The organism is Providencia sp. Me31A (assembly GCF_050487165.1).
GTDB lineage: Bacteria > Pseudomonadota > Gammaproteobacteria > Enterobacterales > Enterobacteriaceae > Providencia.
In genome coordinates this window covers 57,672-115,342 of record NZ_JBKQGZ010000016.1, presented here as the reverse complement: position 1 = coordinate 115,342, position 57,671 = coordinate 57,672, and the positions used below count along the sequence as shown (strand labels likewise).

The 57,671-nt window shown below is 40.1% G+C and carries 51 protein-coding genes, 1 tRNA gene and 1 pseudogene (2 of these 53 cut by a window edge); 27 read left to right on the top strand and 26 right to left on the bottom strand.

What is annotated here, in order from left to right; translation table 11 throughout:
• The 3 genes in view from spoT to gmk are tightly spaced (at most 56 nt apart) and all read right to left on the bottom strand, a layout consistent with a single transcriptional unit that may run on beyond the window.
• Nucleotides 1-57, bottom strand: partial view of a bifunctional GTP diphosphokinase/guanosine-3',5'-bis pyrophosphate 3'-pyrophosphohydrolase gene (gene spoT, locus ACLPIE_RS14480; RefSeq protein ID WP_430262496.1) — the 5' end (the start) only. It extends 2,058 nt beyond the left edge of the window; 57 of the gene's 2,115 nt are visible here — the first part of the coding sequence; its start codon is at nucleotides 55-57; its stop codon lies beyond the left edge, outside the window.
• 19 nt (nucleotides 58-76) lie between these two features.
• On the bottom strand, nucleotides 77-352 hold the full coding sequence (rpoZ, locus tag ACLPIE_RS14475; RefSeq protein ID WP_430262495.1) for a DNA-directed RNA polymerase subunit omega: 276 nt from the start codon (nucleotides 350-352) through the stop codon (nucleotides 77-79).
• A 56-nt stretch (nucleotides 353-408) separates the two neighbouring features.
• Entirely contained in the window at nucleotides 409-1,032 is a 624-nt protein-coding gene (gmk, locus tag ACLPIE_RS14470; protein WP_430262494.1) for a guanylate kinase, read from the bottom strand.
• Between the two features lie 302 nt (nucleotides 1,033-1,334).
• Between gmk and ligB the strand changes: the two genes are divergently transcribed.
• Nucleotides 1,335-3,038, top strand: a complete 1,704-nt coding sequence (ligB, locus tag ACLPIE_RS14465; protein WP_430262493.1) for an NAD-dependent DNA ligase LigB — start codon at nucleotides 1,335-1,337, stop codon at nucleotides 3,036-3,038.
• A 47-nt stretch (nucleotides 3,039-3,085) separates the two neighbouring features.
• On the opposite strand, the gene ACLPIE_RS14460 is transcribed toward ligB, so the two are convergent.
• Nucleotides 3,086-3,700 (bottom strand): trimeric intracellular cation channel family protein, encoded by a 615-nt coding sequence (locus ACLPIE_RS14460; RefSeq protein WP_430262492.1) that lies wholly within the window; start codon nucleotides 3,698-3,700, stop codon nucleotides 3,086-3,088.
• Between the two features lie 122 nt (nucleotides 3,701-3,822).
• On the opposite strand from ACLPIE_RS14460, the gene ACLPIE_RS14455 reads away from it, so the two are divergent.
• Nucleotides 3,823-5,151 (top strand): DUF3748 domain-containing protein, encoded by a 1,329-nt coding sequence (locus tag ACLPIE_RS14455; RefSeq protein ID WP_430262491.1) that lies wholly within the window; start codon nucleotides 3,823-3,825, stop codon nucleotides 5,149-5,151.
• Between the two features lie 257 nt (nucleotides 5,152-5,408).
• On the opposite strand, the gene ACLPIE_RS14450 is transcribed toward ACLPIE_RS14455, so the two are convergent.
• Nucleotides 5,409-5,729 carry a YceK/YidQ family lipoprotein gene (locus tag ACLPIE_RS14450; protein ID WP_430262490.1) on the bottom strand — a complete coding sequence of 107 codons (321 nt, stop codon included), beginning with the start codon at nucleotides 5,727-5,729 and terminating at the stop codon, nucleotides 5,409-5,411.
• Between the two features lie 375 nt (nucleotides 5,730-6,104).
• Here ACLPIE_RS14450 and ACLPIE_RS14445 point away from each other — a divergent pair, with 375 nt between their 5' ends.
• Nucleotides 6,105-7,763 (top strand): putative transporter, encoded by a 1,659-nt coding sequence (locus ACLPIE_RS14445; RefSeq protein WP_430262489.1) that lies wholly within the window; start codon nucleotides 6,105-6,107, stop codon nucleotides 7,761-7,763.
• Between the two features lie 304 nt (nucleotides 7,764-8,067).
• On the opposite strand, the gene ACLPIE_RS14440 is transcribed toward ACLPIE_RS14445, so the two are convergent.
• Nucleotides 8,068-9,324, bottom strand: coding sequence for a valine--pyruvate transaminase (locus tag ACLPIE_RS14440; protein WP_430262488.1), 1,257 nt, complete (start codon nucleotides 9,322-9,324; stop codon nucleotides 8,068-8,070).
• A 205-nt stretch (nucleotides 9,325-9,529) separates the two neighbouring features.
• A complete protein-coding gene (locus tag ACLPIE_RS14435; RefSeq protein WP_430262487.1) occupies nucleotides 9,530-10,093 on the bottom strand; it encodes a DNA-3-methyladenine glycosylase I in 564 nt (187 codons plus the stop codon).
• A gap of 202 nt (nucleotides 10,094-10,295) precedes the next feature.
• Between ACLPIE_RS14435 and glyQ the strand changes: the two genes are divergently transcribed.
• The 11 genes from glyQ (at nucleotide 10,296) to ACLPIE_RS14380 (ending at nucleotide 24,224) form a co-directional block, all read left to right on the top strand.
• Entirely contained in the window at nucleotides 10,296-11,204 is a 909-nt protein-coding gene (gene glyQ, locus ACLPIE_RS14430; protein WP_004262647.1) for a glycine--tRNA ligase subunit alpha, read from the top strand.
• A gap of 9 nt (nucleotides 11,205-11,213) precedes the next feature.
• Nucleotides 11,214-13,283, top strand: coding sequence for a glycine--tRNA ligase subunit beta (glyS, locus tag ACLPIE_RS14425; protein WP_430262486.1), 2,070 nt, complete (start codon nucleotides 11,214-11,216; stop codon nucleotides 13,281-13,283).
• A 218-nt stretch (nucleotides 13,284-13,501) separates the two neighbouring features.
• Nucleotides 13,502-13,578: transfer RNA gene (locus tag ACLPIE_RS14420), tRNA-Pro, on the top strand.
• A gap of 227 nt (nucleotides 13,579-13,805) precedes the next feature.
• On the top strand, nucleotides 13,806-15,356 hold the full coding sequence (locus tag ACLPIE_RS14415) for a ShlB/FhaC/HecB family hemolysin secretion/activation protein (protein WP_430262485.1): 1,551 nt from the start codon (nucleotides 13,806-13,808) through the stop codon (nucleotides 15,354-15,356).
• A gap of 616 nt (nucleotides 15,357-15,972) precedes the next feature.
• The gene (dppA, locus tag ACLPIE_RS14410) at nucleotides 15,973-17,580 is read left to right on the top strand and encodes a dipeptide ABC transporter periplasmic-binding protein DppA (protein ID WP_430262484.1); all 1,608 of its coding nucleotides are present in this window, start codon (nucleotides 15,973-15,975) and stop codon (nucleotides 17,578-17,580) included.
• Between the two features lie 173 nt (nucleotides 17,581-17,753).
• On the top strand, nucleotides 17,754-18,773 hold the full coding sequence (dppB, locus tag ACLPIE_RS14405; RefSeq protein ID WP_430262483.1) for a dipeptide ABC transporter permease DppB: 1,020 nt from the start codon (nucleotides 17,754-17,756) through the stop codon (nucleotides 18,771-18,773).
• Nucleotides 18,774-18,782: 9 nt separating this feature from the next.
• Nucleotides 18,783-19,685 (top strand): dipeptide ABC transporter permease DppC, encoded by a 903-nt coding sequence (dppC, locus tag ACLPIE_RS14400; RefSeq protein ID WP_430262482.1) that lies wholly within the window; start codon nucleotides 18,783-18,785, stop codon nucleotides 19,683-19,685.
• Between the two features lie 12 nt (nucleotides 19,686-19,697).
• A complete protein-coding gene (gene dppD / locus ACLPIE_RS14395; protein WP_430262481.1) occupies nucleotides 19,698-20,678 on the top strand; it encodes a dipeptide ABC transporter ATP-binding protein in 981 nt (326 codons plus the stop codon).
• Nucleotides 20,675-21,679, top strand: coding sequence for a dipeptide ABC transporter ATP-binding subunit DppF (gene dppF, locus ACLPIE_RS14390; protein ID WP_430262480.1), 1,005 nt, complete (start codon nucleotides 20,675-20,677; stop codon nucleotides 21,677-21,679). The genes dppD and dppF overlap by 4 nt, the downstream gene beginning before the upstream one ends.
• A gap of 194 nt (nucleotides 21,680-21,873) precedes the next feature.
• Nucleotides 21,874-22,557: a HAMP domain-containing protein gene (locus ACLPIE_RS14385; RefSeq protein ID WP_430262479.1), complete on the top strand. Its 684-nt coding sequence runs from the start codon at nucleotides 21,874-21,876 to the stop codon at nucleotides 22,555-22,557.
• A gap of 185 nt (nucleotides 22,558-22,742) precedes the next feature.
• Nucleotides 22,743-24,224 carry an insulinase family protein gene (locus ACLPIE_RS14380; protein ID WP_430262478.1) on the top strand — a complete coding sequence of 494 codons (1,482 nt, stop codon included), beginning with the start codon at nucleotides 22,743-22,745 and terminating at the stop codon, nucleotides 24,222-24,224.
• Nucleotides 24,225-24,290: 66 nt separating this feature from the next.
• Here ACLPIE_RS14380 and ACLPIE_RS14375 read toward each other — a convergent pair whose 3' ends face one another.
• Together ACLPIE_RS14375 and ACLPIE_RS14370 are read right to left on the bottom strand one after the other, a co-directional pair.
• Entirely contained in the window at nucleotides 24,291-25,289 is a 999-nt protein-coding gene (locus ACLPIE_RS14375) for a serine hydrolase domain-containing protein (RefSeq protein WP_430262477.1), read from the bottom strand.
• Nucleotides 25,290-25,328: 39 nt separating this feature from the next.
• A complete protein-coding gene (locus ACLPIE_RS14370; RefSeq protein WP_430262476.1) occupies nucleotides 25,329-26,210 on the bottom strand; it encodes a LysR substrate-binding domain-containing protein in 882 nt (293 codons plus the stop codon).
• 85 nt (nucleotides 26,211-26,295) lie between these two features.
• On the opposite strand from ACLPIE_RS14370, the gene ACLPIE_RS14365 reads away from it, so the two are divergent.
• Nucleotides 26,296-27,354, top strand: a complete 1,059-nt coding sequence (locus ACLPIE_RS14365; protein ID WP_430262475.1) for an NAD(P)H-dependent flavin oxidoreductase — start codon at nucleotides 26,296-26,298, stop codon at nucleotides 27,352-27,354.
• A gap of 58 nt (nucleotides 27,355-27,412) precedes the next feature.
• Here the strand turns inward: ACLPIE_RS14365 and yhjD are convergent, their stop codons facing one another.
• Nucleotides 27,413-28,396, bottom strand: coding sequence for an inner membrane protein YhjD (yhjD, locus tag ACLPIE_RS14360; protein ID WP_430262509.1), 984 nt, complete (start codon nucleotides 28,394-28,396; stop codon nucleotides 27,413-27,415).
• 202 nt (nucleotides 28,397-28,598) lie between these two features.
• A complete protein-coding gene (locus ACLPIE_RS14355; RefSeq protein WP_430262474.1) occupies nucleotides 28,599-29,003 on the bottom strand; it encodes a DUF1090 domain-containing protein in 405 nt (134 codons plus the stop codon).
• Nucleotides 29,004-29,236: 233 nt separating this feature from the next.
• Here ACLPIE_RS14355 and ACLPIE_RS14350 point away from each other — a divergent pair, with 233 nt between their 5' ends.
• Both ACLPIE_RS14350 and gorA read left to right on the top strand, forming a co-directional pair.
• The gene (locus ACLPIE_RS14350; protein ID WP_430262473.1) at nucleotides 29,237-30,079 is read left to right on the top strand and encodes a 23S rRNA (adenine(2030)-N(6))-methyltransferase RlmJ; all 843 of its coding nucleotides are present in this window, start codon (nucleotides 29,237-29,239) and stop codon (nucleotides 30,077-30,079) included.
• A gap of 138 nt (nucleotides 30,080-30,217) precedes the next feature.
• Nucleotides 30,218-31,570: a glutathione-disulfide reductase gene (gorA, locus tag ACLPIE_RS14345; RefSeq protein ID WP_430262472.1), complete on the top strand. Its 1,353-nt coding sequence runs from the start codon at nucleotides 30,218-30,220 to the stop codon at nucleotides 31,568-31,570.
• 91 nt (nucleotides 31,571-31,661) lie between these two features.
• Here the strand turns inward: gorA and ACLPIE_RS14340 are convergent, their stop codons facing one another.
• From ACLPIE_RS14340 to mobA, 8 genes are all read right to left on the bottom strand, one after another.
• Nucleotides 31,662-32,261, bottom strand: a complete 600-nt coding sequence (locus ACLPIE_RS14340; protein ID WP_430262471.1) for a glutathione S-transferase family protein — start codon at nucleotides 32,259-32,261, stop codon at nucleotides 31,662-31,664.
• A 49-nt stretch (nucleotides 32,262-32,310) separates the two neighbouring features.
• A complete protein-coding gene (locus ACLPIE_RS14335; RefSeq protein ID WP_430262470.1) occupies nucleotides 32,311-33,009 on the bottom strand; it encodes a helix-turn-helix transcriptional regulator in 699 nt (232 codons plus the stop codon).
• Between the two features lie 137 nt (nucleotides 33,010-33,146).
• Complete coding sequence (locus ACLPIE_RS14330; RefSeq protein ID WP_430262469.1) at nucleotides 33,147-34,451, bottom strand: carbohydrate porin; 1,305 nt, start codon at nucleotides 34,449-34,451, stop codon at nucleotides 33,147-33,149.
• Nucleotides 34,452-34,596: 145 nt separating this feature from the next.
• Nucleotides 34,597-35,991: a glycoside hydrolase family 1 protein gene (locus ACLPIE_RS14325; protein ID WP_430262508.1), complete on the bottom strand. Its 1,395-nt coding sequence runs from the start codon at nucleotides 35,989-35,991 to the stop codon at nucleotides 34,597-34,599.
• Between the two features lie 12 nt (nucleotides 35,992-36,003).
• On the bottom strand, nucleotides 36,004-37,899 hold the full coding sequence (gene bglF / locus ACLPIE_RS14320) for a PTS beta-glucoside transporter subunit IIABC (RefSeq protein ID WP_430262468.1): 1,896 nt from the start codon (nucleotides 37,897-37,899) through the stop codon (nucleotides 36,004-36,006).
• 168 nt (nucleotides 37,900-38,067) lie between these two features.
• The gene (gene licT / locus ACLPIE_RS14315; RefSeq protein WP_430262467.1) at nucleotides 38,068-38,913 is read right to left on the bottom strand and encodes a BglG family transcription antiterminator LicT; all 846 of its coding nucleotides are present in this window, start codon (nucleotides 38,911-38,913) and stop codon (nucleotides 38,068-38,070) included.
• Between the two features lie 195 nt (nucleotides 38,914-39,108).
• Nucleotides 39,109-39,624, bottom strand: a complete 516-nt coding sequence (gene mobB, locus ACLPIE_RS14310) for a molybdopterin-guanine dinucleotide biosynthesis protein MobB (protein ID WP_430262466.1) — start codon at nucleotides 39,622-39,624, stop codon at nucleotides 39,109-39,111.
• A gap of 2 nt (nucleotides 39,625-39,626) precedes the next feature.
• Nucleotides 39,627-40,214 (bottom strand): molybdenum cofactor guanylyltransferase MobA, encoded by a 588-nt coding sequence (gene mobA / locus ACLPIE_RS14305; protein ID WP_430262465.1) that lies wholly within the window; start codon nucleotides 40,212-40,214, stop codon nucleotides 39,627-39,629.
• 216 nt (nucleotides 40,215-40,430) lie between these two features.
• Here mobA and ACLPIE_RS14300 point away from each other — a divergent pair, with 216 nt between their 5' ends.
• The 5 genes and pseudogenes from ACLPIE_RS14300 (at nucleotide 40,431) to ACLPIE_RS22565 (ending at nucleotide 45,955) form a co-directional block, all read left to right on the top strand.
• Complete coding sequence (locus ACLPIE_RS14300; protein ID WP_430262464.1) at nucleotides 40,431-40,700, top strand: YihD family protein; 270 nt, start codon at nucleotides 40,431-40,433, stop codon at nucleotides 40,698-40,700.
• A 6-nt stretch (nucleotides 40,701-40,706) separates the two neighbouring features.
• A pseudogene (locus ACLPIE_RS14295) lies at nucleotides 40,707-41,702 on the top strand (serine/threonine protein kinase).
• Nucleotides 41,703-41,737: 35 nt separating this feature from the next.
• Nucleotides 41,738-42,358 carry a thiol:disulfide interchange protein DsbA gene (dsbA, locus tag ACLPIE_RS14290; protein WP_430262463.1) on the top strand — a complete coding sequence of 207 codons (621 nt, stop codon included), beginning with the start codon at nucleotides 41,738-41,740 and terminating at the stop codon, nucleotides 42,356-42,358.
• Between the two features lie 413 nt (nucleotides 42,359-42,771).
• Nucleotides 42,772-45,564 (top strand): DNA polymerase I, encoded by a 2,793-nt coding sequence (polA, locus tag ACLPIE_RS14285; protein ID WP_430262462.1) that lies wholly within the window; start codon nucleotides 42,772-42,774, stop codon nucleotides 45,562-45,564.
• Between the two features lie 343 nt (nucleotides 45,565-45,907).
• Entirely contained in the window at nucleotides 45,908-45,955 is a 48-nt protein-coding gene (locus ACLPIE_RS22565) for a hypothetical protein (RefSeq protein WP_438361642.1), read from the top strand.
• Between the two features lie 113 nt (nucleotides 45,956-46,068).
• Here the strand turns inward: ACLPIE_RS22565 and yihA are convergent, their stop codons facing one another.
• Nucleotides 46,069-46,680 carry a ribosome biogenesis GTP-binding protein YihA/YsxC gene (gene yihA, locus ACLPIE_RS14280; RefSeq protein ID WP_430262461.1) on the bottom strand — a complete coding sequence of 204 codons (612 nt, stop codon included), beginning with the start codon at nucleotides 46,678-46,680 and terminating at the stop codon, nucleotides 46,069-46,071.
• Between the two features lie 301 nt (nucleotides 46,681-46,981).
• Between yihA and ppiA the strand changes: the two genes are divergently transcribed.
• The 3 genes from ppiA (at nucleotide 46,982) to ACLPIE_RS14265 (ending at nucleotide 49,871) form a co-directional block, all read left to right on the top strand.
• Nucleotides 46,982-47,554, top strand: coding sequence for a peptidylprolyl isomerase A (gene ppiA / locus ACLPIE_RS14275; RefSeq protein WP_430262460.1), 573 nt, complete (start codon nucleotides 46,982-46,984; stop codon nucleotides 47,552-47,554).
• Nucleotides 47,555-47,950: 396 nt separating this feature from the next.
• Complete coding sequence (locus tag ACLPIE_RS14270; protein ID WP_430262459.1) at nucleotides 47,951-48,526, top strand: aminodeoxychorismate synthase component II; 576 nt, start codon at nucleotides 47,951-47,953, stop codon at nucleotides 48,524-48,526.
• Between the two features lie 130 nt (nucleotides 48,527-48,656).
• Nucleotides 48,657-49,871, top strand: a complete 1,215-nt coding sequence (locus ACLPIE_RS14265) for an aspartate aminotransferase family protein (RefSeq protein WP_430262458.1) — start codon at nucleotides 48,657-48,659, stop codon at nucleotides 49,869-49,871.
• A 48-nt stretch (nucleotides 49,872-49,919) separates the two neighbouring features.
• Here the strand turns inward: ACLPIE_RS14265 and ACLPIE_RS14260 are convergent, their stop codons facing one another.
• On the bottom strand, nucleotides 49,920-51,767 hold the full coding sequence (locus ACLPIE_RS14260; RefSeq protein WP_430262457.1) for a hypothetical protein: 1,848 nt from the start codon (nucleotides 51,765-51,767) through the stop codon (nucleotides 49,920-49,922).
• Between the two features lie 311 nt (nucleotides 51,768-52,078).
• A complete protein-coding gene (gene crp / locus ACLPIE_RS14255) occupies nucleotides 52,079-52,711 on the bottom strand; it encodes a cAMP-activated global transcriptional regulator CRP (protein WP_004262556.1) in 633 nt (210 codons plus the stop codon).
• Nucleotides 52,712-53,067: 356 nt separating this feature from the next.
• Between crp and ACLPIE_RS14250 the strand changes: the two genes are divergently transcribed.
• On the top strand, nucleotides 53,068-53,469 hold the full coding sequence (locus tag ACLPIE_RS14250; RefSeq protein WP_430262456.1) for an OsmC family protein: 402 nt from the start codon (nucleotides 53,068-53,070) through the stop codon (nucleotides 53,467-53,469).
• Nucleotides 53,470-53,552: 83 nt separating this feature from the next.
• Here ACLPIE_RS14250 and ACLPIE_RS14245 read toward each other — a convergent pair whose 3' ends face one another.
• From ACLPIE_RS14245 to ACLPIE_RS14235, 3 genes are read right to left on the bottom strand one after another with little or no spacing between them, the layout of a single operon-like run.
• Nucleotides 53,553-54,419 carry a phosphoribulokinase gene (locus ACLPIE_RS14245; protein ID WP_430262455.1) on the bottom strand — a complete coding sequence of 289 codons (867 nt, stop codon included), beginning with the start codon at nucleotides 54,417-54,419 and terminating at the stop codon, nucleotides 53,553-53,555.
• 59 nt (nucleotides 54,420-54,478) lie between these two features.
• Nucleotides 54,479-54,688 carry a YheU family protein gene (locus ACLPIE_RS14240; protein ID WP_430262454.1) on the bottom strand — a complete coding sequence of 70 codons (210 nt, stop codon included), beginning with the start codon at nucleotides 54,686-54,688 and terminating at the stop codon, nucleotides 54,479-54,481.
• Nucleotides 54,685-55,668 carry a hydrolase gene (locus ACLPIE_RS14235; RefSeq protein WP_430262453.1) on the bottom strand — a complete coding sequence of 328 codons (984 nt, stop codon included), beginning with the start codon at nucleotides 55,666-55,668 and terminating at the stop codon, nucleotides 54,685-54,687. Before ACLPIE_RS14235 ends, ACLPIE_RS14240 begins: the two co-directional genes overlap by 4 nt.
• A 102-nt stretch (nucleotides 55,669-55,770) precedes the next feature.
• On the opposite strand from ACLPIE_RS14235, the gene ACLPIE_RS14230 reads away from it, so the two are divergent.
• Nucleotides 55,771-56,376, top strand: coding sequence for a LysE family translocator (locus ACLPIE_RS14230; RefSeq protein WP_430262452.1), 606 nt, complete (start codon nucleotides 55,771-55,773; stop codon nucleotides 56,374-56,376).
• A 119-nt stretch (nucleotides 56,377-56,495) separates the two neighbouring features.
• On the opposite strand, the gene murP is transcribed toward ACLPIE_RS14230, so the two are convergent.
• On the bottom strand, nucleotides 56,496-57,671 hold the 3' portion of the coding sequence (murP, locus tag ACLPIE_RS14225) for a PTS N-acetylmuramic acid transporter subunit IIBC (RefSeq protein ID WP_430262451.1). It continues 288 nt past the right edge of the window; the window shows 1,176 of its 1,464 coding nt (coding positions 289-1,464); its start codon lies off the right edge, out of view; its stop codon occupies nucleotides 56,496-56,498.

Genomic DNA, 57,671 nt, shown 5'->3' with positions numbered 1-57,671 from the left:
TTGTTCTTTAGGTAGATACTTTTGAATAACTAAATTAAGGCTTTCAAACAGATACAAGGCAGACCCACCTTAGTGATTAGCGACGACCTTCAGCTATTGCAGAAACAGCCTGCATTTCAGCCGCCTCTTGCTCTTGCTGCTCTTGGCGTTCACGCACATCTAAAATGTGACCGTTAATTAAACCTTCTTCTACTTCACGTAACGCAATAACGGTAAATTTATCGTTTTCTTCAGGAACTAAAGGGTCTTTTCCACCCGTTTGTAACTGACGAGCTCTACGTGCTGCGACCAATACGAGGTCAAAGCGATTACCAATTTTCTCTACTGCGTCTTGAACAGTTACGCGTGCCATAAGTGTGCTACTCCAAAGAAATAAAAAAATGACCTGATATGATACTGAAACTATTCTCAGTCTGCTAGCAATTTGCTGATTAAAGCGTCATGTCTCTGAATTTGGCGCTCTAATTTTAAACGTTCAGTGCGAATGATTGATTGTAAGTCGCTTAATGCAGTATTGAAATCATCATTAACAATGAGGTAATCATACTCGTTGAAATGTTCAATTTCACCTACTGCTTGTGACATACGCTTTTCAATAACGTCATCGCTGTCTTGCCCACGCCCACGCAACCTGCGATAAAGTTCATCTTTTGATGGTGGAAGAATAAAAATACTGCGTGCTTCAGGCATTTTAGCTCTAATTTGCTGCGCGCCTTGCCAATCAATATCAAGAAAAACATCAACACCGCTATTTAAGACATCTTCAATAATAGGCTTAGATGTTCCATAGTGATTTCCAAAAACACAAGCGTGCTCTAAAAACTCACCTTTTTCGACCATTTGTAAAAAATCAACTTCGGATACAAAGAAGTAGTGTTCGCCGTGGACTTCCCCTGGACGTGCGGCTCTAGTCGTATGAGAGACAGAAACCTGAGTATCGTACAACGGTTGTGTTTTTAATAAAGCCTGAATGAGGCTTGATTTACCTGCACCGCTAGGCGCAGAAACAATATATAACGTGCCTTGTATCATGATGATTTCTTGAATAGTCGAGGATTAAACATAAAAGATGGTTATAAACCCTACATAGTATACACATACTTCCGCTAACATGCAGCGATATCAATAAACCATGAATTAAAGATAAAGATATTTACGTCATAACCAAATTGTGAACAGCGTCCAAAAATCAGTTTACTATTCATGAAAATAACATTTTTTTTGCGTAACTTTTTGCAAATAGCCGTATTTTACGGTGATTGTGAAAAAAAATCATTTCATGCTTAAGAGGGTAAAACAACGTATTAATGGATAGACAATAACAAGGAATAGTTATGGCATATATTACCTGTAGATATAAAAAATCTTTAATTTGTTTTTTTATGAAATGGGTTGTTTGCTGTGTGATTGGAATACATAGTGCCCAAGCCACAAGTTCTAAGCATATCAAGGAGCTGTGCCAGCGGCAGAGTCGAATTTCAGTGGAGAGAGAAAGTCATCGCCTAGGTGAGCAACTCCAACAATGGAACCAAGCGTACCGGATATCTGGAAATAGCCCAGTTAGTGACGACGTCTATGATCAGCTATTCAACCTCTGGCGTTCTTTACAGCGATGTCAGCAACTTCCCGAGGAGCTGCCTGATGTTATGTATCCTAAGCAATCATTATTCGTTCAACACCCTATACCACATACAGGGCTAAAAAAGCTTAATGAAATGGAAATTTATCATTGGATAGAGTCTAGAGACAACATTTGGTTACAACCGAAAATTGATGGTGTCGCTGTCAGTTTGGTTTATGACCATGGACAGCTTATTTCCATGATAAGTAGGGGAAACAATGCAAAAGGTCTAGATTGGCGAGAAAAAGCTGATTTTCTTCCTGCGATCCCCAAAAAAATTGATTATTTAGGTTCATTGGTTTTACAGGGTGAGCTTTTTTGGCAAATGAAAGAACATATTCAATCCGTTAAAGGAGGAATGAACGCACGGAATAAAGTGGCTGGGTGGCTGATGCGTGAAGGGAGGCCTTCCTCATTTGAACATGATATTGGCGTCTTTATTTGGGCATGGCCTAAAGGAGATGGGGATCTGAAAAAACAATTAGCGTCACTAACGGCGATGGGGTTCCCTCTGGCTGAGCAATATAGCCATAAAATTGAAAGTAAAGTTCAAGCCAAACAATTACGTGAACATTACTATAAAAGCGCATTACCTTTTGCCACTGACGGTGTGGTGCTAAAAAGCTTTCCCACCCCCACAGCATCAGCTTGGCAGCCAAAAAAAAATAGCTGGGCGGTAGCATGGAAATACCCATCATTGAGTGCATTGTCAGAGGTTACTAAATTGCAATTTAAAGTAGGGCGAACAGGTAGAGTGAGTGTTGTTGCACAAATTAATCCAGTGACTATTGATTCAAAAAATATTACTAAAGTAAGTATAGGGTCGCTGTCTTCATGGAAAAAACGCAATCTACTCGTGAGTGATAAAGTACTCGTATCTCTTTCTGGACTAGGTGTACCTAAGATTGAAAAAATCATTTGGCGTCAAGAAGATCGCCAATACCCAGACGTTTCAATTTTTAAACAGTTTCACGCATTAAGTTGCCTTACCTATACCGAGAGTTGTTTACAGCAGTTTGTGGCAAGGTTAACTTGGCTGGGCAACCAATTAAATATTAAAGGAATAAGTTCAGCAACATGGGAACAGTGGGTGAAGGCTTATGGCCTAACGAAGCTAACAACATGGTTATCTCATCAGTGGCAGGAAGGTTTGCCTAAGAACAAAAAAAATCAACTATTTGTTAAACAGCTACGAATGACAATTTCTCAACCACTGTCTTCATGGCTAAAAGGACTTGCTATTCCACTATCGAAAGCACAGATTGAGCAAATTCATGATTTAGGCATGCTTAATGACCAATCTATTATTAATCAAATGCAGCTTACGGTTAATCAAAAGGAGAAATTGAGACTCTGGCTAGCAGAGCCCGAAATTCAATCCATTTTACAAGTTTTAGCGCGGAGTCATACCAATTAACCATGAGTTCTGCGTTATTGATGTCTAATAGGTTATTTAAACATGCGCTAATCTTGGCTCTCATAATTAAAGATAGGTAACCCTAAACGATAACGAATTGCTATTAGTCGGGCACTTAGTCCTACAACAAGTGTAATAATGACAACAATATCTTTAGGAAGAGGTGTATGTAATAGGCCAATATAAATCCAAGCAGCGGCGAAAGAGACGCCTGCATAGACTTCTTTTTGGAAAACTAAAGGAATAGTATTACATAGCATATCTCTTAATACGCCGCCAAATACACCTGTAATTACAGCAGCGATCGCAGCAATAATTGGGCTATAGTTCATATCTAGTGCTATTTGGGCGCCAAGAATCGAAAATACAATAAGCCCGATGGCATCTAAAATGAGAAATAATCGACGCAAATGTTTCATCATTGGGGCTATCCAAATGGTTACGATAGCAGCGCCGGCGACAGTTAGGATATATTCAGGGTGTTCAACCCAACCTAAGGGGTAATGGCCAAGTAAAATATCGCGTACAGAACCACCGCCAATAGCGGTTGCAGAGGCAATAATAATAACACCAAAAACATCCATTTTTCGCCGGCCAGCAGCAAGAGCTCCTGTCATAGCTTCTGCGGTGATACCAATAATATAAAGTACACTTAATAACATAATGGTTTTATTCAGCACTAAAGTTATTGCTAAAGGATAATATTACTCGATTAATATCTCGACTGAGATTTTCTAGCACTTAATAAACTAGATTAGTTAAAGTAATTCGATAGCGATATTAAATGATGTCAAAGGATAACAGATTGAATAGTGAATTACCTTATAAAGAAACACGTTTAACCTACGATATGCGAAGCCATCAACTGACGAATATCAACGTCTGGACACCAGATGGTGAGTGGTTAGCATATGATGTCCGACCGAATGGAAGTTCTTTCACCGGTTTAACTATAGAAAAAATTCATGTAAATACGTTGCATATGGTCGAGATTTATCGTGCTAACCATGGCGCCCATGTTGGTGTGGTAACTGTGAACCCACAACCACCAGTTCAATATGCATTTATTCATGGCCCTGAATATCCAGATGAACATTGGCAGTATGACTTCCATCATCGTAGAGGGGTATATGTTAATGAACGGCAACTAAATGTAGCGCATCCTATTGATGCAATGTGTATTACTTCACCTTATATTGCAGGGGCGCTAAGAGGAGGAACTCATGTGCATGTTTTTAGTCCAGATGGAAAATGGTTAAGCTTTACTTATAACGATCATGTGATGCACGAACTAGGAGAGCACTTAGATCAACGAAATGTTGCCATTGCAGTGCCTGCTGGAGGCGTTAAAATTTCCCCAAAAAAACATGTTCGAGAATATGATGGGGACTATTTTTGCTGTGTAGTCACTCAAACCACCGTAGAGCCTAAGCCTAATAGTGATGAAATTAGTCGCGCATACGAAGAGGGCTGGATTGGAGTTCAAGGCTATCAAAAAGATGATGGTGAAAGGCAAAAAAGAGCCTTAGCATTTATTGGTGATACCCATGCTGAAAACGGCGAAATTATTCCTGAAATTTATATCGTTGATTTGCCTGAAGAATCAGAAAAACTTAGGGTTCAAGGAAAATATCCGCTTCAAGGAACTGAGTCACGTATGCCATTTCCACCAAATGGTGTATGTCAACGGCGTCTGACATATACGCATAACAGAAAATTTCCGGGGTTAGCGAAATCACCTAGGCATTGGCTAAGATCATCGCCAGATGGTAAATCAATCGCTTGCTTGATGAAAGATGATGTTGGAAATGTGCAATTGTGGCTAGTAGATACGCTTACAGGAACATTGCAACAAATAACACATAGTGAGCTACCTATTCAATCAGCCTTTAATTGGGATAGCAAAGGTGAGTATATTTGTTTTATTTGTGATAACAGTGTAGTGCGCTGTCATGTCGAAACAGGAATAATAGAAAGATTAACCCAACGAACTGAACAGCCACCGGTTGCTGATGCTGTTGTATTTTCACCAAATGATAAGTTAATTGCTTTCATGCGAGATATTAATGGTTTCAGACAACTCTATGTAGTAGAAACAGGGTTAACGAGCTAATTTTTTATCTTAATTATGAATGAAAATGTTTTAGTTAACTTTTTTATTCATAATTTGTTATTTTTGTTCTAACTAATATATTATTCATTTGATTAAAAAGATATAAATACATTTAATTAAATGAATAATATTTGATTTTTTAAATGATTATATCAAAACATATAAATAACTTATTTTATATTTAGTCAATAAATGATTAACTAGAAAATATTTAGCTATTGAAGCTATTATTATCCTATAATTTAGGGATGCCATAACTATAACTGATTCTTGTTTTTTTCTTTTTTATCAAGCTCTTCGATACGTTTTTTAGGCGATTCAACTTGTTTGTCAGTGCCTGATTGAGCATAGTCTAAGGGAATTAAAAGTGTATCCATGACGACAGAAAAAGGAAGGTCAATGGCAAGTAATGGCCTAACAACCCAACCGGTTTCTTCATCTTGAATCATCTTAATACTGTTTTTGGAACCAGAATAATAACCTTCTGAAGGACCTGCATGAGTCATTATGCTAGAACATCCACTTAAAATAAGGGGACTAATAAGGGCAAATAACCGCGCTGAAATTAAACTCGACATATGGGTAATTAACCTACATTTGGTTTGTTATTCCTAACATTCTATTATAATAACGAAAAATAAAAATTTCACAATGAGAGTATCTTACTAATATTTAATTTAGTAGACGGTATTTTAAATTATTAAGAATTAACCTAAATTTTTATTTTCTGTGTTTATTTCTACAACTAGTTAATAACGTTAAAAAATAAATACGGGCTATTCTAAATTTGTTATCAGATTGAAAATTCAATGAGATAGCATATTTAATTAACTCTGAATTGTGCTCCACGACACACATTACTATTATTCTATTTGGCATAATCGATTCAGTAGTATGTTTTATAGCCTATTTAGGTCGGGTGATGGGAACTTGTCGTCAAAAGGATGCGGTCTATGAGTGAATTAGCTCTTACTGTAAGTTTGTTGGCGTTAGCTGCTGCACTAGGGTTATGGATTGGTAATTGGAAAATCCGTAATGTTGGATTAGGTATCGGTGGTGTTCTCTTTGGAGGGATCTTTGTTGGTCATTTTGCCCAAAGTTACGGCATGCAGCTTAATAAAGATATGCTGCATTTTATTCAAGAGTTTGGCTTAATACTATTTGTTTACACCATTGGGATTCAAGTTGGCCCAGGTTTTTTCTCTTCACTGCGCGTTTCTGGATTAAAGCTGAATGGCTTTGCTTTAATGGTTGTTGCTTTGGGTGCTGTTGTGACAGCGATCATTTATAAAATTGCTAACATTCCACTTCCTATTATTTTAGGCATTTTTTCAGGTGCAGTGACTAACACGCCATCTTTGGGGGCGGGACAACAAATTTTAACCGATTTAGGGTCAGACCCTAATCTTGTCGATCAGATGGGAATGGGGTATGCGATGGCATATCCTATGGGGATTTGCGGTATTTTGCTTGTCATGTGGTTAGTCCGAATTATTTTTAGGATCTCAGTAGATAAAGAAGCATCAGAGTTCAATAGTTCTAACTTTCAGCAACGTGATGCGTTACAAACTATGAACATTGCAATTCGCAATGCAAATCTTGATGGTTTGATGATGCAAGATATTCCATTATTAGGAAGCGAAGCTATTGTCTGTTCAAGGTTAAAGCGTGGCGATATGCTCGTAGTTCCTCAACCAACAACCGAAATTTATTTAGGGGACTTGCTTCATGTTGTTGGTCAGAAAGAGGACTTAAATAAAGTCCGCCTAATATTAGGTGAAGAGGTTGATGCTTCGTTATCAACATCAAACTCTATTTTACATTCAGTTCGAGTGGTTGTGACGAATGATGCGGTATTAAGCAAGCGCCTGAAGGAGCTGAATTTAAAGCAAAAATACGATGTTGTGGTTACTCGTTTAAATCGTACGGGTATTGATCTCGTGGCCAATAACAATTCAGTTTTACAGTTCGGTGATATTCTAAATATTGTTGGACGCCCTGAGTCAATAGAAGCGGTGACTGCACTATTAGGTAATGCTAAACAGAAATTACAACAAGTACAAATGTTGCCTGTATTTATTGGGATAGGGCTTGGGGTTGTACTCGGGTCAATCCCTGTTTTTATCCCGGGTTTTCCTGCCGCATTAAAGCTTGGTTTAGCAGGAGGACCACTTGTTGTGGCATTAATTTTAGGTCGCATAGGAACTATTGGAAGACTGTATTGGTTTATGCCTCCCAGCGCAAACCTTGCGTTGAGAGAGCTTGGTATTGTGATGTTTTTAGCTGTCGTGGGGCTAAACTCAGGCGGTGGATTTATTGAAACATTAATCAAAGGCGATGGGCTAATATGGATCGGCTATGGCCTGCTAATCACGTTTGTACCTTTATTTATCACTGGGATTGTTGCGCGAATATTTGGCAAAATGAATTACTTAAGCCTTTGTGGGATACTTGCCGGTTCGATGACGGACCCTCCTGCACTGGCATTTGCTAATAACATTCACCCAACCAGTGGCGCCCCTGCATTATCTTATGCAACGGTGTATCCGTTAGCGATGTTTTTAAGAATTATTTCACCACAGTTGCTTGCTATCTTATTTTGGTCGATTTAGTTTTATCGAGAAATTCCCCTTTCTACATAGCAAGGGGGATTTTTTATTGGCATATAAAAATTATTATCCATTTTTATCAAATAGATAAGCGTTTTTATGGACTCTTAGGTTTATAGATAAGAAATTTAGTATCACGATATATAGAGGTAAAAAGTGCGGTTGTTCAAGCAATAACCAAACAAAAAAGATGTTTTAATAGCTTTGAATGATATTCGTATTGAAAAATATATTTGATTTCAATTACGGAGTTCTCGCTAATTTTTAGCCCTTTCAATGTAGAAAGGGCCTTTTTTTGAGAACGAGTCTAACAAACCACTTCTTGGTAAGCCTTTTCTAACTCTTCAGCAAGAATTTTTATGCCTTGCTCAATCTTTTCTGGTTCAGGAACGTAGTTCATGCGCATACACTGGTGAGCATGTGGCCAATCTTCCTCAATACCTGGGAAAAAGTAATGGCCTGGAACCATAAGCACTCCACGTTTTTTTAAACGTTGATATAACTCTAAGCAATTAATCGGTAAGTCTTTAAACCACAACCATAAGAAAATAGCGCCTTCAGGTTTATGGATTAAACATTTATCTTCGGGGATATAGCGGCGAATGATTGAAATTGCTTCTTCTACGCGCTGTTTGTAGAACGGCCCAATCACATTTTTAGATAATGAGATCAGGTCATCTTTTTTGAGCATTTCTAAAGCTAAAGCGGGGCCTATGCCACCAGGCGCAAGACTAATGATGCCATTCATATTACTGACGGCTTCAATAATCTCTTCATTAGCGATAATGATACCGCAACGAGTTCCAGGTAAGCCAAGTTTAGATAAGCTCATACAAAGAATGACATTTTCATTCCAAAATGGTGTGGCTTCGCTAAATATTATCCCAGGGAAAGGAACTCCATAAGCGTTATCTATTAGTAGAGGGATATTATGTTGTTTGGCTAATTGATCTAAATGCTCAACTTCTTCATCAGTGATGACATTGCCTGTTGGGTTTGTTGGGCGAGAAACGCAAATCACACCAATATCATCAGTGACTTCTAAAGTATTAAAGTCCACACGGTACTTAAATTGACCGTTAGGTAGAAACTCAATTTGCGGTTTATTAGCCACAAATAAGTCATCGTCTAACCCTGAGTCCGCATAACCGACATATTCAGGTGCTAGAGGAAATAGGACTTTACGGGTGATACCATCTTCAAAGCGACCGGCTAGCAAGTTAAATAGGTAGAAAAAAGCACTTTGGCTACCATTGGATAAGGCGATATTTTTCGCACTAATGTTCCAGCCTAGTTTTGCTTTTAGCGTTGCAGCAAGCGCTTTCAACATGGCATCTTTGCCTTGAGGACCATCATAATTACATAACGTATCGGTCAACTGGCCGTTAGCACACATTTGAGCTAAGAGATCTTGGAAATATTTATCCATTTCAGGAATATGAGCAGGGTTACCACCGCCCAACATGATAGAACCGGGGGTTCTTATACCCTCATTCAAGTCTTTCATTAATAATGAAATGCCTGAATTTTGAGCGAACTTATTACCAAATTTAGAAAATATCATCGCATTTATTCACATATGTTTATTGGTTTGTTAATGGAATTTAAAACATACTCTGCTGAACCTTAGAGTTCAACCGCTCATTTTTATTGTTATTTAGTTTAAAACACCGTTAAAAATAAAATATACAGAGTAATTTTTTAATTTGTTAATACAATGATAGTTTATTTTCCTTTTTATAGAACAAGATTCATCCATAAATACTAATTTATTTATATTGACAACAACCTATTAAGTGGTCATTTATCATGCCAGTTGCTTGCATGAAGGCGTAGCAAGTGATTGAACCGACAAACTTAAAGCCGCGTTTTTTGAGTGCCTTAGAAAGAGATTTAGATAATTCAGTTTCAGTGGGAACTTGGCTGGGTTCGTTCCAATTATTGATAATAGGTTGATGGTTTACAAAGCTCCAGAGAAACGTTGAAAGGTCCTCCCCTTGATCTTCCATGGCCAAATAAGCTTTTGCATTATCAATGATCGCTTTAATTTTTAGCCGATTGCGAATGATTTGGGGATCTAACATGAGGCGTTCAACATCATTGTCATTCATCATTGCGATTTTTTTAGGATCAAACTGATGAAATAGGTCACGATAGCCTTGGCGTTTCTTCAAAATGGTATACCAAGAAAGCCCTGCTTGCTGGCCTTCAAGGCAAATCATTTCAAACAACCTTTGGTTGTCATAAGTGGGTTTTCCCCATTCATGGTCATGATAAGCAATATATTCGGGATCTTGATTAACCCAATGACAACGTGTAGGAGCTGTATCCATTTTTCATCCTTTTTACAATGATAACTGGCTTGCCTCGAAAAACAATATATTTATACTGTATAAATAACCAGTTTAAAAGGGATGAAAGTATTTTTTTTTATTTTTTGAATAAATACAGGCATATTCAATGCTGTATATCTTGCGGTCAAAGGGTATACTGGCATACTTTCATTAAATTTTACGTATCGCGTGCGGATCTAACATGCAAAAGTTTGATACCAAAACCTTCCAAGGTCTTATCCTGACATTACAGGATTACTGGGCGCGTCAAGGCTGTACCATTGTTCAACCATTGGACATGGAAGTCGGCGCAGGAACTTCTCACCCAATGACGTGTTTGCGTGCATTAGGCCCTGAGCCTATTGCTGCGGCTTATGTTCAGCCGTCTCGCAGACCAACTGATGGTCGCTACGGTGAAAACCCAAATCGTCTACAACATTACTATCAGTTTCAGGTAATCATTAAGCCATCGCCAGATAACATCCAAGAGCTATACCTTGGTTCTTTAAAAGAACTGGGTGTTGACCCAACAGTTCATGATATTCGCTTTGTCGAAGATAACTGGGAAAACCCAACGTTAGGTGCTTGGGGGTTGGGCTGGGAAGTTTGGTTAAATGGAATGGAAGTGACTCAGTTTACTTACTTCCAACAGGTTGGTGGCCTTGAATGTAAACCTGTGACAGGCGAAATTACTTATGGCTTAGAACGTTTGGCTATGTACATCCAAGGTGTTGACAGTGTCTATGACCTTGTTTGGTGTGATGGTCCATTAGGCAAGACCACTTATGGTGATATCTATCATCAGAATGAAGTTGAACAATCGACCTATAACTTTGAATATGCAAATGTTGATTTTCTTTTCAAATGCTTTGAAGAGTATGAAAAAGAAGCTCAACATCTGCTGGCTTTGGAAACACCACTTCCATTGCCAGCATATGAGCGCATCTTGAAAGCCGCACACACTTTCAATTTACTAGATGCACGTAAAGCTATTTCTGTTACTGAACGCCAACGCTATATTTTACGTATTCGTACCCTGACTAAAGGGGTTGCAGAAGCTTATTATGCTTCACGTGAAGCGCTTGGATTCCCTATGTGTCATAAGAATTAAGAGGCTGTCATGACCCAACAGACTTTCCTTGTGGAAATCGGCACAGAAGAGTTACCGCCGAAGGCTCTTCGTTCATTAGCTGAATCATTTGCTGCAAATTTTACAGCTGAACTGGATGGCGCTGATATTGCTCATGGTGCAGTAACTTGGTTTGCTGCTCCTCGCCGTTTAGCATTAAAAGTGGCTGATTTAGCCTCTGCACAACCTGACCGTGAAGTTGAAAAACGAGGTCCTGCTATTGCTCAAGCTTTTGGGGCTGATGGGCAGCCGACTAAAGCGGCAGAAGGCTGGGCGCGTGGTTGTGGTATTACCGTTGATCAAGCAGAACGCTTGGTGACAGATAAAGGCGAATGGTTGCTGTATCGTGCTCAAATGAAAGGGCAAGCGGTAAGTGAACTATTGATTGATATGGTAAGCCATGCACTTGCTAAATTACCAATCCCTAAATTAATGCGCTGGGCAGACAAAGACACTCAATTTGTTCGTCCTGTTCACACAGTGACATTACTACTTGGTAGTGATGTTGTTGAAGGTGAAATTTTAGGTATTAAGAGTGGGCGTACTATTCGTGGTCACCGTTTTATGGGTGAAGCTGAATTTACTATTGATAATGCAGAACAATATCCTGCTATTTTACGCGAACGCGGCAAAGTCATGGCTGATTACGAAGAGCGTAAAGCGGTAATTAAAGCGGATGCAGAAAAGGCAGCTCAAGCACTTGGTGGTCAAGCCGATCTTACTGAGAGCTTATTGGAAGAAGTGGCATCATTGGTTGAATGGCCTGTAGTGTTAACTGCAAAATTTGAAGAGAAATTCTTAGAGGTTCCTTCAGAAGCGCTGGTTTACACCATGAAAGGAGACCAAAAATATTTCCCTGTCTATGATAATACAGGCAAGCTAATGCCTAATTTTATCTTTGTGGCGAATATAGAGTCTTCTGATCCTCAGCAAGTTATTTCAGGTAATGAAAAGGTTGTTCGCCCTCGGTTAGCGGATGCTGAGTTCTTCTTTAAAACTGACCGTAAGCAACGTTTGGAAGACAATTTACCACGTTTAGAAACTGTCTTGTTCCAAAAACAATTAGGAACCTTACGTGATAAAACAGACCGTCTAGAAGCGTTAGCTGGTTGGATCGCAAGCAAAATTGGTGCGGATGTTAATCACGCAACCCGTGCAGGGTTATTAGCTAAATGTGATTTAATGACTAACATGGTGTTTGAGTTCACTGATACTCAGGGCGTCATGGGAATGCATTATGCACGCCATGATGGTGAATCTGAAGATGTTGCTCTGGCATTGAAAGAACAATATCAACCACGTTTTGCTGGTGATGCACTTCCTTCTACCCATGTTTCTGCGGCACTTGCCCTTGCTGAAAAGATGGATACTCTGGCGGGTATTTTCGGTATTGGTCAACACCCTAAAGGCGACAAAGACCCATTTGCTCTTCGTCGTGCAGCTTTGGGGGTTTTACGCATTATCGTAGAAAAAGGTTATCAGCTTGACCTTGTTGAAATGACAGAAGAAGCAGTTCGTCTGTATGGCAACAAATTAACGAATGAAAATGTCGTTAATGATGTTGTTGAGTTCATGCTTGGTCGTTTCCGTTCTTGGTATCAAGAATTGGGTTATAGCATCGATACCATTCAAGCAGTGTTAGCTCGTCGTCCGACGCAGCCTGCGGACTTCGATGCTCGTGTGAAGGCGGTGACTCATTTCCGTAGTTTAGAGGAAGCTCAGGCCCTTGCAGCGGCAAACAAACGTGTATCTAATATTCTGAGTAAATCAGAAGAGAAATTAGCAGATACCGTTTTAGCTTCTGTACTGAAAACGCCTGAGGAAGTGAAGTTAGCTACTCATGTTGTCGTATTACAAGATAAACTTGCACCGATGTTTGCTGAAAGAAATTATCAAGATGCACTCGTTGAGTTGGCTTCTCTGCGCGATGTTGTTGATGAATTCTTTGAAAATGTCATGGTAATGGATAAAGACGAAGCGGTTCGAGTTAACCGTTTGACGTTATTAAGCCAACTACGTGAGTTATTCTTGAAGGTAGCCGATATTTCTTTACTACAATAGTTTGAAATTGGTTAGTTAACCTACTTTTAACGTTATTTTTATAAACGTTAATCTGTTTGATAAATAAGCGCTAAAATATCTTAGCGCTTATTTTTTAGCAAAAAAAAGAAATTTACTCATAAACCTTATAATTTTGCTGGTTTTATCATCAAACGATCGTAATTAGCGAAAAATGGGTTGACGATCTTCATTCTTGGCAGTATTATTCACACCGTTTTCGGCGAGTAGCGCAGCTTGGTAGCGCAACTGGTTTGGGACCAGTGGGTCGGAGGTTCGAATCCTCTCTCGCCGACCAAATTTTAAGACCCACCTCTACGAGGTGGGTTTTTTCGTTTTATCCCCTCTTAATTTCTTTTCATATCATACTTTCAGACCAACTTTACTTGCATCTAATACCAACATTCTGTTGATATATAAGCCTACGGTTTGAGCGTGCCTCATGCATTACGTACTTTTGCAGGTAACGATATTTATTCGCATCGTTTTTACGAATAACCCGTTTTTCATTACAAGGATCTGTTAATGAAAGCAAAATACGTTATATCAATATATTTATTTTTATTATTGCTAGGGCTTTTTTCCACGACAGCAATCACCGCATCAAATACCTCGGTTACAACATCTCTAACGCCCTCGGAGTGTTTTACGGTCAATCAAGTACATCTAATTGGTACTCAGAGGTTAGTGAACATTGAACCTAGGCAAGTGAATGCGTGGCGAAAAAAAATTGAGGGGCAGTGTGTTAATAAACAAGAGCTACTAGATTATGCAGATGCTATTACGTCAGAGCTTGCTAGTGTCGGTTATTTGACTTCCTACTTATATTATCCACAGCAAACTTTTTTGTTTGGTATTGTGCGTGCAGAAATAGTTGCCGGAACGGTATCGTCTTTGGTCTACCAAAATGAACATGGTGAAACCCAGCCACTTTTATATGCATTTCCTGTGAAAGTTGGAGATGTGCTAGATCTTAGAGATGTTGAACAAGGTTTATACAATCTCAAAAATGCATCCATACTGCCGTATAGCATAAACTTACTACGTGATGATCAGGCTAAAAATACGACTCGAATTGTTGTTATTGGAGAACAGCACCGTGCATGGCAAGGGGGGATTTCATTCCAGAAGAATACGATAAGCAATGCATTGATGATAGCAAACCCTTTTTTACGTAATGATTTCTTTTATTTTAATGTCAGTCGTTACTTAAATGATGCAGAGAGAAGTCACATGAAATCAATCGCATTGTTGTATTCACTTCCTTACCACTATTGGTTATTTTCTGCATCGGGTAGTTATCAGCAACATCAAATGCCAATAACACTTTATAATATAGAGTTACCAATGCAGCGGCGTAGCCAGATGCTATTACTACAAGCTGAATATATATTGAATCGTACTAAAAATACGATTACTTCATTGGGTATTGGTAATGAAATTCAAAAAATTGATACATTTATTTCAGAGCAGCCTATACAAACCCAAAAGCGCTTAGCTAATTATATTATTGGTGAATTATCTCATCAGGTTAATTTTTGGCGAGGGCAAGCGACTTTTACATTGCAATATAAGCAAGGAACCGACTGGTTTGGCACTAATTCACAGCAAATCACTGGCTTAGATAAACCCCAAATTTTTCAGTTATCACTTTCCTCATTATGGGAACGTTTACCTTTTTATTATCAAAGTGAGATTAATGTGCAATTAAGTCGTTCGAAGCTAGATGCTTTATTAGAGCAAAGTTCATTAATCGGGGCAGATGGGGTAAGCGGTTTTACTGATAAATCAGATAGTTTTGAAGCAAGAGACCACCATCTAAAATTATTGAATGAGTTCCGTTGGCATACGCCTTGGCAGCAAATACAACTTTATGCATCTTTAGGCTTGGGAACCGCAGCGAATGACAGAGCGACTTTTTGGAAAGATAATTTACTTGTAGGGGGAAAAGTAGGAGCAAAAGGCCGATTAGGAAGTCTGTCATATCACTTCTTTGTTGAAGCGCCTTTTTGGCAAGAGGGGAAATTTACTACCGATCCGGCAAGTACAGGAATGGAATTAAGTCTTAGTTATTAGCCAAATAAAACTACGATACTCATTAATTGGCTACTTTGGTTGTTGCTTGGCGATGACTAGGCAATTGTAGCTTCTTAAGTGTGTATTAAAGCATTTTCTGTATCCAAGTTAAATGAATAAAAAAATGCAGTCAATATTATCCCATCGTTATGTTATCAATTGGTTAAATATTTGATTGACTCAAAGGATTGGGTGTTTTTTGTCCGTATAAAAAACAAGCTAATTAATGACATACTCAAATAATTTCCGCATTCATTTCCTTCAGAGTTTTATTTCGCAGCTAACCGTATAACACGCTATATTCGTTCAGTAATTCAGCACTTAATCACAAATATAAAAATAAATACACTCAACATAAAACACTAATCATTATTAACAATATGGTTATAAAGCCTGTTTTTTTGGCTGCATCTTAAAATATTAAGCTAAGTTACGCCATTAAATGTTTCTAATATGTTACGTAAATTAAGGGCGGTCATAAATGAAACTATTGACGAAGTGGACGACAGTTGATTAATTGCACAATGAATAACAAAAAATACAGATACTACATCCGTCGTTTCTCGATGGATTTAGACATCAAGCAAAACAACATGAACACCATAGGAGCATACAGATGCGCTCTATTAAAAAGACAGGTCTACTCACGGTAGGACTAACACTAGCAGCATTAGCAGTATCTGCGTCAGTGCAAGCAAAAACACTGGTTTATTGTTCAGAAGGTTCACCTGAAGGTTTTAACCCGCAATTATTCACTTCTGGAACAACCTATGATGCTAGTTCAATCCCATTATATAACCGTTTAGTTGAGTTCAAGTTAGGGACAACAGAGATTCAACCTGGACTTGCGGAGAGTTGGGAAGTTAGTGATGACGGTAAAGTTTATACCTTCCATCTGCGTAAAGGTGTGAAATGGCACTCTAACAAAGAATTTAAGCCAAGCCGTGATTTGAACGCAGATGATGTCATTTATACATTTATGCGTCAGAAAGATGCTAACCATCCCTATCACAAAGTCTCAGGCGGCAGCTATGAATACTTTATGGGAATGGACATGGATAAAATTATCGACAAAGTTGAAAAAGTCGATGATAACACAGTAAAAATTACATTAACTCGCCCTGAATCCCCATTCTTAGCTGACATGGCAATGGACTTTGCATCCATTCTTTCTGCTGAATATGCAGACCAAATGCTAAAAGCGGGTACGCCGGAAAAAGTGGATTTAAACCCAATTGGTACGGGGCCATTTGTGCTGCAACAGTATCAAAAAGATTCACGTATTCTTTATAAAGCGAATGACCAATATTGGGGGACGAAACCTAAACTTGACCGTTTAGTATTCTCTATTACGCCTGATGCTTCAGTACGTTACGCTAAATTACAAAAAAATGAATGCCAAGTAATGCCATACCCAAACCCGGCTGATTTAGAGCGTATGAAGCAGGATAAAGATATTACGTTATTGGAGCAACCTGGTCTGAACGTCGGTTATCTTTCTTACAACGTTGAGAAAAAACCACTGGATAACCAAAAAGTTCGTCAAGCGCTGTCAATGGCAGTGAATAAAGATGCGATTATCGAAGCGGTATATCAAGGTGCAGGCCAGAAAGCAAAAAACCTGATCCCACCAACAATGTGGGGCTACAACGAGGCTGTGAAGGATTATGAGTATAATCCAGAAAAAGCCAAAGCATTGTTAGCAGAAGCAGGCTTCCCGAATGGTTTTGAAATCGATTTATGGGCGATGCCAGTACAACGTCCATACAATCCGAATGCACGTCGTATGGCTGAAATGATCCAAGCTGATTGGGCAAAAATTGGCGTTAAATCAAAAGTTGTTAGTTATGAGTGGGGGGAATACCTCAAGCGTGCGAAAGATGGTGAGCCACAAACCGTTATGATGGGCTGGACGGGTGACAATGGGGACCCAGATAACTTCTTCGCCACCTTATTTAGCTGTGCGGCGAAAGAACAAGGCTCTAATTACTCTAAATGGTGTAATGAGAGTTTTGAAAATCTGATACAGCCGGCACGCATGACCTCTGAACATGAAAAACGTGTCGAGCTATACAAACAAGCGCAAGTGGTCATGAATGAGCAGGCACCCGCCTTGATCATTGCACACTCAACAGTGTTTGAGCCAGTTCGTAAAGAAGTGAAAGGCTATGTGGTTGATCCACTAGGTAAACACCACTTCGAAAACGTCGACATTGAGAAGTAATCGTATCTAATCTGTCAATGCCCTTCGTTGCCGTTTGGCACGGAGGGCGTTTTCTCCTCTAGCATCTAGAAGAAACAGAGAAGTTAAGTTGTTTGTGAGCACCCAGAAAAGTTATTTTCTGAGTAGCCAAACGGACTAAGAGCCGTCAACGGCATTATTAAAGAGATCAGGATATGCTGCAATTTATCCTCCGACGATTGGGGCTTGTGATCCCCACGTTTATCGGTATTACCTTACTCACTTTTGCTTTTGTCCACATGATCCCAGGCGACCCTGTCATGATCATGGCGGGAGAGCGTGGGCTATCCCCAGAAAGGCATGCTTATTTAATGGCGGAATTGGGGCTAGATCAGCCACTTTGGAAGCAATATCTACACTATATCAATGGGATATTTCATGGTGATTTAGGGATTTCGCTAAAAAGCCGTATTGGGGTATGGGAAGAGTTTTTGCCACGCTTTTTAGCGACGGTTGAATTAGCAACGTGTGCCATGATTTTCGCGATTTCTGTCGGGATACCTGTCGGGGTACTAGCGGCAGTAAAGCGCGGTTCAATTTTTGATCATACTGCGATTGGTCTTTCTTTAACGGGGTACTCAATGCCGATTTTCTGGTGGGGGATCATGCTCATCATGTTGGTATCGGTGCAATTAGATCTTACTCCAGTTGCTGGGCGGGTCAGTGATACGGTGTTCCTTGATGACTCGCAACCTTTAACCGGTTTTATGCTAATCGATACCCTAATTTGGGGAGAAGATGGTGACTTTATTGATGCAGTAGAGCACTTGATTTTGCCATCTATCGTTTTAGGGACTATCCCTCTCGCGGTGATTGTTCGTATGACTCGCTCATCAATGTTGGAAGTGCTCGGTGAGGACTACATTCGTACCGCACGAGCGAAAGGTCTTAGTCGTGCTCGTGTGATCCTCATTCATGCATTACGTAACGCATTACTGCCTGTGGTGACTGTGATTGGCTTACAGGTTGGGGTGATGCTAGCTGGGGCAATTTTGACTGAGACTATTTTCTCATGGCCAGGGCTAGGGCGTTGGTTAATTGAGGGGTTACAACGTCGTGACTACCCTGTTGTTCAAGGGGGAGTCTTACTCGTTGCAACACTGATCATCTTTGTGAACTTAGTGGTTGATGTGCTGTATGGCATTGTTAATCCACGTATTCGTCATAAGAAATAAGGAGCGCAAATGTCTCAATCTACTGAGCCAACGGTTATCAGCGCCCCACAGCCGATGACACCATTACAAGAGTTTTGGCACTATTTTAAACGTAATAAAGGGGCGGTTATCGGGATGTTTTATATCATCCTGATGGTACTGATTGCGATTTTTGCAGGGGTACTGGCACCTCACGCACCTGATGAGCAATTTCGGGATTTTTTACTCGCTCCGCCTGTTTGGGAAGATGGAGGGAGTTGGCAGTTTATTTTAGGTACAGATGATGTTGGGCGTGATTTGCTTTCTCGCTTGATGTACGGCGCGCGTTTGTCACTGTTAGTCGGTTGTTTAGTGGTTGTGTTGTCGTTAATTATGGGGGTCACCATTGGGGTGATAGCGGGTTATTTCGGGGGTGTTGTTGATGCGTTAATCATGCGTGTTGTTGACATCATGTTGGCATTACCGAGTCTGTTATTAGCGTTGGTGCTGGTGGCTATTTTCGGCCCATCCATTGTTAACGCCTCTATTGCTTTGACGTTTGTTGCTCTACCTCATTACATCAGGCTGACGCGCGCGGCGGTGCTGGTGGAGGTCAACCGTGATTATGTTACGGCCTCCAGAGTCGCGGGAGCTGGGGCAGTTCGTCAAATGTTCGTCAATATTTTACCTAACTGTTTGGCTCCACTGATTGTGCAGGCTTCTTTAGGTTTTTCGAATGCGATTTTAGATATGGCTGCTTTGGGTTTCCTCGGTATGGGCGCTCAACCCCCAACCCCTGAATGGGGAACGATGTTGTCTGATGTGCTGCAGTTTGCACAAAGCGCATGGTGGGTGGTGACTTTCCCTGGACTGGCAATTTTATTGACGGTGCTTGCGTTTAACCTGATGGGTGATGGTTTACGTGATGCATTCGATCCAAAACTCAAGCAGTGATGAGGTAACCTAATGGCACTGTTAAATGTAGAACAACTTTCGGTACATTTCGGAGACGAAAAGGCACCGTTTCGCGCCGTTGACCGCATTAGCTATAGCGTTGAGAAAGGCCAAGTCGTTGGTATTGTCGGGGAATCAGGTTCAGGAAAATCAGTGAGTTCACTGGCGATTATGGGGTTAATTGATTATCCCGGAAAAGTGACGGCGGATTCATTGCAGTTTGATGGACGTGATTTACTGTCAATCCCTGAAAAAGAGCGTAGACAAATCGTTGGTGCCGATGTAGCGATGATTTTCCAAGACCCGATGACCAGTTTAAACCCATGTTTTACGGTGGGTTATCAGATCATGGAAGCGTTAAAAGTTCACCAAGGCGGCAGTAAAAGTACGCGTAAACAGCGTGCGGTTGACCTATTAGATATGGTCGGGATACCTGATCCACAATCACGTTTGGATGTGTATCCACATCAATTGTCAGGTGGGATGAGCCAACGAGTTATGATTGCAATGGCGATTGCTTGCCGTCCTAAGCTATTGATTGCTGATGAGCCTACGACAGCATTAGATGTGACCATTCAAGCGCAAATTATTGAGTTATTGTTGGAATTACAACGGCAAGAAAACATGGCACTTGTGCTGATTACTCATGACCTTGCTTTAGTGGCAGAAGCGGCGCACCACATTATTGTCATGTATGCGGGACAAGTGGTTGAATCAGCAAAAGCGAACGATATATTTAAGCACCCTCGTCATCCGTACACACAGGCTCTATTACGTGCATTACCGGAGTTTGCGACGAATAAATCACGTTTAGCCTCACTTCCCGGTGTCGTTCCAGGGAAATATGATAGACCAATAGGTTGCTTATTAAATCCACGTTGCCCGTATGCAACCGATAAATGTCGCCAAGAAGAGCCAATGTTGCAGACCGTTGGTGAGCGCCAAGTCAAATGCCATATGCCACTGGATGATATGGGGAGACCAACATTATGAGTGATAAACAACATGCTCCACTGCTTAAAGCGGTAGATCTAAAAAAATACTACTCGGTTAAAAGAGGGATTTTTGGCGCAGAGAAAACCCTTAAAGCGCTTGATGGTGTTTCTTTTGAGTTAGAAAGAGGCAAAACATTAGCTGTTGTTGGGGAGTCAGGATGTGGTAAATCAACGTTAGGGCGTTTGCTCACCATGATTGAGCAGCCTTCTGACGGAGAATTGTATTACCATGATCAAAACTTATTGGTTAAAGATAAATCCGCAGAAAAGTTACGTCGGCAGAAAATCCAAATTGTTTTTCAAAATCCCTACGGCTCATTGAACCCACGTAAAAAAGTCGGGCAAATTTTGGAAGAACCACTGTTGATTAATACTTCGTTATCGAAAGAGCAGCGAAAAGAAAAAGTGTTATCCATGATGGCGAAAGTTGGCTTAAAAACGGAACATTATAGCCGATATCCTCACATGTTTTCTGGCGGACAGCGGCAACGTATTGCGATTGCACGTGGTTTGATGCTAGACCCTGATGTGGTGGTAGCAGATGAGCCTGTTTCAGCGTTAGATGTATCTGTTCGAGCTCAGGTATTAAATCTTATGATGGATTTGCAGCAAGACCTAGGCTTGTCTTATGTATTTATTTCTCATGACTTATCGGTCGTGGAGCATATTGCTGATGAAGTGATGGTGATGTATTTGGGGCGTTGTGTTGAAAAAGGGACAAAAGAGCAGATTTTTAATAATCCGCTACACCCGTACACACAAGCGTTATTGTCAGCAACACCTAGGTTAAATCCAGATGCACGGCGTGAACGTATTAAACTTACAGGGGAGTTGCCAAGTCCGTTAAATCCACCTCCGGGCTGTGCATTTGCAGCTCGTTGCCACAAAGCATTTGGTCAATGTACTCAATTTCAGCCTGCCTTGAAGGAATATGAGCAGCAATTGGTCGCCTGCTTCGCTGTCGATGAAGATGAAAAACAAGTCTCGGTAGTAAGTTGATCTTTAAAACGGTAGAAGGCCTGTTTTTCTGCCGTTTCTTTATTCCAATTTGTATATAATCCTCTTTAGATTATGACATACCTTAAATATCCAATCTTTCTTTTTAAATTGCTCTTTTACAGATAAAATCAAGTATACTGACGGAAGTTTCCATTTTCTTTAAAAAGCGCCTTGATTAGGAAGGTTGTGACCAAATGAACATGCGAGTCCAGCGCTCACTAACACTAAAAAGTATGGTCGTATTCTTTATGATTACGTTACTTTCACTTGCGCTTTTTTTAGCTATTCAATTCAGTTATTTAGTGGAACAACGCAAACAGGATTATTTAGGCCAACTGAGTAATGCTGTTGTACAAATCCAAAAACCATTAACGGATTCGCTGTTAAGTTCTGATCTTAACGACGTAAAAAGGTTACTCGTCAGCTTAAAAACGTCAGGTATTATGGGAAATGCGATTGTGACTGTTGATGATGCAACAGTGATGAATTTAAGTTTTGCAACACCGAAACCAATACCTAAATGGGCCTCCTATCTTGTCGGTATGCCCGTCGAAATGACAGTCCCCCTATATGCGTATGGTAATGTTGTATTACAGGCTAAGCCCCAAGGCTATTTGACATTACAAGTCGATCCTAATCGCGTGTATCGCTTTGTTTTAAATACCTTGGCATTGATGACAACGACTTATTTATTGCTGGTGCTCATTATTGCCATTGGAATGACATGGTGTGTCAGTCGAATGATTGTTAGGCCATTACGTAAAATGGCGGTTCAACTACACTCAAATAATGAAGTTAAGCAGCTTGTTGTCTCAGACTATCACCATGATGATGAGCTAGGGTTGCTTGCAAAAGGTTACAATCGTCAAAGAAAATAGCAAAATTCAGACTAAGCCATGAACATGCACTCAGCTTTATGGTCTAATATCGTTATAGTGGTGACAATAAAAATTTAGATGAAGTCAAAACTATATCGTTTAACCCGATAAGTTTGCGTTTTTCGTTAATTTATCTGCCGTAATTTACGGTTAAGTATAAAGATATAAAACACATAGGGGTTTACATGCAGGGCTTGAAAGTTCGGTATATCATCAGTGTTGTATTACTATCAGTAACGCAATTTGCGAATGCTGAATCGTTGCAACCTGATCCAGCATGGCAGCAAGGAAAGCTAGATAATGGCTTTAACTGGCAATTATTACAAACGCCACAACGTCCAAATGACCGTATTCAGCTCAGGTTAGCGATTAAAACAGGTTCACTAGCAGAAAAAGCAAGTGAGAAAGGATACAGTTATTTAATCCCCAAAATGGCGTTGTTTCATCAAACTGAGGCATTTCCAACGGAAACTTTACAAGCGTTTTGGCGTCAGGCGGCAGACCCTGATATGCCAATTCCACCAGCGGTGGTTTCCTATGACTACACCACTTATAGCTTAAGTTTACCGAATAATAGACCCGATTTAATTAAACAGGCGTTAAGTTGGTTAGCGACCTCTGTTGTCGGGGCAAATTACACTGAAACTACGTTACATAATGGTTTGACAGCTCAAAATGTGCCAGTGGCGACGTTGCCTTTAAATGCCCATGACCCTGTATGGCGTGCGCGTTTAAAAGGCTCAACGATGATGGGGTATGACCCAGGCCAAAAGCCAAATGGCCCTGTGGATTTAGAAAGTGTTAATGCATTCTATCAAAAATGGTATACCCCTGATGTAATGACGCTGTATGTGGCAGGACATGTGGACTCCCGTATGCTATCGGATACGATTTCACAAACTTTTTCGTCGTTCGAAGGCAAGCGTTCTGAACCTGTATCTGTTGCGGTATTATCTTCAGTAAAACCGCAGTCTATCGATATCTTACAGGAGCAAACCGCGCAGGATACACTTTCTTTGATTTGGGATATTGATTGGTTGCCGATTAAAGATTCAAATGTGTTATTACGTTATTGGGCGAGTGATTTAGCGCGTGAAGCGGTGTATCGTTCATTACAAAAATCGTTTGATCAAAAGTTTAACCAAGGAGAAGTCGTACCAACTCTAGACTGCCGTGTTCAATACCAGAAAGCCAGCTGCACACTCAGCGTGACGACTGCACCTGAAAAAATGGCTGCGGTTACGGATGTTGTTGCAAGTGAGCTCGCTGCAATAAACCAAAATGGTATTAATGCTGAATTATTTGATGACATGATCAAAGAAAAGCAGGTGCAGCTGTCGCAACTTTTTGCCGCTTATGCACGGACTAGCACTGATGTACTGATTAGCCAGCGTTTAATTTCCCAACAAAATGGTGTTGTTGATATTGCCCCAGAGCAGTATCAGCGCTTAAGGCAAACTTTCTTGGCATCACAAAGCCTTGATCAGCTCAATATGGAAACTCGTCGCTTATTATCGCAAGAGGCTGCTTTTGTTTTAGCGCAGCCAAAAGATAGGCAAACGATGGATGCAGAAAAAATTCGCCAGAAATTCGCTAAAGTATTGTGGCCACAAATATCAGCGCCGACAGAAGCTGAGGCGGCACCTACAATTACCGCTGTAGAATAAACACTGACAGCGCAGTCGACCATGAAAGGTAGCCTTTGAATTGCTCATCGGCTATCTTTTTTATATCTATTGGCTTAATAGTGACTCAATAACTGCAATTAATGTTTCATGCGATACTTTGTCGTCCACAAAACCTGCCGCACTGATTTTGCTCTCTGGAGCGTAATAGGCGACCGAACCCCAAAAACCGAGGTGGGAATATAAAGTTATGCCATTAACGATACTCGCCATAATCCCTAAACGGTAGCTTTCTGCTCCTTCATGGTCTCCCATGCTTAGCATGGTTTTTAAGGTTTCTGGGAATGAAAAAATAGCACCTTCAAATAGCGCTTCTAAAAATATCGCCATCTGTTTTGATGACATCACTAAGCCTCCACCGCCATAGGTATCCATAGAAGCATGAATGTGGGTGGCTTCTGATTTACCCAAATATTGGCGTGCTCTTGGGGCTGAGGTATGGGGAGGCTGCTCTAAATATTCCCAATAAGTACTTTCAAGACCAATTTCATCAAACTTGAGAAGTTCTCTGACCGCCTGTCCGAGTGATTGGCCTGTTACTCGTTCAATAATGTCGCCCAACAAGATATATCCGGTATCTGAATAAATAAAAGATTGAGAGGGTGGAAAGATAGGAAATTGTTTACGAACATACAGTTCCACTTGTTCTGTGCGGCTCCACTCATAATTTGGCCGTTTGAGAACTTCTTTCAGGTAATCTGTATCAGCATGGTCTAACAACCCGCTACTATGCTCGAGCAAATGACGAAGAGTTATGGCATCAGTTTCATACTGAGAACTGAGTAACGTATTATATTCTGGGCTAATATGTTTAGAGATAGGCTCACTAATATTGAGTATCCCCATCTCCGAGAGGCGTAAAATTGCCGCTGCGGTAAAGGTTTTTGTATTGCTGGCTATCCGCAAAGGGGTGTCAATTGTGAGGGGATAACCATCAAGATCGGAACCTCTGGCGCAAAAAGAGCCGACACTATTTTGCCGTTGATTGTGATAGTACAGAACAACCCCACAGGATAAATTCTCAAGTTGTTGGATAGAGGTTATCATGATAAACCTTTGTTAAATGATTAGAATAGCTATGTCATCTTAATCATTTCCGAAGGTATTGATACATGCTTTAAATGCATTAAAAGCAGGGGTATGGTAATTTTCACGGTAAATTAGCAAGGTTTCACAGGTGGTGAGTGTGATTTTGCCGAGGTTTAAAGTACTAAGAGGCAGTATTTCAATGAGTTTTTTGGGGAGCAAAGCGACACTGCTACCCGCAGTTACACAAGCCACCATCCCATGATAAGAGTTCATTTCTTGAATGTTCCAATCAAGGTTTGATGGGATCTTCAGCCATTGCTCTGCAATATTTCTATAGCTACACCCTTGCGCAAAAGCGGCGAGAGAGCGAGTTTTAATTTCACGTGTGGATGCCGCTAAACTATCATGCTCAGGGAGCAATAGTTGTAATTCCTCTTGCCATATAGCTTCTGTCTTGATTCCCATTTGTGAAAATTGACTAGGTTCGTAGAGTGAAACAGGAAGAGCGACAAATGCGCAGTCCAGTTTACCTGTATACACTTGGTCTAGTAGTGATATAGAAGACCCTGTGTGTAAGACGAGCTTGGTTTTGGGATTACACTGATGAAATTGCGCTAAAGGTGCTGGTAATCGGCATGCTGCGGTACTTTCCATACATCCGATACGTAGCTGTCCACCGTCTTGCCCACCACTGATGACATGGCGGGCTTCTTCTTCAAGTGCCAGTAAGCGATGGGCATAGTCGAGAAACTGCCTACCTGCATCAGAGAGTTCAAGACGCTTATTTTGTCGAATAAACAACAACTCACCAAGGTCTGACTCCAATTGTTGGATACGCGTAGTGATATTTGATGGGACGCGGCCTATGCGTGTTGCCGCTCGTGTAATGCTAAGTTCTGCGGCAACAGTACAAAATATTTTCAAGGATTCAGTGTTCATTTTCTTTTTATGTGAATGTTATATTTTATTTGTTCTCTATATGAGAATATAAAGTGTACCCCGACATTGAGATAAAGGAAAGAAAATGAATAACTCGAATACATTTCTACAGAGATTAGGTTTGCGTTATCCCATCATACAAGCCCCTATGGCAGGGGTTGCAACGCCTGCATTAGCGGCAGCAGTGTCTGAGGCTGGTGGCCTTGGTTCATTGGCTCTTGGGGCGAGCTCAGTTGAGCAAGCTAAGGTATTGATCGCGCAGACCCAAGCCCTGACAAACAAAGCGTTTAACGTCAATGTGTTTTGCCACCTAACCCCAAAGCGTAACCTTGAAAATGAGCAGGCTTGGGTTGAATATTTAGCACCAAAATTTTCACAGTTTAATACTCAGCCACCTGAACAATTAACTGAAATTTATCAGTCATTTTTAGATAACCCTGAGATGTTGGCGCTTTTCCTTGAAATGAAGCCTGCGGTGGTCAGTTTTCATTTCAATGTACCGACTGCCGATGTGGTACGGCAATTAAAGGCTCAAGGGATTTACACGATGGCGACGGCTACTAATTTGCAAGAAGCTAAGATAAGTGAAGAGGCAGGGATTGATGCAATCATCGCACAGGGGATTGAAGCTGGGGGGCACCGAGGAATGTTTGATGTGCTTGCGCAAGATGACGAGCTCACCACCAATGCATTAGTGGCACTTTTAGCTAAGCGTATTCGCTTACCTATTATTGCAGCAGGAGGGATCATGGATGGTCATGATATTCAGCAGTCTTTGAAAAGTGGTGCATCAGCAGTGCAGCTCGGTACCGCGTTTATTCTTTGCCCTGAATCCGGTGCAAGTGATGGATATCGGTATAAATTGAAGAGTCAAATAACTGATAACACCACATTGACTGCGGCTATTTCAGGTCGTCCGGCAAGAGGGATCATTAACCAATTCACTCAAGCTGGCGATGTTTATCAAATGAGTAAATTACCCGATTACCCAATAGCTTATGATATTGGTAAGCAGCTTAATGCAGCGGCTGTAAAATCAGGAAGTGATGAATTTGCCGCCTATTGGGCAGGGCAGAATGTCGCTAAAATCCGTGAAATGCCTGCAAGTTTATTGATGAAAAAATTAGTGGAAGAAATGAAGTGATAACTTGAAGAGATGACGGGGCGGTAATCATTACCGCCTTGTATGGTGATGTCGATAGTTATAGTGTAGCCTCTGATTGTGGTAAACCTTTTGGCTCATCAGTGGCTATCCATGCTGCACAAAAAAGTGTTAAGCGCGCGAAGAAGTAGAAGAATGCCATCAGACCTAGCACTGAACCAAATGCTGCGCCAGAAGGGGACGATGCAAGGTTAGGTAAAATCCATGTCATTATCGATTTTATAATCTCAAACCCGATAGCGGCAAGCAGCGTTCCTTTTAAGAGCGAACGGCGGCGATGTTGCATCCGAGGCAAAATCCAAAAAATCCATAAAAATAATAAGAAGTTAGCTGTAATTGAAATCGTCAGCCCGATTAGCGTCCAAGCGGGTTTTAGCCATTCAATACCGTCTAAGCCTAATGTGTTGACAATAGTTGCCTGTGCGGAGCCTGCAACTGAAGTTAATGTGATCGTGACGATTAATGCGATTAGCAAGCCAATTAAGGCAAAGAAATCACGAATATAGCGAAAAATAATATTTTCATGCTCATCTTCATTTCGTTCCCACACTGGGCGTGATTGGGCCAAGATAGCTAAACGTAAGTTATTTACCCAGTTCACTCCGGAATAGACGGCTAAGGCTAAACCCGTTAAACCAACGGTGGTACGTTGGCGAATTGCGGTATCTATAGTTCTTTCTAGTGTACTCGCAAGTGTTGGGTCGGTAATGTTTGCAGAAATTCCGCGAACTAATTTTTCAAGTAATTCAGGATTACTGGCTAATGCAAAACCTGCTGCTGCGAATGAAAACATTAAAACAGGAATTAAAGATAGAAATGAAAAATAGGTAATTGCTGCGCCGAACTGATTTCCCATGCGGTCAGTAAAGCGTTGTGCTGTGCGAATAAGATGTGCAATAAATGGAATTGCACAAATAAAGTTAACTGTGCGCATGGAGACGGTGAGCGCTTTTTTACTGCCATCAATACTTTTGTTCAGTGTCGCTTTTAGCTTATTGGTATCTTTTTGTTCTTCTTCTTGCATATTCGACATTTAATCCCCTTTTCCTATGACTAAAATTGCCTTACTTTTAGCTTAATCAATGGTTTTTAATAAACGATATGCACACTACTATAGCTTAAAATAACCAATAACTTCACCCTGATGCCTATTTTTAGGTAAAAACAGATATCAGAGCGATGAGAGTAACTAGCTTATTAATCAGGAAAAATGAAATAAGTGAAGACTACATAGCCCCTTTATAGGTCTCCATTTCTTCTTGCGCTTCTTTTAATTCAGCTTGTGCTTCCGCTAATTTACGTTCGCGCTTTTGGATTTTGCGAGTGTCGTTACCTTTTTGTTTTTCTTCTAGTAATTCAGCTTCGCGCTCCTGCACTTTCTCGGTTTTTTCTGCAACATTATTTTGGCTGTCTCGATATAAAGACTCAGGGGTGCAATAACGATTAACGTTATCGAGGGCTTCTTCCAAACCACGAACATGGTGTTGGTTACCATGTTGTTTAGCATAACTGATTTGCTCTTCAATTCTCTGTTTTTTAATTTCACAGCCATTTTGTGTTTTGGCAGCCATAACGGATGAGCTTGCAAAACACAGTAATGAAGCGGTTGTGATGACAAGTAATTTTTTCATTTTATACTCCAATTTATTTTGAAACTTGTATTTAGGATAGCGTTTTATTTTGCATGGGTCATGTGAATTTTACTGCTGACTTGGCTGTGACAATTATGATCAAATTTAGCTATAATGACGCAGAAGAATAAATACGGCCTATTTTTTATTCAAAAAGGCACTCTTTAAAGCACCTATTTAATAGTCGTCATCTAGGTGATGATTATTAAATTTCCTCAGGAAATAAACGTTACATGTTAAGTTATCGTCATAGCTTTCACGCAGGCAACCATGCTGATGTGTTAAAACACACAGTACAGAGTTTGATTATTGAATCTCTCAAAGAGAAAGAAAAACCTTTTCTGTATTTAGATACGCATTCCGGTGCGGGCCGTTATCAATTAACCGGAGAGCATGCAGAAAAAACAGGTGAATATCTCGAAGGGATTGCGCGTATATGGGAGCAACCTGATTTACCTGAGGAATTACTGCCGTATATGAATATTGTGCGTCAATTAAATGATAATGGGCGTTTACGTTATTATCCAGGGTCGCCTTTGTTAGCCAAATATTTGTTGCGTGAACAAGATAAACTGGTATTAACGGAGCTACATCCGAGCGATTATCCTTTATTGCGTACTGAGTTTTCACGTGATAATCGCGCGCAAGTTTCCAGAGAAGATGGTTATCAACAATTAAAATCAAAATTACCTCCGCAAAGTCGCAGAGGATTTATGTTGATGGACCCACCTTATGAAATGAAAACCGACTATGAAGCGGTTGTTAAAGGTGTTGTTGAAGGCTATAAACGTTTTGCAACAGGAACCTATGCAATTTGGTATCCGGTGGTTCTGCGCCAACAAATTAAGCGTATGCTTAACCAATTAGAAGCAACTGGAATTCGTAAAATTCTACAAATTGAGTTAGCTGTGCGTCCTGATAGTGACCAACGCGGAATGACCGCATCAGGGATGATCGTTATTAACCCGCCTTGGAAACTTGAACAGCAAATGAAGAATGTGTTGCCGTGGTTACATAAAACACTGGTGCCAGAAGGGACGGGGCATACGTTAGTTGAATGGGTTGTGCCGGAATAATTGGTATTATTGATAGTCATTACCAATTGAAATAACAGGTATTACCTATCGCAAATCGCTATTTATGTCATGACAACCAATAGACTGATGCGAGAAAATGAATCAATAAGTCATTCAATCAATGGGAATAACCAAATTATGAGCAAACATTACGACTATATTGCAATTGGTGGCGGAAGTGGTGGTATAGCCTCGATTAACCGTGCAGCAATGTATGGGCAAAAATGTGCCTTAATTGAGGCGAAAGCATTAGGTGGAACTTGTGTGAACGTAGGCTGCGTACCGAAAAAGGTGATGTGGCATGCGGCACAAATCTCTGAAGCCATTCGTAATTATGGTCCTGATTACGGTTTCGACGCCACAATTAATCGTTTTGATTGGAAAACATTAATTGATAGCCGCACTGCTTATATTGATCGCATTCACCAATCTTATGACCGAGTGCTTGGTAATAACAAGGTTGATGTCATTAGTGGCTTTGCTCGCTTTGTCGATGCACATACGGTTGAAGTGAATGGTGAAACTTACACCGCAGATCATATTTTAATTGCTACCGGTGGTCGCCCTGTTATCCCTGCGATTCCGGGGGCAGAATACGGTATGACGTCAGATGGCTTTTTTGAGCTTGAAGCGTTACCAAAGCGAGTTGCCGTGGTGGGTGCAGGTTATATTGCCGTTGAATTAGCGGGTGTCTTAAATGGGCTTGGAGCACAAGCGCATTTATTTGTGCGTAAACACGCACCACTACGTTCGTTCGATCCTCTGATTGTTGAAACGCTGGTGGAAGTCATGAACACCGAGGGGCCAAAACTGCACACAGAGTCTATTCCTAAAGAAGTGGTCAAAAATGCAGATGGTTCTTTAACATTGAAACTGGAAAATGGTCAGGAACATACGGTTGATGCATTGATTTGGGCGATTGGTCGTGAGCCAATGACAGATAACCTGAATATTGAAGCCACAGGTGTTGAGCTGAATGCGAAAGGCTACATCAACGTGGATAAATACCAAAATACGAATGTAGCTGGTGTTTATGCAGTAGGTGATAACACGGGAGCTGTTGAGTTGACCCCTGTTGCCGTTGCAGCGGGGCGTCGTCTATCTGAACGTTTATTCAATAATAAGCCAGATGAACATTTAGATTACAGTAACATTCCAACCGTGGTGTTCTCACATCCACCGATCGGTACCGTGGGTTTAACTGAGCCAGAAGCCATTGAAAAGTATGGTGTTGATAAGGTGAAAGTGTACAAATCATCGTTTACTGCGATGTATACAGCCGTAACCTCGCATCGTCAACCTTGTCGCATGAAGTTAGTTTGTGTGGGTGATGACGAAAAAATTGTGGGTATTCATGGTATTGGCTTTGGTATGGATGAAATTCTGCAAGGTTTCGCAGTCGCGTTAAAAATGGGCGCAACCAAAAAAGACTTTGATAATACCGTTGCTATTCACCCAACCGCAGCAGAAGAGTTTGTAACAATGCGTTAAGCATAATGTTTATATAGCTCGCTGTTAGTAAAAAGGCTAAGTTAGCTATGACTTAGCCTTTCCTGTATATTTTTCTGTATATATTGTTGGGTTATGAAGCTAACACTTCTGCAATTTCAGGAATGGTAGCTAAACTTTTCATGTAAGTTTCCATGGCCGGAGTGACTTCCATGATATTGTATCTGGCTAAAAACATCACAAATGCCCCTACATACACATCCACTGCGGTGAATTGCTCGCCACAAATAAAAGGTTTTGCACTATTTAACCCGATTTCTAAGCAAGCCATAGTGCGTTCAATAGAGCCAAACCCAGATGACTTCTGTTGTTCTTCATTAAGCTCAATACCTAAATCCTGAATGGTAAAAGCGGATTCAATTGGGCCGGCAGTAAACAGGAACCATCGGTAGTAATTGGCACGTTTAGGGCTATTTAGTGCAGGTGCTAAACCTTTTTCAATGAACTTATCCGCTAAATATAAACAAATTGCCGCTGTTTCAGTGACAACAACATCACCGTCAACAAGTGCTGGAACTTTGGCCATCGGATTAATTGCAAGGTATTCAGCAGTGTGCATATCTGCACCGTAACCTAATTCAATGCGCTTGTAGGGGACATCTAAAATTTTTAAAAGTAAGTCGACGGTATTACCACGTGACATGGCGTTAGAAAAAAGGACTAATTCGCTCATTGTTATTTCCTTATATGAAGTTGAGAACTTACTATAAGGTAAAGCGGTGTCAGAAATTGTCAGTAGGCATGCACAGCACTTCTTTACGCCATCGCTCCAGTAAATAATTTTTGGGGTAAGGGAGTTTGTTCTCAAGAGCTCGATAAGATTGAATGCGATCTAAACGAAAATGACGATAACTTTCTCGTAATTCACACCAAGCTGCTAATACTTGGGAATCTTTCATATAACCTATCGCAATTGGCCAAATTATCCGTTCACTTGATTGGTTTTGCCCATCCATATAAATCATTTGAGCTTTACACTCTTTACGTAAGCTTAGGCGTAAGTCCTTAGCTATTTCATCATTAATTTCATAGAAATGGGTTGTTGGGGCAAATAATGTATTTTGATTGAGAATTTTTTGTGCTTGCCCTGCAACCACTGCATTGATTTTGCTGATTGCGCGTAGAGCCGAGTTTTTTAATTCTGTATCTGCATTACTTTTGACCCATCGTAGACCTAAAATTAATGCTTCTAGCTCTGTTTCATCGAAAGTTAATGGCGGCAATAATAAGCCTGCTTTCAACTGATAGCCAATACCCGCTTCCCCTGTAATTTCAGCACCTTGATTACGCAAAGCGTCAATATCGCGATAAATAGAACGGATACTGACTTGCAGCTTAGTAGAAAGAGCTTCCGCAGTAATCGGGTAGCGATTTTCTTTAAGAATTTGTAATAAAGTCAATAAACGTTGAGTGCGGGTCATTAATCAGCCTATTTAAAACCAGAGATTAAGAAGTTATGCACAGAATAGGGTATTACCAAGAAAAATCCAAAAGGACTTGTGTGATTTTTAATGATTGGCCTGAAAATATATAAGGCGAACATTCAGGCCAGAGATATTTAGAAAGTAACGACAGTTTTGAAGCCTAATACCCAAGCATCGGAGGTCTGTTTTACGCCCCCTGGATTGTGCCAATATTGCACATCAGGTTGCAGTTCTAGCCAAGAAACGGGTTTGAAGCGGTAATATATCTCCGCGTTGAATGCATTAGAGGTAATAGGTCGGAAAAATGGGTCATTATAGTCGGTGATGCCAAATTGCGCATTATGCTGTTTTTGCCCTTTCGCAAAGTGGTCACTTAATTCAACATAAGAAACTCCGACTCCAATCCAATCTTCTGGTCTTGCATCAAACAATCCACGATAACGAAGGGAACTCGAAACCACGTAATTCATAAAATTGCTGCGCTCATCATGGTAGCTCCCACTTAGCGATAAACTCAACCCCCTGTTAGGGTCATCTTGGTGGCGAGTTAATTGTTGGTTCATGCCGCTATAGATAAACCATGTACTATTATAGCTCTTGTCTTTATAGAGATCTTGTTGTCTGGCATTGGTATATAACACACCGAGGTTATATGCTCCCGGTAATTCATTAACAAAGGTACGGCTTTCTATTTCTAAAGGTAATAAAACTCCTTTGCTTCCCTTGGTTGACCAACTCCATGCGTGGCTTCTCTCTGGTGCTCGAGGATTTTGTTCCATGACGCCCGTTTTGATGGTGATTTCTGGGGTGATTTTATAGCTTACAGTAGTTCCCCATGTGTGAACATTCCAATTGCTCCAGACGAGGGCATTTGCTGATTTACCGCCACATTGAGTTCGTAGTTGATAGTCACAAGGAATAATTTGATCAAATTCTTGTACTTTATTTAACATCCCAATACGCCATGTGAGGCGGCGTTCATCAAAACTGCGGGCAAAAGTCAGCCAACCTAGGCGTGTAATTGAGCCTCCACCAGCACTCTCTTGAGTCTGATCATTATTTGGTATGCGAGGGTCTTGTATCCGTTTTAAGGTGAGGTCATCATTATGATTTCGGTTAACAATATTCCCTTCAATACGCGCATCAGGAATACCGGTCCAACGTTCGAGATCTTGGGTAAATGTAAAAGCAAATTGGTCAATATAAGCGGTGTGTTTGTCATCGTTATAACCACCATCTAAATTATAAGCAACTTGGCTTAAATAATTACTATGAAATGAAAAACCGTGATCTGACAAAATAGGACGAATACCTAGCATATCACCAAAAACCCCTTTAGGGGGAGGCTCAAAACCTAATACAGTACCATTCCATGTTGGCTGATTAGCAATAGCAGGTAGTGTTAAAAATAGCAGTGAAAATATAAATTTCTTATTCATTTATAATAGAACCTATTTTAAGACGAGAAAAATAAATACATAAATTTTTATTATATTGAATATGGGTTGTGCGAGATTAACCTACATAAACAATGTTATTTAGGGGCTTATAAGTAATAAACCCCTAAGTATTTAATTAATTTAATTAGCGAGTTAATAACTCACCTTTTGACTTGATGATTTTTTGATACCAATAAAAGCTTTTTTTACGTTTACGCTCTAGCGTACCGTTGCCTTGGTTATCTCTATCGACATAGATAAAACCATAACGTTTAGACATTTGTGCATTTGAAGCACTAACGAGATCTATAGGCCCCCAACTGGTATAACCCATAACATCTACACCATCTTGAATGGCTTCGTGTACCTGAACTAAATGATCGTTAATATATTGAATGCGGTAGTCATCAATAATTTCTCCCTCTGGGGTAATTTCATCAATGGCACCTAATCCATTTTCAACAATAAATAAGGGTTTCTGGTATCTATCCCATAATAAATTTAATATTGTTCTTAACCCTACAGGATCAATTTGCCATCCCCATTGTGAACTTTCTAAATGAGGGTTAGGGATCATACTAAGAATATTTCCTCGTTTCTTATTATATTCTTCTTTATCTGCGGTAATGCAGCCCGTCATATAATAACTGAAGGAGATAAAATCGATAGTTTGCTTAAGATCTTGTTTATCTTGCTCGGTAATATTTAGATTAATTTGATTATCTTTAAAATAACGCAGCATATAACCAGGATAAGCCCCACGACATTGTACGTCGCCAAAGAATAACCATGTACGGTTTTCAGTCATTGCTTCCCAAATATCATTGGGTTTACATGTTAATGGGTAAACTAATCCACCGAGCAACATATTTCCTATTTTTGCATCAGGAATAATATCATGGCATGCCTTGGTTACTCTTGCACTCGCGACAAGTTGATGATGGATAGCTTGATAAACTTCGGTGAGTGAACAGCTTTTTTCGAGCCCAACTCCTGTCATTGGTGCATGTAATGACATGTTGATTTCATTAAAAGTTAGCCACAGTTTGACTTTATCTTTATAACGGTCAAAGACAGTACGTGCATAACGCTCGAAAAATTCAATAGTTTTACGGTTTCCCCAGCCACCATATTCGGTGACCAAATGGTAAGGCATTTCATAGTGAGATAGAGTGACTACAGGTTGAATATGGTGTTTTGCCATCTCGTCGAATAATTTATCGTAAAAAGCGAGTCCTTCTTCATTGGCTTGTTGTTCATCACCACGAGGAAAAATACGGCTCCACGCTATCGAGGTACGTAAACAAGTGAAGCCCATTTCAGCAAAAAGAGCGATATCTTCTGGATAGCGATGATAAAAATCGATAGCGACATCTTTAATATATTGGTCGTTATTACTTCGTTCAACAACCTCTCCAAAAATACCATTGGGCTGAATATCAGAGGTGCTCAATCCTTTTCCTGCTGTTAAATAAGCCCCTTCGGCTTGGTTTGCCGCAATGGCACCACCCCATAAAAATGTATTAGGAAATTTCGTCATCATTTTCATTCCTTATTTCGGATTAACTGTCATGAATTTAAGACCAGAATTAATTGACTGGTTGAGCATGGGTGTTTCAACGGCGGCGTAATCATCACTATTGCTAATAATGATTGGCGTTGTTAAGTCATAACCAGCTTCAATGATTTTTTCTAAATCAAAGGTGAGAAGCAGGTCACCTGCTTTGAACGTATCCCCCTGTTTAACTTGAGGGGCAAAGTAAAGGCCATCGAGTTTTACGGTATCGATGCCAACATGGATCAATAACTCAATTCCATTTTTGCTTAATAAGCCTAATGCATGACCTGTTTTGAAGAATGAGCCTACCTCGCCGTCGAATGGGGCATAGACTGAGCCAACGGTTGGAACAATGGCTGCACCTTGACCGAGTAACCCACTGGCGAATGTTTCATCAGGGACGCTTGTTAAAGGTACTGCATGTCCGGACATAGGGGACAAAATATCATTTTCAGTTATAGGTTGAGTCGCAACATGAGTAGGTTTAATGAGCTTATCTTCATGTTTAAGTCCAAAGAAGCGCGTTGCTAGACAAGCAAAAACAAAAGAGAGCAATGAACCGAAAATTGCACCCCAGACGGTATTGTCAAAGCCACTTGCAGGGATAATTTGTGTGAATGTGAAAATGTTTACCAAACCAAAAGAGTAGGTTAGCGTTTGGCAATAACCGATAATTGCCCCACCAACCCCACCACCGATACAGCCAAAAATAAATGGGCGGCGAAGTGGTAAAGTAACACCATAAACGGCGGGCTCTGTAATACCAAAGATACCCGCGGTGACCGAAGAACCTGCCATAATACGCATTTTTGCATTACGCGTGGCTAACATCACGCCAAGAGCTGCTCCAACTTGCCCAGCAACCGCTGGGAGTAGCAATGGAACGAGTGCGTCTTGCCCATATACACTGAGGTTATTGATACTAATAGGAATAATACCCCAATGTAGGCCAAAAATAACACAAACCTGCCAAATCACTCCCATGAATGCGCCTGCAACAACGGGGGTAAAGTTATAAATAGCTTGAAAAGTATCTGCGATTAATAGGCTTAACCACGTTGCAGATGGGCCAATAACTAAGAACGTTAGAGGAACGATAATCAGTAAACATAAGAATGGCGAAATGAAATTTTTCATTGCCGCAGGTAATATTGCATTCAGTTTTTTTTCTAATAAACAGCTAAGCCAAGCTGCAAAGATAATAGGAATAACGGATGTGCTGTAATTAATGAATGTGACAGGAATACCTAGAAAATATTCAGGAGCTGCACCCGTTAGGCTTTGTTGAAATGCTGCTAACATTGAAGGATGTACCAGTGCCCCCCCAATAGCCATAGTTAAGAATGGGCTTCCTCCAAATTTTTTACCTGCGGTATAACCTAGTACTAAAGGGAAGAAATAGAATAATGAATCACTGGCCGCAAACCATAATTTATAAGTAGCACTTTGTTCTGATAACCAATTAAGCGTGACAAATAAAGAAAGGAAGCCTTTCAAAATCCCTGAGGCCGCCATTACTCCTAGTATTGGCGTGAATATACTGGAGACAATATCAATAAAATGGCTAAGGATATTTTCTTTGTCTTTTTTCTCGTCAGATTTTTCACTGTTTTCTTCGGGGGAAAACTCTGCCGTTATATCTTCTTTGCCAATGAGTTGGTTTATGGCGGTATAAACCTCATGCACATGGTTACCAATAACTACCTGAAATTGGCCCCCGCTTTCAACAACAGTAATCACGTCTGAGTTTTGTTTTAAATGCTCAGGATTGGCTTTTTTTATTTCTTTAAGTTTAAAACGCAAGCGCGTTGCACAATGGATCACATTGACGATATTGTCTTGGCCGCCGACATCGTGAATGATTTGTTCTGCTAAAGGTTGGTACTTCATAAATATTCCTTTATCACTTTATGATGAACACTAGCGCTATTAATGAATGTGCAAAAAAAAACCTGATACCCACTCCCCCAATGAGGAGAGTGATAATCAGGTTTTGCCCACCATAGCTGGTGGTAACAATCCATCCGGTTTTTATTCGTTGTCAATCAAATAGCGAATTCAATTTTGTTGTAACGAGTTCTCTTTTCTCACACGCTCAATATGGATAGTAAGAAACATACGTTCCTCATCCGTTAAGATGCGCTGGTATTTTTTTTGTAAAAACTGGCTTATTTTTTCGGCACATTGCCAAGCAATGGCATAATTTTCTTTAATCACAAGATGCATGGAAACATCGTCATTTGGCACGGGGTCATTACTCATCATTCGATGAGCAAAAAACTTCAAATGCGTGACAAATCGTTGATAACTTAGTGTTTCTTCTTGATATTCAACACTTAGATTATATTTCACGATATTCATGATTTCTTGCATCAGTTCCATCGTTTGCATAACAACAGGCATTTCACCTGTCAGTTGTGCATTGACTAAGTGCAAAGCGATAAACCCTGCTTCATCAATAGGTAACTCGATACCGTGGCTTTGCCTAATTCGTGCTAATGAATCTAACCCTAATTGGTACTCTTTTGGGTATAAACGTTGTATTTCCCATAACATGGTATTTGTGATAGCAAGCCCCTTTGTTTGTCTTTCGAGGGCGTAATTGCAATGGTCGGTTAATACAACGTACAAACTTTCATTTAGCTGGCCTAGTTGGCCTTGAGCATGCTGAATAATTTCATCACAAGTCTTCATAACAGAAATAGGAATATGGCTAAGTAATTCACTAAGCCGAGCAGTTAACTCATGGCAACGTAACTCAAAGACTTTTTCAATTTTCTCTATGTCGACGACATCATGTGCTTTTTTTTGGAAGGCTAAACCTCGTCCCATAACGACGAGTTCCTGATGTTTTTCATTCAGGGCAATGACCACATTGTTGTTTAATATTTTTGCGATCTTCACGTTAAATCCCCTAAAACGAAAAAACCCGATAGTCCAATGATAGTTAGTTTCATCGGCGTATCAGGTTTTGCCTGCCAATAGTGACAGTAACAATCCAGCAATTTTGTTCTTTCGCACTTTAATCAAATAATCAGTGTGATTCAAACATTAATGCTTGAAAGTGTGAGATACCTCGTGTTGCATTGTGTAATTAATCTAAATTTTATGCCACCAAGAGACAATGTAATCAGCGATTTGTTCTGGATTATTGATATCTAATTGGGGGAGATTGGTGTCGATAATTTCATTACTCGCAACAGCAACCACATAGCTATCAATTAAGCCTTCAAGAGGTTTTCCTACTTCTGAACGAAATAGTGCGATTTTATCGATTGTTTCATGTTTAAAGCCTTCAACTAAAATAAGATCTAACGAAGCAGGATCGAAACGGCTAGCTAGGTAGCGAAGATCCATTTCATTAGTTTGTGGTGTTTCAGTCATCAATGCCCAACGCTTTTCGCTAGCAACTAAGGTTTGATCTGCGCCTGCTTTACGTAGTTCAAAACTATCCTTACCTGGTTTATCCACGTCCATATCATGGTGAGTGTGTTTAATTAAACCAACGCGAACATTGCGTTTACGAAGTAATGGGATGACTTTTTTTAATAATGTGGTTTTGCCAGTACCGCTATAAGCGGTAATCCCAAGTAGGGGTAAAGTATTGTGGTTCATGGTTATTTTTGTTGCTGCTCCCAGTTATGGCTATCTTCCAGAGTATTTAAATTTACGAAAGAATCAGTTTCTGATGAAAAAATGACGCCTTTTGCAGCAATTTTACGCATAAAGAGCATCAGTTTGCGATCGCCTCTTGCAAGGTAATCATCAAGTTGATTTTTGAGAGAGTAGTGCAATAAAGCGAATGTCGGGTGCTCTCGTTCGCTATCTTGCGCATAACAGGCAAGGTGGTCGCCTTTTTCTCTAAACATTTTTTCCGCTAAATTAAGTGGAAAATTAGGGACATCGCAAGGTACAAATAGCAACCACTCAGTTTTGGCGTGATGCAACGCTGCTTGCATTCCAGCCAGTGGGCCAGAAAAATCGTTATTTAAATCAGAAATAACCGTCAGGTGACTCTCACTGTAACGTGCTTGATTACGGTTTGCATTAATGATGACTTGGCCTACTTGAGGGCTCAAGCGCGCTAAAATATATTGGTAGAGTGGTTTTTTGAGTAAAGGAACTAAACCTTTATCTTGCCCGCCCATCCTGCTTCCTCGGCCGCCTGCAAGTATGACACCTGTTATTGACTGACGAAATGACATGTTCAATATCCTTGAATATCTTCAAGAAAATGTTTCAACATTCCTAGAAAACACTTTCGAGTATAGTAATTGCTAAAATTTATTCTATTTTGCTATAAAATCAATGAATATTCGCCTAACTTACAGTTAAACTTTACGTAGATTGACAACAGTTCGCTTTTTCTCTTGTATGATTATTGGTAACTTGTATCGAATATTCGTGATAAAGGAATAAACATGAAATGCCATCGCTTAAATGAAGTTATCGAGCTTCTACATCCTGTTTGGAAAGATAACTCAGATCTAAACCTTGTGGAATTATTACAAAAACTGGCAGATGAAGCAGGTTTTAAAGGCAGTTTGTCTGAGTTGACCGATGATGTGCTGATTTATCACTTAAAAATGCGGGGTACAAACAGTAATGATGTGATCCCTGGGTTGAAAAAAGACTATGAAGATGACTTTAAAACCGCCATTTTACGTGCCCGCGGCATCATTAAAGACTAGAGCGCGATGGACGAAATAGAACATTCGGATTTCCATTTTAGTGGGATTTCCCCTGATTTAATTTTAGATGCCTTGATGGAAGTTGGGATTTACCCTGAGTCAGGCTTAACTGAATTAAACAGTTATGAAAATCGAGTTTATCAATTTCAAGATGAAAATAGACAACGCTTTGTCGTTAAATTTTATCGCCCTGAACGTTGGAACCGTTCTCAAATTCAAGAAGAGCATGATTTTACGCTTGAGTTATTAGATGAAGGTCTATCGGTTGCGGCACCACTTGAATTTGCAGGACAAACTGTATTGGAGTTTGGTGGTTTTATCTTTGCTATTTTTCCGAGTATCGGTGGTCGGCAATATGAAACTGACAATTTATTCCAGTTAGAAAGTGTAGGCCATTTATTAGGTCGAATACACCAAATTGGTCAACGTAGGGATTTTGCATTTCGTCCGACTATTGGTATTGATGAGTACCTTGATAAACCTCGTCAAATTATCGCGTCGAGTACGTTGATTACTGAACGCTATAAGCCACAATTTATTGCGTCTTTGGACGCTCTGATTGCGCAAGTTAAATTGCAATGGTCAACCTCGTTTTCTTCAATCCGCTTACAGGGTGACTGCCACCCCGGTAACATACTGTGGCGAGATGAAGCTTGGCTGGTGGATTTTGACGATGCGCGAAATGGGCCGGCTATTCAAGATTTATGGATGTTACTTAATGGACCACGCCAAGAGCAAGTGATGCAATTGGACACATTATTAGAAACGTATAACGAGTTTTGTGATTTTGATGTAAAGCAACTGAAGCTGATTGAACCTCTTAGGGCGATGCGCATGGTGCATTATCTTGGGTGGATTATTTGACGTTGGCAAGACCCTGCGTTTCCTCGGGCATTTTCATGGTTGCAAGATGATGATTTTTGGCAAAAACAATCGCTCGAATTTACTCAACAAATTGAACGGTTGCAGGATACCCCTTTGCAGTTAACCCCTCAGTTTTAACTTTTAAGACTTTGTTTTTTTGGAGAGTGTAGTATATGAAAAAAATTATGTTGGCTTTGCTTGGTATTACCATGTCTTTTGCTGCTACAGCGGCAAATTATACAGAAGGTAAAGAGTACACTGATGTTAAACCTGTACCAAACCTGCCACAAGTTTTGGAATTTTTCTCTTTTTATTGCCCACACTGTTATCAATTTGAAAATGTGTATAAAGTGCCTCAGACAGTAGAGAAAAACCTACCAGAAGGCGTGAAAATGGAACGTTATCACGTTGATTTTTTAGGACCTTTAGGTGCTGATTTAACTCAAGCGTGGGCTGTGGCTATCGTATTGAATGCAGAAGATAAAGTGACTCCAATCTTGTTTGAAGGCATTCAAAAAACGCAAACAATCAACACTAAAGCAGACATTCGTAATGCATTTATTAAAGCGGGTATCTCTGGTGATGAATATGATGCAGCGTTAAATAGCTTTGTCGTGAAATCTGTCGTGGCGAAGCAACAAAACGCAGCGCAAGATCTGAAATTACGCGGTGTTCCTGCGTTGTTTGTTGATGGAAAATATCAAGTTCGTAACAATGGTATTTCTGTTGATAACACGGCGGATTACGGAAAAGAGTTCTCTAATGTTGTTAACTTCTTAGTTAACAAGAAATAAATGTTATTGGTGGTGGCAAACACAGTCACCACCAATATTCAAACGGTTAAATAAATCAATATCCACAATTTAACAACTCCCTCCTTCTTGTGTATAGCCAATCTTTTTTTAGCCTAACTCATTGATTTTAATTTTTTGTTTTTTCCACGTCTACGTATGTGACCTATTAAATTTACTGAGTATTATAAATTTACGCACAGGGTTATCCACAGGATATTATTGCTATGAGTGATTAAACTAGTCGTGAACATTTGTTTATATGAGCAATGAGGTGGTAATTTATTGGAAATAAATCGCTATTTGGATAGATTTTAGCAAAGGGATTAAGATGAATATAAAACTTGAGATGTATCTGAGGGCACATTATGGCATCCTATTGGCATTCGTTCCCAATTAAAAGATGATGACAGATTATGGCTCAGATTGCAGAAAATCCCCTTATTTTGGTTGATGGTTCTTCTTACCTATACCGTGCTTATCATGCATTCCCTCCGCTGACGAATAGTGCAGGTGAGCCAACTGGTGCGATGTATGGTGTGCTTAATATGCTACGTAGCTTGATTATGCAGTATAAACCTAGCCATGTTGCGGTTGTCTTTGATGCGAAGGGAAAAACATTTCGTGATGAATTATTCGAAAGTTATAAATCTCACCGCCCACCAATGCCTGATGAACTTCGTGCTCAGATAGCACCGTTACATGAAATGGTTGAAGCTATGGGACTACCATTATTGGTGGTGCCGGGGGTTGAAGCTGATGATGTCATCGGAACATTAGCATGTGAAGCTAGCCGCAAAGGTATGCCAGTATTGATCAGTACCGGTGATAAAGATATGGCGCAGTTGGTTGAGCCAAACATCACTCTTATCAATACCATGAATAATACTATTTTGGGGCCTGATGAAGTCAAAGAAAAATATGGCGTGCCCCCTGAGCTGATCATTGACTTCTTAGCACTAATGGGTGACTCATCAGACAACATTCCCGGTGTTCCCGGTGTGGGAGAAAAAACGGCTCTCGCGTTATTGCAAGGGATTGGTAGTTTAGAAACGATTTATAGTGACCTTGAAGCCATCGCGCCTTTAGGGTTTCGAGGCTCAAAAACATTAGCACCAAAAATGGCTGAAAACCGTGAACTGGCTTTTTTATCGTACCAACTTGCGACCATAAAAACGGATGTTGAGTTAGAAAAAACTTGTGAGGAATTGCAAGTTGCTCAACCTGATGCGGATAAACTGCATCAATTGTTTAGCCGTTATGAGTTTAAACGCTGGTTAGCAGATATAGAAAGTGGCACTTGGATGGATGGCAAAAACACCAATACAAAAGTGCCAACGAGCCAAACCGCTGTCCGTGCTAAAGCGATAGCGCCCTCTGTACCAACGTTGAGTGCGGAAAATTACCAGACTATCTTAGATGCTGAAAGTCTTGCTCGTTGGATCGAAAAGTTAAGTACGGCATCTGTATTTGCTTTTGATACTGAAACTGACAGCTTAGATACGCAGGAAGCTCGTCTTGTGGGTATGTCGTTTGCTATTGAAGCAGGGCATGCGGCGTATTTACCCGTGGGTCATGACTACCTTGACGCGCCAGTACAACTATCTCTTGATGAAGTATTACCATTGATGAAACCGATACTTGAGAACGAAAATATTCTCAAAATTGGTCAAAACTTAAAGTATGACGCAGAAGTTCTTGAAAACTATGATATTGAGCTAAAAGGTATTGGCTACGATACCATGCTAGAGTCCTATGTCCTTAATAGTGTTGCAGGAATGGGGCGTCATGATATGGACAGCTTGGCTGAACGCCATTTAAACCATAAAACAGTCAGTTTTGAAGAGATTGCAGGTAAGGGTAAAAAACAACTGACGTTCAACCAAATTGCGTTAGAAGAAGCAGCGAATTATGCGGCAGAAGATGCCGATGTAACGTTATTACTTCATCAAGCATTGTACCCACAATTGGAAGCAGAGCCGAAGCTCAATCATATATTCCAAAATATTGAAATGCCATTAGTTCCAGTATTAGTCAGAATGGAACGCAAAGGGGTATTAATTAATGCGAGTGTGTTGGCGGCTCAATCAAAAGTGATCACAGCTCGCCTAGCGGAGCTTGAAAAAGAGGCATTTGAATTAGCTGGAGAAGAGTTTAACCTTGCTTCGCCAAAGCAATTGCAAACTATTTTGTTTGAAAAGCTACAATTGCCTGTTATTAAGAAAACGCCAAGTGGGGCGGCGTCAACTAATGAAGAAGTACTTGAAGAGCTGGCGTTGAATCATGCCCTGCCAAAACTATTGCTTGAGCATCGCAGTTTAGCAAAATTAAAATCCACCTATACAGACAAACTGCCTCTGATGATCAACCCACGTACTGGACGAGTGCATACCTCTTACCACCAAGCAGTCACAGCAACAGGGCGTTTATCTTCGCGGGACCCAAACCTGCAAAATATCCCCGTGAGAACCGAAGAAGGGCGTCGAATTCGCCAAGCGTTCGTGGCACGTGAAGGCTATAAAGTGATGGCGGCGGATTATTCACAAATTGAATTACGTATTATGGCGCACCTTTCACAAGACAAAGGCCTATTAACCGCATTTGCGGAAGGTAAAGACATCCATAAAGCAACGGCGGCAGAAGTTTTTGGTGTGCCTCTTGAGCAAGTCACCAGCGACCAGCGCCGCAGTGCCAAAGCGATTAACTTTGGCCTGATTTATGGTATGAGTGCATTTGGTTTGGCTCGTCAGCTCGGTATTCCTCGTGGCGAAGCTCAACGTTATATGGATTTATACTTTGAGCGTTACCCCGGAGTCCTGCGTTATATGGAAAATACGCGCGTTCAGGCATCAGAACAAGGTTACGTTGAAACGCTGGAAGGCCGCAGGTTGTATCTTGCTGATATTAAGTCGAGTAATGGCATGCGTCGTAAAGCGGCTGAACGTGAAGCTATTAACGCCCCAATGCAGGGTACGGCGGCAGATATCATTAAAAAAGCGATGATTGCGGTTGATAACTGGTTACAAACGGAAAAACCGCATGCAGATATGTTAATGCAAGTCCACGATGAGCTGGTGTTTGAAGTGAAAGAATCGGAGTTAGAGCGCGTACAAATGCAAGTTCAAACACTGATGGAACAAAGTATGAAATTGGATGTTCCCTTAAAAGTGGATGTGGGTATCGGTGATAACTGGGATGAAGCCCATTAATATCTAAGTTTTTACCCAACTAAAAAATCAAACGCCTAATGGGGTTTTCATTGGGCGTTTTTTTATACATCTTAATAAATCGGTATTTATGCGGTTGAAATTATTTACTACAAAATGATTATAACTTTTCGATAACTCACTAATTTTTCGTTGTAAAAATCTAATATTACTGACATTTTTATGTGATATACATCTCATAAAAATGTAATAAAAATACGTTTTATAATGTTAAATTTTGTTTATTCTTTGCTGAATCGTAATAAGCTTTGAAAAAAAACTACAAAAAGCCTTTTTTTCGAATGAAAAATAAAGTACAGTATTAGGCGTAGGGTACAGAGGTAAGATGTTCTATCTTTCAGACCTTTTACTTCACGTAATCGGATTTAGCTGAATATTAGCTGCTCCAGTCAAAATTTTTGACTGGAGCATTTTTTTATCAAAATTTCAGTAAATTAGAGTCGGAGATGAAGCTGTGAGCCATTTCAGGCTCACACAGTAAGATGATCAAGCGGGTGTGCTATACCAGCTATCTAGCTTAATACGAAGTTTATCAATGCCAATTTTTTTCAGTGCGGAGAAATATTCAACTTCAATGTCCCCCTCCAATGGTGCAAGCGCTTGACGTACTTCTATCAATTGTTTTTTTCTTGCACCAGAAGCGAGTTTATCTGCTTTCGTCAATAAAACGAGAACAGGTACGTTCATCGCAACAGACCATTCAATCATCTGCATGTCGAGATCTTTCAATGGATGTCGAATATCCATTAATACGACAAGTCCTTTAATACACTCTCTTTTTTGTAGATATTCGCCAAGTGCTTGTTGCCATTTGCGCTTCATTTCTTCAGGAACTTCGGCATAACCATAGCCAGGAAGATCAACAAGGCGAACACCTTCCTCAACTTCAAATAGGTTGATTAGCTGAGTTCTTCCGGGGGTTTTACTAGTACGTGCTAAGCTTTTTTGCTGTGTTAATGCGTTTAAAGCGCTTGACTTACCCGCATTTGAGCGGCCAGCAAAAGCTACTTCGATCCCGGTATCTTTTGGTAGATGGCGGATATCGGGTGCACTGATGACAAATTTTGCCATCTGATAGTTATGATTTTTGATTGCCATTCGTCTTTCTCCCTGAGTTAGCCTCAAAAGGCTGGGGGATTATAGCTTTGCTTATGGCTTTTCGACAACTTGAAATATCCCTTGTGCGGCCTTTTGGACACTATAGAAATAATAAAATCTAAATAAACTAAAAATGGCCGCTAATTCAGGTGTTTTTTAACTCAATTAGCTGACAGTTTAACGTATTTAGTGTGTTTTAGGTTTTGGGCGTAAATATAGGTAAATCTTTAGCAATCTTGCTCGCTTAGCTCTAAAATTGCTTGATTGCAGTTGTAATAAGTCACAATGAAAGGGATCTTACATGTTAAAACGAATTTTTGTGCCACTTTTGGCCGCTTGCGCAATCAGCGCCTCCCCTCTTGCATTATCCGCTGATGAGACTTACGTTAAATTAGTCACTTCTGCGGGTAATATCGAATTAGAATTGAACAGTAAAAAAGCGCCCGTTACGACAGAAAACTTCGTTCAATATGTGAATGAAGGGTATTATAACGGAACAACCTTTCACCGTGTGATCCCTGGCTTTATGATCCAAGGCGGTGGTTTCGATAAAGATTTGCAGCAAAAACAAACTCGCGCGCCAATTAAAAATGAAGCCGATAACGGTTTACGGAATTTACGTGGCACAATTTCAATGGCTCGTACTGCCAATAAAGACAGTGCCACCAGCCAATTTTTTATTAATGTTGCTGATAACGCCTTCTTAGATCACGGCCAACGTGACTTTGGTTATGCTGTGTTTGGTAAAGTGATTAAAGGTATGGATGTGGCAGATAAAATTTCTAAAGTAAAAACAGAGAACGTCGGTCCATATCAAAATGTTCCTGTTGAGCCGATTACAATTATTTCTGCTGAAGTGATTAAAAAACCATAGTCGGTAAGGCTGAGTAGGTGAGCCCTGTCTTACCTACTCTCATGTTTTAGGCTATTTTCCTTTCATACGATTGATCTTTTATCAAATTAGTGTGAAGAGCACACCAATTTGCTTCTTTTGAGAACCAAGATACTTCCTTGTATTTAAAGTGATTCTTAACTTAAATGTATAATTGTTATATGGATGTAAAGATAATCCCATGATTTTTATATGGAAAATTTATCTGATAAAAAGCATACATTGACGTAATTAGGCTATTTTCCTGTCTTGGCTGTGCTATTATAGCCGCCCTTATCGTTTTTAGTGGTGTTTTAATCATCGTTCTGATTGCCAATACCAGTAAAGTATGCATAAGGCAATAATATATAATGATAAAAATCGGTCGGATAGGCTAATATGCTTCTACTTATTGATAATTACGATTCATTTACCTACAACCTATACCAATACTTTAGCGAGTTAGGGGCAGAGGTTGTTGTAAAGCGTAATGATGAAATTACCATCGAAGAAATTGAACAACTTTCGCCTACACATCTTGTGATTTCCCCTGGGCCATGCACACCAGATGAGGCAGGCATTTCTCTCGAAGCAATAAAATACTTTGCGGGTAAATTACCCATTTTAGGTATTTGCTTAGGGCATCAGGCGATTGGTCAGGCTTTTGGCGCATCGGTTGTAAAAGCGCGAGAAGTTATGCACGGCAAAACATCAGCAATTCACCACAATCATCAAGGGGTATTCAAAGGTTTGAATCGTCCGTTAACGGTGACGCGTTATCATTCTCTGGTGATTGCGGCAGAAACACTCCCTGTTTCTTTCGACGTATCAGCATGGTCACTGAATAATGGTGATGTTGATGAAATCATGGGAATACGGCATAAAACCTTACCTATAGAAGGCGTTCAGTTCCATCCCGAAAGCATTTTGAGTGAACAAGGTCATGAACTACTAAATAACTTTCTCAAGTATTAGCCCTGTAATGTAGTCGATAAAAAAATTAATTATGCATATTCCTCCCCTAGCTATTGCTCTTTTGTGATTTTTTATTCATATTTAATGCTTATAATTTCACTATAGCATTAAAAAAGAGCAGGTGAGGGGTATGTCAGAACAACAAGCAGTCAATCGACACACTTTTGATCAGGTTATGTTGCCTATTTTTTCGCCAGCTGAATTCATTCCTGTTAAGGGTGAAGGTAGCCGTGTTTGGGATCAACAAGGTAAAGAATACATTGATTTTGCAGGTGGGATCGCAGTTTTAGCACTAGGTCATTGTCATCCAAGCCTTGTGGCTGCTGTTCGTGAACAAAGCGAAAAACTTTGGCATGTGAGTAATATTTTTACCAATGAACAGGCGTTAAAACTGGCTCAAAAATTAACGAAAGCTACGTTTGCTGACCGTGCATTTTTTGTTAACTCAGGTTCTGAAGCGAATGAAGCGGCATTCAAGCTTGCGCGTCGTTATGCCATTACCAAATATAGCCCATATAAAACAAAGATCATCGCATTTAAGCAAGCCTTTCATGGTAGAACCTTATTTACCGTTTCGGTTGGTGGGCAAGCGAAGTACGCAGATGGTTTTGGGCCAAAACCTGCCGATATTATTCACGTACCCTTTAATGATCTTGATGCAGTTAAAGCCGTAATTGATGAAAATACTTGTGCCGTGGTATTAGAACCTGTTCAAGGGGAAGGCGGTGTTACCCCTGCGACATTAGAATTCTTGCAAGGAGTGCGGAAACTGTGTGATGAAAATAACGCATTGCTGATTTTTGATGAAGTGCAAAGTGGTATGGGGCGTACGGGTAAGCTGTTTTCTTATATGCATTACAATGTGACGCCTGATATTTTAACGACTGCAAAAGCGCTGGGTGGCGGTTTCCCTATCAGTGCCATGATCACGACAGATGAAATAGCTAAAACGATGGAAGTCGGTTCACATGGAACCACCTATGGCGGTAATCCATTAGCTTGTGCGGTAGGCAATGCGGCATTCGATATTATTAATACTGAGGAAGTGCTAATTGGTGTTGAAAAGCGTCGTGAGTTATTTATCGCTCATTTGAATAAGCTCAATGAAAAATACGGTATTTTTTCTGAGATTAGGGGAATGGGGCTACTAATTGGTGCAGAACTTGATAGTAAGTTACAAAATCGCTCAAAGGATATATTACAAGCGAGTGCGGCGGAAGGCTTGATGATGCTTAATGCCGGAACTAATGTATTGCGTTTCACGCCATCACTGATAATTTCCGAGGAAGAAATTAATAGCGGAATGGTGAAGTTCGAAAATGCCATTAAAACGCTATTAGCGTAATAAGATTAAATACCCAAAGAGAATTATCTCTTTGGGTTCTTCTTATTGTTATATATTTATTAATTTTTTATTTAGCTGCATTTTTTCTGATTGAATCCCCGCTTTCATTATCGGTAAGGAGATTATACTTTTTTGCTCATTATCATTACTGAAATCTAGTTGGTAGTATGTTTTATCGTCGTTGTTTTTCATTGAAATTAAGCCATTGCTATCTGTTGAAAAAATCTCGTTAATTGGTTCATCAAATAGAGAGTAATTATCGCTGAAGTTATCTTCATCATAATTAGAATATAGATCTTCCATGTCAGAATAGTGTTCATCAAAATAAATGTCATTATCTGAATGATGTTCATCATCTTGGTTATTGGTACTATTCGTGTCGAATGAGTTATTTTTAAAATTTTGTTGTGATACGTCCAGATGGACATTGTGTTTCTCTAACCCATTAATATAATTAGATAATAATTTTGTTATATCTTGCCCTTCAATCGAGCCTTTGGGGAAATTTTTTGGCGATATGGTTAAGATAACTTGAAAATTATCTAAGCTTATTATATAGCGATGTAATTGATTTTTATCATGGTTATCTGTTAGATAATTATTAATATTATTAAATACCGAAGAGAGTAATGCAGTTTTATTATCTCTTTGTGTTTTCTCTATTAATTGATTGTTGTTGTTATTATTTAAAGTCGAATTTTTCATCTGCCTTTTGAAATTATTCTCCTGTAATAGCTCTAAAAGTTCATTACTGAATGCCAGAGAAGGGGATGAACTTTTATTTAATGCATTGAAATTGTTAGAGCTTCTTGTTTTGGCATTTTTTTGAACAAGTGCGAGTGAATTATTTTGCTTTTTTTCTTCTACTAATAGATTTCTATTGTTGCTTGCTGTTTTACTTAAGACATATGAAGGCAATACAGAAGCAGTTTGAACATTTGCTGAATGTTCCTGTATTCTTTTCATTGTGGTTGCTGGTACATGCGTTGTCGTTCGTTGTTTTATATGAGTAGCTATTTTAGATGGAAATCTATCTTGAGTTTTGATTGGTAGTGATATTAGTTTTTCAAACTGTTGAATTTTTTCTTTCACATTGCTAGAGGTTTGGTTCCCCATCGACGAGGCAAAATGAGCTGGCTTTTTAGTGTGGAGGATTGGACTTTGTGCCAGCTCCTGTAGGTTTTTTTCAACGATGGTATTCCAAAGCGAGGAGAGTGTATTTTTAGTCTGTAAGGGTTTTTCGGTTAGCGTATCCTTATTAGTCTGAAGAGATATAAGTTTTTCAAAACGTATAACTTTTTCTTTCACATTACTTGAGGTATTGTTTTTCATCAATGGAGTAAAATGCGCTCGCTCATTAGAGTGAGGGGCTGGACTTTTTGCCAGTTCCTGTAGGTTTTTTTCAACGATGGTATCCCAAAGCGGGGAGAGTGTATTTTTAGTCGGAGAGCGACCTTCGGTTAGCATGCTCTTATTAACCTGATTTGCACCTTGTCGGGTTTGCATTGGTGATGAAGGGCTTACATCAACGTTATCTAAGTCTTGTTTTACCGCGATAGGCTGTTCTGATTTGGAGGCGATATTTTTTGTCATTGGAAAACGAAGTGTTGTTTGGCATGCTTTATTTGTTCTCCCCAAACAGCAATTTGAGTTGTTAATCAACGAATTTTTCGGCGATAAATTTATAATAGGTTTTTCAGTGTCAGCGCTATTTTTATCATAATTAATAATTATCTTTATATTTGGCATCGTATTTTCCATTGAATTCGTATTTTTAATATTTATTAAGTTTTGCACAATGCCATTTGCCTTTATTCTTATTTCTATCGAGTTGGTTTTATCGCAAGTCTCAATAGAACATGTTGGGTTAATATTTGATTTTTGAATACTATTCATAAATTAAAAATTCCTTAATCATTAATGAGTGGGATATTTTTAATCTTATATGAGGAAAAATTACTTAAATATAAAGAAACGAGGTTAGTATGTATTTACCTAATAATTCGAGTTGTATGCATACGAACGATAAAGATACTCTTGTGAACAGACACAAGTATGTGATTCGGCTAGTTGAGTGCAGTTAACACCCTGCAACTTGAGTATGACAAGTATAAAAGAATTGATCGTAATTTTAAAAATAGGTATGGCTGTTAGAGGCAAAAGATAACCCTGCATCAGTGGTAAATGATACAGGGTTATCTTAAGAGTTAGCGAGTACCGTAGACAACAATGGTTTTACCATGCGCAGAGATCAAATTTTGATCTTCAAGCATTTTCAAAATACGGCCGACAGTTTCACGAGAACAACCAACAATTTGGCCAATTTCCTGACGGGTGATCTTGATTTGCATCCCGTCTGGATGCGTCATAGCATCAGGTTGTTTCGCTAGATTCAATAGAGTTTGAGCAATACGACCAGTCACATCTAAGAAAGCGAGGTTACCCACTTTTTCTGATGTTGTCTGTAGGCGGCTGGCCATTTGCGCAGAAAGACGCATTAAAATGTCAGGGTTTACCTGAATCAATTGACGGAATTTTTTGTAAGAAATTTCTGCAACTTCGCAGGCGATTTTCGCTCTAACCCACGCAGTACGTTCTTGCCCTTCTTCAAATAAACCCAGTTCACCAATGAAATCCCCCTGATTTAGGTAGGAGAGGATCATTTCTTTGCCTTCTTCATCTTTAATTAAAACAGCCACTGATCCTTTAACAATATAGTAAAGGGTTTCTGCTTTCTCACCCTGATGGATCAGAGTGCTCTTGGATGGATACTTATGAATATGGCAGTGTGACAAAAACCATTCAAGAGTAGGGTCTGTTTGTGGCTTGCCGAGAACCATTAGCGTTATCCTCTGTATGTTATTGCAGCCATTCGGAAAAGCGTACCAGAAAGGCTGGCTTTAAAGTCACTAGCTTAGCATATTAATTTGCCTTATATACCCTAAATAATATGGAGAGCTAAATAACGTCAGCACTCTGGTTGGTTAGGGGAAAGCAAATTGATATCAACACTATAATATAATCAATAAAACGGTTGAGTTTTGATCTTAATCCTATCAACTAAGTATTGTTTGTAGCATATCCGATACAGAAAGTCTCCCCTGTATCGCTTCAGCAGAATAAAGCTGATATAACATTCATTATATCTATGGAACAATGTAGCCTTTAAACTGATTTCATTTCAAGGGGAATAAAAATGGAAGCGAGAGTTAAATGGGTCGAAGGACTTTCTTTTTTAGGTGAGTCTGCATCAGGGCATCAGGTGATGATGGATGGTAATGCAGGAGATAAAGCGCCAAGCCCAATGGAAATGGTATTAATGGCAGCAGGTGGTTGTAGTGCGATAGATGTGGTCTCTATTTTGCAAAAAGGCCGTAATGATATTTCGGATTGTGAAGTGAAATTAACATCGCAGCGTCGTGAAGAAGCCCCACGTTACTTTGTCAAAATTCATCTACATTTCATTGTAACAGGAAATGAGCTGACGGAAAAAGCAGTGGAACGTGCAGTTCAGCTATCTGCTGAAAAATATTGTTCAGTAGCATTGATGTTAGAAAAAACAGTCGAAGTAACGCATAGCTTCGAAATAAAAAATTAATTTAATTATTATAATATTTTTTTAATAATAAGATGCTTACCTTAATTAATGATAAGCATCTTATTAATTAGTGAAAAAACAACTTAATTATTTTTTTGCTTAATCAGTTTTTCAACCAATGGCGTCATGATAAGCTCCATTGCCAAGCCTAATTTGCCACCGGGTATGACAATTGTATTCATTGCCGAAATAAACGAGTCGGAAATCATTGAAAGTAAATAGGGAAAATCGATTTGCTCAAGGCCGCGAAACCGGATCACAATAAAACTTTCATCTTGTGACGGGATCGCTTTAGCAGAAAATGGGTTGGACGTGTCTACGGTTGGAACGCGCTGGAAATTAATATGCGTACGAGAGAACTGCGGGGTAATGTAATTAATATAATCCCCCATGGAGCGCACAACAGAGTCCATTACCGCTTCTCGGGAATGCCCGCGTTCTGTCGTATCACGGATCATTTTCTGAATCCATTCAAGGTTAACGATAGGAACAACCCCGACAAGTAAGTCAACATGTTGTGCAACATTATGCTCTGGTGTCACAATCCCGCCATGTAGACCTTCATAGAATAAGACATCGGTATCTTTAGGCAATGGCTCCCAAGGTGTAAAAGTCCCAGGTTGTAACCCGTAGGGAACGGCTTCGTCGTAGGTGTGTAAATATTTACGAGATTGCCCACAACCTGTTTTGGCATAGTCGATTAATGTTTGTTCTAACAACGCAAAGTCATTCGCTTCGGGGCCAAAATAGCTGATATGCCTGCCTTGTTCTCTTGCTTTACGAATGGCCATATCCATTTCAGGGCGAGTATAGCGATGAAAACTATCACCTTCTAATGTTGCGGGTTGAATGTTTAATTGATGGAAAACTTTACGAAATGCTTGGCTAGTTGAGGTTGTTCCGGCACCGCTGGAACCTGTGATGGCGATAATTGGATGCTTTTGGGACATAGCAAACTCCCTGTGTTGCGCTCATAGCCACCATTTCAATAAACAGCGAGCGAAGCGGATTAGCGGGTTTTAGGCATGAAATTAACGGATTCATGCAGTTCTGACCAGACTAACACAATTTCGCCAGAAACTAACTGCCGTTTCACATCGTTGACTTTATCTTGCAAGCTTTTTTCGTGAACCCCATAGTCCGTGCCTTCACGTAATACATAGCTTTCAATGAGGTTTTCCAATGTTTCTGGCGAAAGTTCACGCCAAGGGATAATCATTGTTTTTCCTGATTTAAATAAGGGGCTAACCATTGTGGTATGCGTGTTTCTAGCCACATTTGGGGTTTTCTCAATGTTCCCCCCACAAAGCCCACATGTCCACCATGCTCAGTCATTTGATATTCCACATTTTTAGGTAGGAATGATAAATCTGGAACCACTTCAGGTGCCATAAATGGGTCATCTTTGGCGTGAATGATTAAAGTTGGTTTAGTTATGTATGCCAACTTAGGTAATGCGCTGCATTTTTGATAATAATCGGTAGCGTCATCAAAGCCGTGAATACGAGCCGTGATCACATCGTCAAATTCACGAATGCGTTTTAGTTGTTTAAGTTGCAACAAGTTTAGCGGCAGTGAGCCTGGATAACGTACTAATTTACGCATTGCATTACGTTTCAAGCCATTTAATAAATAGCGTTGATAAAATTGGGAAATCCCTTTTTCCATGCGCAAAGAACACGCTTCTAGCATTAATGGGGCCGAAACGACAACACCTGCATCTAAATCTGCATTTTGACCGCTTTCTGCGAGATAGCACGCTAACATATTTCCGCCAAGAGAATAACCGACTGCGGCCGTTGGCGCATCACCATAGGTTTGTTTTAGCCAACGGAGAAAATAACGTGCATCACTGGTTTCACCTGAATGGTAGATACGGCGCTGACGGTTAGGTTCGCCGCTACAACCACGAAAGTGCATAATAACGCCTAGCCAGCCATGTTGTTGTGCGGTTTTAAGCATGCCATGTGCATAGGGGCTTTTAAAGTTGCCTTCTAATCCATGAAAAATAACTAAACGAGGTTTGTGAGCTGCTAGCTCAGGGGATTCGCTCCAAGCAAGATCGATAAAATCGCCATCAGGCAATTCAAGTCGCTGCCATACGGGTTTGATTTTCGGTGTTCTACGGAAAATCCGAGGTAGGAGCGTTTGGAGATGTGGATTTTTAGCCCAGCTTATTGGACGAAAGTTTTCTGACATAGCCTTATTTTTATTTAATGGGAACTCTTGTGAGTCACATAACATACTGTTATTTTTTTGTGATGCAAGTAAACAAATTTGAGTTTGAGGATTAAATTATAAATGACACTGGGGCTAATTTTTTCTCTTTTTACGTTTTTATTCATTGCAGCTGTCACACCCGGCCCTAACAATATGTTGCTAACCTCAAGCGCAGCAAACTACGGTTTTCGCCATACAATTATTTTATGCTTAGGTATTATGTTAGGTATGCAAGCTATACTTTACCTGTCTGCATTTGGCGTCGCTGCACTTTTATTGCTCTATCCTGCCATTCATGTCGCGTTAAAAGTGGCTGGGAGCCTATATTTACTTTGGCTCGCATGGAAAACGGCCACGGCTAATTATGCACCACTTAAGACCAATAGCGAAGTCGCGAAAAGTGTGACTTGGTATCAAGGTGGTCTATTGCAATTTTTAAACCCAAAAGCTTGGATGATGGGTTTAGGTGCTGTTGGGGGATTTAGCCTACCGGGGGAATTATTCACTCAGTCTATTTTAGTGATGAGTATTGCCTTTGTCATCGTTAATTTGGTTGCTGGCCTGATTTGGATGGGGTTTGGTTCGTTAATTAGCTTATTTTTACGCAGCCGCCGTGCTTGGTTTATTTTTAACTGGGTAATGGGGATTTTAACGGCTTTGTGCGTTCCTCTGATTTGGCTGGAATGAAAAAGGGGACCAAAAAGCTAGCTGGTGCTAACTTTTTGGTGCTTCTCAAAATGAAATACTTGCTTGTCTTCGGCTGAAAACTCAATAGTGAGGCTGCGCTTTACATATAAGGGGTTTGGTTAGTCTAAATCGACATTTTTTGCCCCAAAGAAGTAAGTAAAAATAAAACCAAATAGGTAAGATATTAGCAGTCCACCCACATAGACTGACATTCCTAAAAATACACCGTCAGCAGAGGTCATCATTGGGATTGCCACTAAACCAGAGGGGCCAAACACGGTATTTAATCCAACAGGTAATCCCATCCAAGCAATTAAACCGACAAAGAATCCCCCTGCGGCTCCCCCCAAACATGCGGTAATAAAAGGTTTCATCCGTGGCAAGGTTACACCATAGATCAATGGCTCACCGACGCCTAAGAAGCCAGGAATAATGGCTCCACGGATTTGATTACGTAACACGGAATCTTTTGCTGCTTTGACATAAAGCGCCATTGCCGCACCGACTTGCCCACCACCAGCCATTGCTAAGATAGGAAACAATGAGTTAAAGCCTTGTGTTTCGACTAGCGCCATATACACAGGGACAAACCCTTGGTGTACACCAAACATCACAGCAATCAAGAATAGGCCTGCGAGTATTGCTGTTCCGAATGGGTTGCTACTTAAATGAACAAACAACCATGACATACCGGAGAACAACCAACTACCGATTGGCATGATGAATACAAAGACAGCAGCGCCAACAATTAACAGTGTAATAGTCGACGTTAAAATCATATCGAGGTTAGCTGGAATAATTTTACGGACCTGTTTTTCAACCCATGCCCCAAAAATACAAGCGATTAATACCCCAATAATATTACCTCTCGGGTCGATAGCTAATCCGAAGAAGTTACTCATATCCGAGTAAAATCCTTTGGCAATTTCAGGGTTGTAGCCAAGTACGAACAGTGAAGCAATAATGGCTCCGTTGACAGCGCTACCGCCAAAGGCTTTTTGAGTATTATAACCAATCAGAATGCTGAGAAAGCTAAATAGACCCTTACTGAATACTGACATATATAAAATGGTATGTACCAGAAGGGTTTGTTCTTCAGGCTTTGTCGGTAAACCGGTAGGGAAATAGGTTTGTTTCGCCAGTGTTGCAAAGCCTAATAACAGGCCAGCAGCAATAAACCCTGGGATTAAAGGGGTAAAAATAGTGGCAAATTTGGCTAAAAAGCGATGTATCGCACTGGTTTGTTTCTTTTTAAGTTGTTGCTTATTCGCTGATGCAATCTTACTCAGATCTTG

Coding starts and splice junctions, on each gene's coding strand:
- ACLPIE_RS14350 (WP_430262473.1), top strand. CDS start 29,237: ATGTTAAGTTATCGTCATAGCTTTCACGCAGGCAACCATGCTGATGTG.
- ACLPIE_RS14270 (WP_430262459.1), top strand. CDS start 47,951: ATGCTTCTACTTATTGATAATTACGATTCATTTACCTACAACCTATAC.
- yihA (WP_430262461.1), bottom strand. CDS start 46,680: ATGGCAATCAAAAATCATAACTATCAGATGGCAAAATTTGTCATCAGT.
- ligB (WP_430262493.1), top strand. CDS start 1,335: ATGGCATATATTACCTGTAGATATAAAAAATCTTTAATTTGTTTTTTT.
- ACLPIE_RS14250 (WP_430262456.1), top strand. CDS start 53,068: ATGGAAGCGAGAGTTAAATGGGTCGAAGGACTTTCTTTTTTAGGTGAG.
- ACLPIE_RS14300 (WP_430262464.1), top strand. CDS start 40,431: ATGAAATGCCATCGCTTAAATGAAGTTATCGAGCTTCTACATCCTGTT.
- dppD (WP_430262481.1), top strand. CDS start 19,698: ATGGCACTGTTAAATGTAGAACAACTTTCGGTACATTTCGGAGACGAA.
- dppB (WP_430262483.1), top strand. CDS start 17,754: ATGCTGCAATTTATCCTCCGACGATTGGGGCTTGTGATCCCCACGTTT.
- ACLPIE_RS14230 (WP_430262452.1), top strand. CDS start 55,771: ATGACACTGGGGCTAATTTTTTCTCTTTTTACGTTTTTATTCATTGCA.
- ACLPIE_RS14365 (WP_430262475.1), top strand. CDS start 26,296: ATGAATAACTCGAATACATTTCTACAGAGATTAGGTTTGCGTTATCCC.
- ACLPIE_RS14330 (WP_430262469.1), bottom strand. CDS start 34,451: ATGAATAAGAAATTTATATTTTCACTGCTATTTTTAACACTACCTGCT.
- ACLPIE_RS14370 (WP_430262476.1), bottom strand. CDS start 26,210: ATGAACACTGAATCCTTGAAAATATTTTGTACTGTTGCCGCAGAACTT.
- ACLPIE_RS14460 (WP_430262492.1), bottom strand. CDS start 3,700: ATGTTATTAAGTGTACTTTATATTATTGGTATCACCGCAGAAGCTATG.
- mobB (WP_430262466.1), bottom strand. CDS start 39,624: ATGAACCACAATACTTTACCCCTACTTGGGATTACCGCTTATAGCGGT.
- bglF (WP_430262468.1), bottom strand. CDS start 37,899: ATGAAGTACCAACCTTTAGCAGAACAAATCATTCACGATGTCGGCGGC.
- ACLPIE_RS14435 (WP_430262487.1), bottom strand. CDS start 10,093: ATGGATACAGCTCCTACACGTTGTCATTGGGTTAATCAAGATCCCGAA.
- crp (WP_004262556.1), bottom strand. CDS start 52,711: ATGGTTCTCGGCAAGCCACAAACAGACCCTACTCTTGAATGGTTTTTG.
- ACLPIE_RS14245 (WP_430262455.1), bottom strand. CDS start 54,419: ATGTCCCAAAAGCATCCAATTATCGCCATCACAGGTTCCAGCGGTGCC.
- dppC (WP_430262482.1), top strand. CDS start 18,783: ATGTCTCAATCTACTGAGCCAACGGTTATCAGCGCCCCACAGCCGATG.
- ACLPIE_RS14375 (WP_430262477.1), bottom strand. CDS start 25,289: ATGATAACCTCTATCCAACAACTTGAGAATTTATCCTGTGGGGTTGTT.
- ACLPIE_RS14450 (WP_430262490.1), bottom strand. CDS start 5,729: ATGTCGAGTTTAATTTCAGCGCGGTTATTTGCCCTTATTAGTCCCCTT.
- ACLPIE_RS14440 (WP_430262488.1), bottom strand. CDS start 9,324: ATGATATTTTCTAAATTTGGTAATAAGTTCGCTCAAAATTCAGGCATT.
- ppiA (WP_430262460.1), top strand. CDS start 46,982: ATGTTAAAACGAATTTTTGTGCCACTTTTGGCCGCTTGCGCAATCAGC.
- ACLPIE_RS14235 (WP_430262453.1), bottom strand. CDS start 55,668: ATGTCAGAAAACTTTCGTCCAATAAGCTGGGCTAAAAATCCACATCTC.
- ACLPIE_RS14380 (WP_430262478.1), top strand. CDS start 22,743: ATGCAGGGCTTGAAAGTTCGGTATATCATCAGTGTTGTATTACTATCA.
- ACLPIE_RS14455 (WP_430262491.1), top strand. CDS start 3,823: ATGATGTCAAAGGATAACAGATTGAATAGTGAATTACCTTATAAAGAA.
- glyS (WP_430262486.1), top strand. CDS start 11,214: ATGACCCAACAGACTTTCCTTGTGGAAATCGGCACAGAAGAGTTACCG.
- gmk (WP_430262494.1), bottom strand. CDS start 1,032: ATGATACAAGGCACGTTATATATTGTTTCTGCGCCTAGCGGTGCAGGT.
- ACLPIE_RS14445 (WP_430262489.1), top strand. CDS start 6,105: ATGAGTGAATTAGCTCTTACTGTAAGTTTGTTGGCGTTAGCTGCTGCA.
- ACLPIE_RS14340 (WP_430262471.1), bottom strand. CDS start 32,261: ATGAGCGAATTAGTCCTTTTTTCTAACGCCATGTCACGTGGTAATACC.
- dppA (WP_430262484.1), top strand. CDS start 15,973: ATGCGCTCTATTAAAAAGACAGGTCTACTCACGGTAGGACTAACACTA.
- rpoZ (WP_430262495.1), bottom strand. CDS start 352: ATGGCACGCGTAACTGTTCAAGACGCAGTAGAGAAAATTGGTAATCGC.
- ACLPIE_RS14325 (WP_430262508.1), bottom strand. CDS start 35,991: ATGACGAAATTTCCTAATACATTTTTATGGGGTGGTGCCATTGCGGCA.
- ACLPIE_RS14385 (WP_430262479.1), top strand. CDS start 21,874: ATGAACATGCGAGTCCAGCGCTCACTAACACTAAAAAGTATGGTCGTA.
- ACLPIE_RS14335 (WP_430262470.1), bottom strand. CDS start 33,009: ATGACCCGCACTCAACGTTTATTGACTTTATTACAAATTCTTAAAGAA.
- dsbA (WP_430262463.1), top strand. CDS start 41,738: ATGAAAAAAATTATGTTGGCTTTGCTTGGTATTACCATGTCTTTTGCT.
- polA (WP_430262462.1), top strand. CDS start 42,772: ATGGCTCAGATTGCAGAAAATCCCCTTATTTTGGTTGATGGTTCTTCT.
- ACLPIE_RS14265 (WP_430262458.1), top strand. CDS start 48,657: ATGTCAGAACAACAAGCAGTCAATCGACACACTTTTGATCAGGTTATG.
- ACLPIE_RS14260 (WP_430262457.1), bottom strand. CDS start 51,767: ATGAATAGTATTCAAAAATCAAATATTAACCCAACATGTTCTATTGAG.
- yhjD (WP_430262509.1), bottom strand. CDS start 28,396: ATGCAAGAAGAAGAACAAAAAGATACCAATAAGCTAAAAGCGACACTG.
- ACLPIE_RS14355 (WP_430262474.1), bottom strand. CDS start 29,003: ATGAAAAAATTACTTGTCATCACAACCGCTTCATTACTGTGTTTTGCA.
- mobA (WP_430262465.1), bottom strand. CDS start 40,214: ATGTCATTTCGTCAGTCAATAACAGGTGTCATACTTGCAGGCGGCCGA.
- glyQ (WP_004262647.1), top strand. CDS start 10,296: ATGCAAAAGTTTGATACCAAAACCTTCCAAGGTCTTATCCTGACATTA.
- gorA (WP_430262472.1), top strand. CDS start 30,218: ATGAGCAAACATTACGACTATATTGCAATTGGTGGCGGAAGTGGTGGT.
- ACLPIE_RS14240 (WP_430262454.1), bottom strand. CDS start 54,688: ATGATTATCCCTTGGCGTGAACTTTCGCCAGAAACATTGGAAAACCTC.
- dppF (WP_430262480.1), top strand. CDS start 20,675: ATGAGTGATAAACAACATGCTCCACTGCTTAAAGCGGTAGATCTAAAA.
- ACLPIE_RS14415 (WP_430262485.1), top strand. CDS start 13,806: ATGAAAGCAAAATACGTTATATCAATATATTTATTTTTATTATTGCTA.